We start from the raw sequence: 57,671 nt of genomic DNA on the forward strand, positions 1-57,671 counted from the left end.
GAACAGCTCAAGGTTTGGGCCGAGCGCGCCGGCGCCCATTTCGAAAGCCGCCGCGACGGCGCCGACGCCGCCGGCCTCGCCTTCGACGCCTACGCCAAGGCTAAGGACGAGGGCTTCGATGTCGTCCTGATCGACACCGCTGGGCGGCTCCAGAACAAGTCCGCCCTGATGGACGAACTGCTGAAGATCGTGCGGGTGCTGAAGAAGACCGATCCGGACGCCCCGCACGAGACGCTTCTGGTGCTGGACGCTACCGTGGGCCGCAACGCCCTGGCCCAGGAACAGATCTTCGGCCGCACCGCCTTCGTCTCCGGTCTGGTCATGACCAAGCTGGACGGCACGGCGCGCGGCGGGGTGCTGGTGCCTGTGGCCCAGGCGTCCGACGCCCCCATCAAGCTGATCGGCGTGGGCGAGGGGATCGAGGACCTGCAACCCTTCGACGCCCGCGCCTTCTCCCGCTCGCTCGTCGGCCTCGAGGACTAGATCATGACCGACGCCGCCCCCGAGACCGCCCACGCCAAGCCGCCGACCTGGATCCGTCAGGTCGTCGATTTCGGCGCCCTGGCCGCCTTCGCCGCCACCTTCATCTTCTTCCGGGTGCGCGGCCTGCCTGGCGACGAGGCCCTGGTTCACGCGACCTGGGGTCTGGTGGCCGGGTCGGTCGTGGCCGTGGCCGTCGGCCTGATGGTCGAAAAGCGTCTGGCCCTGATGCCCCTGCTTGTCGGTGGCTTCGCCCTCGTCTTCGGCGTCCTGACCATCGTCTTCAACGACGACCTGTTCGTGAAGCTGAAGGTGACGGTGCTGAACGCCTCGCTGGCGATCGCCCTGATCGGCGGATACCTGATGAAGAAACAGCCGCTGAAGGCTCTGCTCGGCACGGTCATCCCGGTCAACGACACCGCCTGGCGCACCCTGACCCTGCGCTATGGCCTCTATTTCGCGGCCGTCGCCGTCGTCAACGAACTGGTCCGGTCCGAGGCCCTCGTCGGCTGGGCGGCCGCCCGGATGGGCCAAGGCCACATCGACCCGGCGGACGTCTGGGTCAGCTTCCGCGGCGTCCTCTGGATCGCGTCTTCGGTCTTCGGCCTCTCGCAACTGCCGCTGATCATGAAGAACCTGATCTCCGAAGCGCCGGTCGATGCGTCCGCCCCGGCCCGCCCCGACACGGCGCCCTAAGCCCATCTCCGTGCGCCTTAGCCTTCGCTGGGGCGCACGGGTGGAAGGTAAAACGGCCGCGCTGTCGCACCACCGTCGTCAAACCGTAAAGCGCGGCTGATAACCCTCCGCATACGGCACAGGGGACAGTGGCATGGTCAAATCCGGCAAACAGGCGCGGCGCGCGGGCACGCTCGCGGAGTCGCCCAGCCATCTGATGCACCGCGCCCTGCAACTCGCCCTCGACATCTATGCCGAAGAGGCCGGCGAGAACGGCCCGACCCAGCGTCAGTTCGCCGTCATGGAGGCCGTCTCGGTCAAGGAAGGCCTGACCCAGACCGAACTGGTCCGCGCCACCGGCATCGACCGCTCGACCCTGGCCGACCTCGTCGCGCGGATGACGACCAAGGGCCTGCTGTCGCGCGAACGCTCGTCGCTGGACGCGCGCGCCAAGGCCGTGCGCCTGTCGCCCGAGGGTCAGGCCCTCCTCGACGCCGCCCGTCCGAAGGTTGAGGCCGCCGACAAACGGATCATGGGCCTATTGCCCAAGGCCAAGCGCGACGGCTTCCTCGACATGCTGGCCGAGATCGCCGCCGCCGCCGACGCCCAGCCCGATCTGGAAAAGGCCGAGGCCAAGGCCCTGAAGAGGGCCGCCAAGGAGGCCCGTAAGGCCGAGAAGGCGCTGGAGAAGGCCGCCGAAAAAGCCGCCAAGCCCAAGAAGGCGAAGCCGCCGAAGGTCAAGAAGTCCAAGGCCGCCGAACCTGTCGCCTGATCCCTAGCCTAAGCCCTAGGTCGCCGGATCGCCCGCCGCCCCGGCCGGGCTCAGCTTCCAGCGGATCTTGGTCTCGGCGTCCGTCCGGGCCGACCCCCGCACAACGACCTGCAGCGAGCGCCGCGTCAGGCCCTCGTCAACGTGTACGGACGGTTCGATCGCCACGTCCGGACCGTCGGTCCTGAACCACCATCCCCGCCCGGAATGGCCGCGCAGCAGGATCGAGCGACGGTCCCGCGCCAGTGACGCCTGCACCCCCGGTTCCAGGTGGAACCGCACGGCATAGGGCGCCGCGATGGCCCGCACCACGTCGCGCGGCCCAGCCGCGGGATGGAGCCGCTCCTCGGCCCGAAGTTCGTCCAGGCGCTGATCCAGATACAGGCGGCGCTGATGCATCAAACCGAACGGCTGGGCCCAGGCGTCGTGCTCGACCTCCAGCCAGACCGCCCCGTCGCCATCCCGACGCTCCGACGTCAGATGATAGGGCCGCCCGTACAGACGCGGCCCCAGAAGCTCCCCCTTCCACCCGCCCAGGGGCTCGGCGAACGACTGCTCGCCCAGGGTCAGGGTCGAGTGGCCGGGCGTGAGCCTCAGCCCCTGCCGGTCGGCGGCGCGCGGCGTCCAGCCGCAGCCGGTCACGATCCGGTCCTTGCCGCACACGACCTCCAGCGCCAGCGGCTGGGCGCAGGCCGCCTCGGACCAGGCGCCGCGTCCCGGGGAACCGGCATCGGTCATGATGGTCAGGAGCGGCGAGCGGATGCGAGACAGCCCGCCGACACTCCCGGCCACGTTGGCGGCCGCCTCGGCGTGTTCGTCATGGGCCCGCGCCGCTGCGACCCGCGCCACGCTCGACGGTCCCCCGCCCTGGAAGCCTGCCAGCCGCCCGTCGGGCAGGACCTGAAGCCTCAGCGCCGTGGTCAGGCGAATGATGGCCCCGCTCATGGCCTCGGGCGCGCCCTCCGACAGCTGCGACAGGGCGTCGTCCAGCGTCAGAAGGTCGAGCAGCAGCTCCATCCCGGCCTCGGGCGAGCGCGAAGCATGCCCCCCGTCGCCCGCCACCGTGACTCGCAACGCTCCCGGCAGCCGGCCCAGCGCCGCCTTCCTCAGACCCGAGCCAGAGGGTCCCGCTAGCACGCAGCCGGCCACCGCCGCCGCGACCAGCCGTTCGGCCTTCCCCGCCAGACCGCCCGGCGGCCGCAACAGCTGCCGCGCCTGACGCCCCAGCGTATCGGCCAGCCTCAACCGGTCGGGCTCGGACGCCACCGCGCCCATCTTCTTGGCCGCACAGGCCAGGTTGTAGACGCGGCGCGCCAGAATCTGCGGATCCCAGGCGAAGGGCGACCAGCGCGAAAAGGCGTCGGCCCAGGCCAGGGTCAGCCGCAGCGCCTCGCGTGCGCCCTTTTCGCTCTGCAGCATCAAGGCAGGCATCCAGGCGAAGGCGTGCAGATCGACGGCGAAGGCCTTGGACGGGCTCGGCCGGTTCCACGGATCGGCCGGCGCCTCGGCCTCCATGTTCGATCCGGCCAGCGGGAACCGCCCGCCGAGCACCGCCTTGCCGAGATTCACATCGGCCGGCCGGAAGTCGCGCGGCGTGGCGGCGAAGGCCGTCGCCTTCGGCAGCCCCAGGGTCATGCCGTAACCCGGCAGGCCATAGAGCTCGATCCACATCTGCCGGGTCAGGACGCGCCCGGCGATGGCGGGCCACAGCGTCGGTCCAGTGTTCACGCCGCTGGAGCGGACCGGCGTGCGCACCGGCGCGCCGCGCAGGCCGGGTATGGCGCCCTCGCCCACGTTCGGCGTAGGCGGATTGCGATCCGCGAAGGGCCCGAAGGAGTTCACCTTATGCGGCCTTGATGGCGGCGATATTGGCCGCATAGGCGTCCGGCCCGCCCTTGAACACGGCCGTGCCCGCCACCAGCGCATCGGCCCCGGCGGCGACGCAGGCCCCGGCGTTGGCCGCCGTCACCCCGCCGTCGACCTGGAGATGCGCCTTCGATCCGGCGGCATCCAGAATGGCCCGCGTCTTCTCGATCTTCTTCAGGGTCGAGGGAATGAAGGACTGTCCCCCGAAGCCCGGATTGACCGACATCAACAGGACCAGGTCCACCAGATCGACCACCTCCTCCAGCACCGACAGCGGCGTGCCGGGGTTCAGCACCACCCCCGCCTTGGCGCCCAGCTGCCGGATGCGATCGAGCGTCCGATGCAGATGCGGTCCGCTCTCGGGGTGGACGGTCAGGATGTCGGCGCCCGCCGCATGATAAGCCTCGATCCACGGATCGACCGGCGCAACCATCAGGTGGATGTCGAACGGCAACGACGTGTGCGGCCGCAGCGCCTTCACCACGTCCGGGCCGATGGTGATGTTCGGCACGAAATGGCCGTCCATGACGTCGACATGGATCCAGTCCGCCCCGGCCGTCTCCAGCGCCCTTATCTCCTCGCCGAGCTTGGCGAAGTCAGAGGCCAGGATGGACGGGCAGATCAGGGGCGTATTCGGCATGCTGCCGGGATACGGCGGGATGACGTCACGGGCAAGGCGCGGCGCCCAAAAGCGCCGGTCTCAGGATTCGGCGTGGCCGAAGTCCGAAGGTCGTCGTCCGGGACCGGTCCGCGCCCCGTTCCTCAAGGCGGCCTGCACCCGTTCGACGAGGTCGGCGGGCTTGTAGGGCTTGCCCAGCACGTCCATCGCCTCGGCCTGCGGACCTTCCAGCGCCATCTGGTCGTTGTATCCGGTGGTCATCAGGATCGGGGTCGTGGGACTCAGCCGACGGACCTCCTGGGCCAGGGCCACCCCGTTCATCTCGCCCGGCATGACGACGTCGGAGAAGACCAGATCAAACGGCCCGGTCTCGAGCGCGCCGGTGAAGATCTCCAGCGCCCGCTCGGCGTTGTGCGCCACCGTGACCCGGTAGCCGAGCTCGCCGAGCACGTCCGCCGACATGGCGGCGATCTGCTCCTCGTCCTCGACCAGCAGGATGCGCGGGGCGGCGGTCAGATTGACCGGGCGCGGCTGGAAGGCCGAGACTTCGGACTGGACGGCGGCGTTCGGATCGACGGCGGGCAGGAGGATGCGCACGGTCGCGCCCTGTCCCGCCTCGCTGTCGATCTCCAGAACCCCGCCGGACTGGGATGCGAAGCCGTGCGCCATCGCCAGCCCCAGCCCCGTCCCCTTGCCCGTCGGCTTGGTGGTGAAGAAGGGCTCGGTCGCCCGCGCCCGAACCTCGGGCGGCATGCCGGGGCCGTCGTCGATGACCTCGATGGAGACATAGTCGCCGGCGGCCAGACCGGCGCGCGTCCCATCCTCGACCCGCACCTTCTTGACCGCCACGGTGATCTCGCCTTCGCCGCCCATGGCGTCGCGCGCGTTGATCAGAAGGTTCAGCAGCGCCGTCTCCAGCACCACGGGATCCGCCTTCACAAGCGGCAGCCGGCGCTGAAGATTGAATTGCAGGGTGCAGCCGGGCCCGATCGTGCTGTCCAGAAGCTCGGCGAACCCGTTGACCAGGGCGCCGACCTCCACCGCCTTGGGCTCCAGCCGGCTGCGCCGTGCAAAGGCTAGAAGCTGGCGGGTCAGCGAGGCGCCCCGCTGGGCCGCCGTCCGCGCGGCGTTCAGGAACCGATCCAGCACCGCCGGCTGGTCGCGTCGGGAATCGATCCGCTCCAGGCTGCCGTCGATGATCTGCAGGATGTTGTTGAAGTCGTGGGCCAGCCCGGCCGTCAGCTGGCCGATGGCCTCCATCTTCTGCGACTGGGCCGTCTGCTGCTGCGCCTCGCGCCGCGCGGTCACGTCCAGCTGGCTCGCGAAAAAGTACAACAGCTCCTGATCAGGCCCATAGACCGGCCCGATGAAGACCGCGTTCCAGAAGGCCGAGCCGTCGCGGCGATAGTTCAGGATTTCCAGCGCGATCGCCTCGCGCGCCCCGATCGCCTCGCGCAGCTCGGTCACCTGCTCGGGATCCGTCTCCGCGCCCTGAAGGAAGCGGCAGTTACGCCCGATGATCTCGCCCAGCTCGTAGCCGGTCAGGTCGAGAAAGGCGTTGTTGGCGAAGACGATGGGATTGTCGGCCTGCCTCGGATCGGTCAGGATCATCGGCATCCGCGTCATTTCCAGCGCGGCGAAGAAGACGCCGCTCCGGTCGTCCAGCCCGTCGCGTCGAATGACGCTCTGCTTCCAGTGCCGCCGCCCCACCCGTCCCATCAAGGTCTCGTTCGGGGTCTCGAGCTGACCGTCCGCAGGCTGGCCTGTCGCCTCTTCATCCTGCATGGGGGGTCTCTACTTCACCGTCGGCGCTCGTCGCCTAACGCAAAGCACGACCGGCCGCCCACGTCCACCGGACTCTGATGTCCGGGCCGCCCGCCTCAGTCCCGGGTGGGGCTGACCGCGTTCGCATCGCCATAGGTCAGGGCCAGGAAGACGTCCTCCAGATCCGGGTCCTCGGTGGTGATGTCGGCGATCGTCACCCCCGCCGCCCGGACGGCCGCCAGCACGTGCTCGACCGACGACTGACCCTTCTTGTAACTGATGGCGAAGGCGCCGTTCGGCCGCGCGACCACGTCGAACCCGGCCACCGTCGGGAGGGCGTCAAGCTCGCCTTCCGGCGTCACCACGACGTTCCTCGTATCCAGACGGCGTAACAGCTGCGGCGTCGGCTCGCAGGCCACCACCTCGCCCCGGTTCATGATGGCGATGGTGTCGCAGAGTTCCTGCGCCTCCTCCAGATAATGGGTTGTCAGAAGGATGGTCACGCCCTCGGCGTTGATCCGCCGCACGTATTCCCACAGCTGGCGACGCAGCTCGACGTCCACCCCGGCCGTCGGCTCGTCCAGGATCAGGATCGGCGGATTGTGCACCAGGGCCTTGGCCACCATCAGCCGCCGCTTCATGCCGCCCGACAGAGCCCGCACATAGGCGTTGGCCTTGTCCGACAGACCCAGCGCCGCCAGCAGTTCGTCCGAGCGCCGTTCGTCCTTGGGCACCCCATAGAAGCCCGCCTGCACCTCCAGCGCCTCCCTCGGCGTGAAGAAGACATCGGCCACGATCTCCTGCGGCACCACGCCGAGCGCGGCTCGCGCATCCCGCGGCCGCTCGTCGATGTCGCGGCCCCAGATGGCGGCGGTCCCGCCCGTCTTGTTGACGATTCCCGCCAGGATGTTGATCAGCGTCGACTTGCCCGCCCCGTTCGGACCCAGGAGGCCGAACATCGATCCCCTCGGAATGACCAGATCGACTCCCCGCAGGGCGGTCTTCGGCGGCGATTTCTTGGACCCGGCGTAGGTCTTCTCCAGCCCGCGCACCTCGATGGCGTTGACGGGCAGGGCGTTCGTGTCGGTCATCGGATTCTTTCGGCGCGGGCTTGTCAGCGCGCTTGGGGGCTTTCGGCGCGAGAGCAGGCCGTCTAACTAGGCGTCGCACCTCTTCACGCCAAGACCTCGGACCCGTCCATGCCGCCGCGCCACCCCGATCAGCTGGTTCTTCCCCCGGAAGAGATCGTCGTCGCCACCAAGCGCGTGGCCTGCGACGGCGGCGGCGTGCTGGGCCATCCGCTGGTCTATCTCGACATGGGCGGCGACGACTTCGTCGAGTGCGGCTACTGCGACCGTCGCTTCGTCCTCTCTCACGACCATCACGCCGAGAGCGAATACCTCGACCCGGCCGCCCGCCCGCCCGAAGCGCACTGAGTTTGACGATGCGGCCCCTGGCGATCCTGGCCTCGATCGCCGTCCTCGGGCTGTCGGGCTGCGTCACGCCCCCTTCGGACGCCATGCACGCCATCTTCGCCGCCGCCGAGGCCGCGCCGGATGTCGTGCCGGGCGTCTATGTCATCCAGATCCAGGGCACGGGCCGCCGTGACGGCCGCCTCTATCTCAACTCCGAGGCCGACTACCGAGACCAGCGCAACCTCACCATCGCGATCAGCCCCTCGGCCTTCGCCGGTCTTGAGGCCCGCTTCGGCCCCGCGCCGGAGACCCGTCTGACCGGCCGGCGAATCGCCGTCACCGGCTCGGCCATGCGCGTCCGGATCGACTTCACCGGGAACGGCCAGCCGACCGGAAAATACTATTTCCAGACCCACGTCGTGGTGAACGACGCGGACCAGATCGCCCTACGCTAGCAGACCAGCCTAGTGCCAGAAGTGCAGGTCCGGGTTCGGCGAGTGCCCGGGCTGGCCCATGTCGTGAGCCCCGCGCAGGATGTCGTCGTCCAGCGGCGTGGCCCAGCGATGGCCCACCGTCACCGCCTCGGGCGCATCGGCGAACAGGATGTCGCCGAACTGGATGTCGGCCAGCGGCTGGTCGTCGTTGGACGGGATCACCACGAAGCCGTCGTCGATCAGCGGCAGGACCAGGGCGTCCCCGGCCTTGCCGGCGTCCACCAGATGATCGTCGAAGATCAGCGGCGAGACCGGCGCGTCCGTCGGCTTGCCGGCGTCCGCCACGTGATGGTCGGCGATCGTCGGCAGCACCAGCGCCCCGTCCCCCTTGCCGTCGTCCTCGGCCAGCGGCGACGCCGGAGCGCCGGCGAACCGGATCCCGCCCCACCACTGCGAAGCGGTCAGGTTGATGTGCTCGGCGCTCTCGGAGAAGGTCAGCAGCATCTGGGCGCGGCTGGTTCCCGAGTTCAGGGCCGCGGTCCAGGTGGCCAGGCCGCTCGGATCGGGCTCGCGGTTGAGACAGAACTGATACATCTGGCGGATGAACTGCTCGTTGCTCACCGTGCCGTAACGCTGCTGGAACTCCGCCGCCGAGGCGAAGGCCGCCGCGATGTCCAGAACCGACATCCCGCCCTTCAGATTGGCGGTCCAGGTCGCCAGTCCGCCGACGTCCGGCGCGCGGTCGAAGGTCGCGTCATACAGCCGCGCGATGGTCAGGGCGGCTTCGTCGGCGACCCACAGGCCCTGGTTCAGGGTGGGCTGCATCAGGTCGCGATGCTCCTGGCTCTCCGAGAAGATCATCAACATCTCGGCCCGCGTCGTCCCCGAGTTCAGGCGCGCGGTCCAGTCGGAAATCCCCTGGGGGTCGCCGTTGCGGTTCAGGCAGAAGCGGTACATCTGCTCGATAAAGGCCTGGTTGTTCAGCGCGCCGTAGCGGTCCTGGAACTCCTGGGAGCTCAGGAAGGCCTGCGACAGGGACAACAGGGTCTCGCCCCGCTCCAGCCGGTCCAGCAGCCCTTCCAGACCACCCGGATCGCCGCCCCGATCCAAGGCCGCATCGTACAGGCGCATCACCTGGGCCGCCTGGGAGTTGACGTCGAACGTCAGGGTGCCGTCGATGAAGGTGAGGTTCTCGACCGAGGTCAGGGTGTCCGTCCCCTCGCCATTGCCCGACACGGTCGTCGAATTGGCCGTGTACTGACGACGCGCGCCGCTGTAGGTCGCCGTGTCGATGCCCGTCCCGCCGTACAGGTAGTCGTTGCCCGCCCCGCCCGTCATCCGGTCGTTGCCGCCCGCGCCGTACATGTAGTCGACGCCTTCCCAGCCCTGCATGACGTCGTCGCCGGCGGTCCCGTTGACCTGGGCCAGGCCCGGGCCGCCGAGCAGCACCAGCCCTGAGGGCGTCAGGGCGATGCGCTGATACCCGAACTGAAGGAACTCGATGCCGGTCAGGGTGTCGGTTCCGGTCCCGCCCGCTGTGTCGGCGCGAACCGTGGTGACGCCGCCGACCGTCGTGACCACATAGCTGGAGAAGTGGCCGCCATAGACGACCGTATCGATGCCGGCGCCGCCGTCGATGATGTCGTCACTCTCGCCGCGATTAGCCGGGTCGTAGGAGGCGCTGGTCGTGGCCGACTGATAGAAGGTGTCGTCGCCGTCTTCACCCAGCATCGTACTGCCGGCCCGGGTAAAGCTGACGGGATGTCCCGGCACCGTCACATGCAGGGTGTAGGTCGATCCGACAGGCGGGGGCTGGGTCGTGAGGGCTGGGGTCGAGCTCGCCCATGCGGACACCTCGACATAGTAGAGTCCATTGGCCGGTGCGGTGAACGTGACGGCGGAATCCGTGTCGTAGCCGAGGTCGCCGCCCGTGCCGGACGATCCGTCATCGTTGGTCGCCAGCAGGTTGCCCGCGGAATCGTAGACCCGCACCACGCTGTCGAACGAGGCGAAATCCACATCGACCGCGACGACCGCGTTGGCCGTCGCGGTGAAGGCGTACCACTCCACGGTGCCGTTGCTGGTGGCCGTCACCGTGGCGTGCGGGTTGTTGGAGGCTCGATCGATATCCGGCCGGTCAGCCTGGTTGAAAGCGCCGTCCATGGACACGGCGGTCGTGCGGTCGCTGTTGACCACGGCCTGGGTCTTCACGATGTCGGTTCCGGCCCAGACGATGCTGGCGGCTCCGGAGAAGAAGCTGTCGTTGCCCCGTCCCCCGCGCATCAGATCCGCCCCGCCGTTTCCGTAAAGGGCGTTGTTGTTGTCGTCGCCGGTGAGGGCGTCGCTGTACCGGGATCCCCGAAGATTCTCGATGGACACGAGGATGTCCTGTTCGCCGCCGCCCGACGCCCGGCCGGTCGTCAGGTCCAGGGAGACGCCGCTTCGGCTGTTGGCATAGCTGGCCAGGTCCGATCCCGCGCCGCCGTCCAGCCGATCGTTCCCCGTCCCGCCCGTCAGGGTGTCATCGCCATCGCCGCCGGACAGACTGTCGTCGCCCGCCCCGCCGTCCATCACGTCGTTCCCGGCGAAGCCGTTGATGGTGTCGGTCCCGTCGCTGCCGGACAGCGTATCGGCGAAGCTCGAGCCGTTCATCAGATCGTTGGTCACGTCTCCGCTGAGCGTCCTCCCGCCGGTCGTGACGATGTCGCCGGTCGGACCGACGGACAGGGTCATGTCGGAGAACCTCAGGAACTCGACATTGGTGATCGTGTCCGTGCCCTCGGCGACGTGGCGGACCGTCACCGTCTGACCGTTCACCGTGATGGTGTACTCGGACCGGCGCGCGAGGAAGACGGCGGTGTCCATCCCCAGGCCGCCCTCGATGACATCGTCGCCGTAGTGGCCGGTCAGCAGATTGTCGGCGGAGTTGCCGGTCAGCCGGTCGGCGCCGAGGCCGCCCCGCACGTTCTCGATCACCGCACCCCTGGCGATGGCCACATTGCCGACAAGCCCCCCCACGTTGGAGAACGACCCCTGCCGCAGGTCGATGACCTGGTTCTGGGTGTAGAGACTGAAGTCCAGCGTATCGACGCCGCCGGCGTCCCAGACCGCGAAGACCAGCTGGGATCCGCCGTTGACGGCCGAGAACCAGGGTCGATCGGCGGTGGAGTTGAATCCATAGACCGTGTCGCCGGTGCGGGTCGTCATGTTCGCGCCATACAGGCGCTGCGCCGCCGCGATGTCGTCCAGCATGGGCGCGGCCGGGTAGAGGTTATTGAACCAGGCCTGGGTGTGGTTCTCGCCGAAGTAGCTCATCACCGTGAACTGACGGGAGTCTTCCCGATAGTCGGCGTTCGCGCTGTAGGACAGCGACGAGGTGCGAACGTCGTAGACGGAGGGGTGGCTCAGCCCGATCGCGTGGCCGATCTCGTGCACCAGGGTCAGCTGGCCGTAGTTGAAGGGCGAGGGCGAAATATTGGCCCCCTGGGTCGAGTTGACCCAGACATCGCCGGCCGTTGAACCGGAGGCCGTGGAGCCGGGCAGGTAGGCGAAGGCGGCCGCGCCCTCCACGCCCGTCTGGTAGTTGCCGAACAGCATCGTCGCGTCATTGCCGTAGCCGTTCGCGTCCGCCACCCGGGTGAACACGATGTTCGCGACATCCGACCAGGCCTGCAGCGCCAGCAGGGTCGCGGCGATCTGGGCCTGGGTGAAGGCCGTGAAGCCCCCGGCGCCGTCAGGCATCTGGGACGGCGCGGTCGAGCGAAAGGCGAAGGTCACCGTCGTGGCGGTTCCCAGGGCGGGCGCCCAGCTCAGTCCCGAGCGGGTCAGCTGGCGTGCGGCATCCTCAAGGGTCAGGGACGACCGGCCGGAAGGTCCGAAATCATAGCCGCGATCGTCCAGGCCGAGCGCCAGCGGACCCGTCCCTCCGTCCGGAGCGCCGAGCGGCCCCCGCCACGGATCGATCCCGAGGCGCTCATGAATGGCCGGCATGGCGAACTCCCTTGCAGTCTTCCGCTCATAGCCTCTCGCTGAGCGTGCTCAAAGCTTGGCCTTTAACCATGCGAGGTTGAACTCAGCAGGCCTGCCCCGCCGCCCAGCCCGAGCTCCACGCCCACTGGAAGTTGTAACCGCCGAGCCAGCCGGTGACGTCCACCACCTCGCCTATGAAATAGAGGCCGGGCACGGTCTTCGTCTCCATCGTCGTCTGGTCCAGCTGGTCGGTCGCCACACCGCCCAGGGTCACCTCGGCCGTGCGATAGCCCTCCGACCCCACAGGCTTGACGGTCCAGGCGTTCACGGCCTGATCGAGCCTGGCCAGCATCTTGTCCCCGACCTCGGCCAGCTTGCCGTTGGCGCCTTCCCGCGCCGTCAGCACCTCGGCCAGCCGGCGCGGCACGATGTGGCCGAGCGCCGTGTGCACCGCCTGTTTGCCGCCGTTCTCATTCTTCGCCGCCTTCAGGCGACCGAGCACGTCCACGCCCGGCGCCATCTTCACCGTGATCGCCTCTCCCTCGCGCCAGTATGAGCTGATCTGCAGGATGGCCGGGCCGCTCAAGCCCCGATGGGTGAACAGCATCGCCTCCTCGAACGTCGTCTTGCCCGCCGAGACCACAGCGTCCACCGCCAGCCCAGACAGCGGCGCCGTCTTCTCCAGCAGCCCCGGCTCGAACGTCAGGGGGACCAGCGCCGGCCGCGTCTCGGTCACCCGCAAGCCCCACTGGCGCGCGAGGTCATAGCCCCACCCCGTCGCCCCCATCTTGGGGATCGACTTGCCGCCGGTCGCCACGACCAGGGACGCACAGCGCACCACCGACCCGTCCGACAACGCCGCCTCGAACCCGTCACCCACACGCTCGACCCGATCCACCCCCACGCCCAGCGACAGGACCACGCCGGCCGCCCGCATGTCGTCGGTCAGCATGCGGATGATCTGCTTGGCCGAGTCGTCGCAGAACAGCTGGCCCAGGGTCTTCTCGTGCCAGGCGATGCCCGCCCGTTCGACCCGCTTGACGAAGTCGCCTTGCGTATACCGCCCCAGCGCAGACGCCGCGAACCGGGGGTTCTCCCCCAGGAAGTTCGCCACCGACGTTCCCGTGTTGGTGAAGTTGCACCGTCCCCCGCCCGAGATGCGGATCTTCTCGCCGGGCTTGGAGGCATGGTCCACGACCCGCACGGACCGCCCCCGCCGCCCGGCCTCGATGGCGCACATCATTCCGGCGGCGCCCGCGCCGACCACCAACACATCCAGGGTCTGGGTCTTCATCCCCGCCCCTTACAGCAATCGGGGGCCCTCAGGCGACGACGCGTCCGCCTCTTCCGGATAGGCCTTGGTCGCCGACAGCGACCCGGCCGGCAGGGGCCGCAACAGCTCCCCCTCGGCCCGAGTCAGGTCCAGCCACTCCAGCGCCTGACCGGGCGCCAGGACACAGACCTGCCGGTCGTGATAGGGCGCGATGTCCGCCCCCGGCTCGGTGGTCAGCATGGCGAAGGCGCCCTGTTTGACCACGCCCGCGATCCACATCCACGGCGCGTCTACCAGGTCGAACCGCCACTTGGTCTTCTTCTTGTGGCCCGGCTCGGCGTCCGTGAACTCGAAGAAGCCCGCCGCGGGGATCAGGCACCGCTCCGAATGGCCGAAGGTCCTTCCGTCGGAGCGAAAGTTGAACACCGGCTTCCCGCCCGGCCCCTTCCACGCCCAGGTCATGGGCGACAGGCTCAAGCCGTCTCCGGCGCGCAGCGCCACGGGCGGCATGTCGCCGATACCATACTCGGGCGGCAGGTTGGGCCGCCCGGCCGGAAACTCCAGCACGATCCCCAGCTGGCGGATCTCGTCCCCGATCGTGTCGAACGTCGGCGGCGGAACGAAGCGATTGCACATCAGGCGTCGGGCTCCGGGGTCATCCCGACAGAACCTGACACAGCCCGTTCGATCCGGGGAGAGGCGCCTACGGCCGCGCCGGCCTCCAGAGCGTCCTCGCCGAGATCGAGCGCCGCGCCCCCGGCGCACTCCTGCAACAGGCCGGCGAGGTCCAGCTCAGGCGGTTGGGGTGCGACCCTCGCCGACCACCGGGACGTGCCTCGGCTGATCCCAAGTTGATCGGCGCTAGCTTGGCGTCATGTAACGCGAAGGCTTCAGCACGAACCCTTCAGGCGTTGGTTTGTACCTATCATGGTGGCGAGGCCAACGCTGAGCGCGGCTCTGCTGCGCTCTAAGGTGGGATGGGTCGACGCGCACGACGACGAGATGATCGTTCTCGCCGCCACGAATACGACAGACGTCCCTTGCAAAACTCATTTTCGCCGGAGCTCTAACTCTGCTGTCACCGTAATGTCTATTATTAACAACGGCGATATAAGCATGAACATCTAAGCTGGCAGATTCTATGAGCGCTGAGAACGTGTCTAGATCCTTGTTCCACGATAGAATTGATACTAGATCAACATTTCCTTGGAACGATTTCCTATAGTTCATGTTCTGAAGTTCAGAACAAATAAGTACGCCGAAATGGCAGCCGTTATGGATATAGATCGGCTTGAGCGGATCCCCCCAATCGCGCCATGTTTTTCCGTGCATGACATGCAGGGCCTCCTCTTCGCCGGGTGCCGGTAGAATTTTCGGCTGTCGGACCTGCACGGCAGACGGATAGCCAAGTCGGCCATCTGTTAAAACCATGACAGCGGAGCTGCTCACGCGATTCATTGTGTAGTGATCGTAGTCCAAGCCGGCGATCAAGCTAATGCGCGCTTCGAGTAGTACGCCACTGAGGGTGCCCAACCATGCCTCAGGCAGGCTTACTTCCGGCAACAGAAGATGGGTTGGGCGAGGGTCAGCCTTGACGGCTAGGTTCACTATGGTCGCAAGTCGTCTGTATCGTTCGGGGGAAAGATCGACTGCGCCTGCCGCCCCTTTCGACCAAGCGGCATCGGTCGTCAGTAGGCTGGTAATTCCCAAGCGTAACTCGCCTTGAGTTTCTCCCAGGATTGCGACTCGCCCCCCGGGGGGCACCTCATCAATATCATCATAGGGCGCATAATCAGACGTGAGCTCCCCAGCTCTTCTCGACCACACCCCTCGAATTGCGCGTAGATACCCTGCCAGCGCTTGTGTGGTTTCCTCCACGGCACCGAATACGCACTCATCCGGAAGGTATAATGCGATCTCCTGCGCAGTGTATGGCCGGGTTGGAGCCAAGTAAGGCATCATAGACCCCTCGGTTCCCTCGGGCGTCTCGCAGCGAACATTGATTCTCCGCACGCCGGACCCGGGTTCTTCGCCGCGAGTTTTCTGTAAAAACTCCCGGAGTTCGCCAGAATTTCGGTAGGATTCTTCCAGCAAATCCTCTCCACTTTTGGGCGCGGGTTCGGCACTGGCATCGAGACGAAGGTGCTCTTTGAATGGTGTTTTTGCGAGGTCCGTTTCACGTGCCGCGAGAGCTAATTCATGGGCCGAAGATCGAGTGAGGCCTACCGAGGCGAGTACCGCGCCGCCTCGCCGCGTAACCCCCAATGGTTTGCCTGTTCGACGGTCCCAAGGGAAGGATCTGATAACCGCGTCCCGGCAAGAATGATTGATCCAGTTTTTTAAATCAGACCAAATATCGTCGCTGGTTTGATCTAGGCGAACGCCGTTTATCCTGCAGCTTCCTGAAGCAGTCAAGATTCTCAACTGGTCGAGTGCGCCGTGAGCAGCCCGCAGGAGCGCCGCCGCTTCTTCCCAGTCTGCGAGAGAGATGGCCAGTGACAGCAACCGCGGGAGATAGTCTATTTGCTCAAGGATCTTATCCGGGCGAAGAATGTGTGCGCGTGCGAACGCATAAAACCTCTCCCGAGCCGGCTTCCAGGTGTCGGCGGGCAGATCACGTCCGAGAATTTCTACCGACCTTAGCTGGAGCGCCCAGCCTAATCTGCGGATGGTAAGGCCATCTGCCCGTCGGAACGAATCGGCATCTTCGGCGGTGGTTTCGGATGCAGCTAGAACCCGAGCTGATGCTGCCGCCTCAAGTTCCTCCGGCAGCGGCATGAGCCGCCGTTCGCTGGACAAGCTTCTAATTTGATGGGCGATGCTGGCGAGCAAATCCAATCCAGACTGACCACTCAAGAAGAATATTTTCTGCTTCTGAGTCTGGAATGCGAGTCTCGTAGATCCTTGGTAGCCGCCGGGAAGCTCAATCGACACCTCACCAGTGATATGATCTGCTTTAAAAGCGTCCGCCCTGTCACTGATGAACTGCCAGAGCTGATCTGAGCTGTTTATGTTTCCCGGATCATTAAGCACCAAGAATATATCGTCAACATATCGTCCATAGAAAATCGGATTCAATTGATGTTTGATAATCTCGTCTAGCTCTATCAAAAGTACATTTGCGATAATTCTTACAGCAGATGAGCCGATAGGGAGGCCGCCTCGCTCGACAATTTGCAATGTACCAGAAGATAAGGTAGCCTGAGCAAGGTAACCCCATTCCATAAGGCTATAAACGAGGGTATTAGTAAACTCTATTTCCCAGCTATTAAGCCTTAGACCAATAGCGTCAAGAAAGCGAGGGTCTGTCATAAAAGTCGGATCGACGTTATGATAGTAAGAAGAAAAATCTAGAGTAAGCGCAATGACAGATTGACCCTCAGCAAGCGAATTCTTGATGGCTTGCATTCCTTGGTCGCGCCACGCCTTATAGGGTTTGAAATAAGGCTCGAATGAGCCGACGGATTCTTCATGATATCCATCAGTTGGTCGCCCAACCATATCGTGCCGCTCGCCATATCGGCGTAGACGTGAGCCATAGGCGTTGCTGCGTAGCTTGGCGTCATAGCGGCAACCAACGGTGTTTATCCATAAGGCGGACAGTATGTGGAAATCGACCGGAAATTCACCGACGAGCCGAAACTCTGGAACTAGATCGTAATCTTGACCAAGTCTGCCAAAGGCTCGGTTGGAGTCCGAGAAAAAGCTATGATCCGTTGGATTGTCGCCTCGACGATCTAATGAAAGCTTTTTCGCAAATACTCTCGGAGTACCAAGATTTTGGGAAAAAAGAGAAGAAACTTCTCCAGAGTGTAGTATAATCTGAAGTCGCGTAATGTTATTGGTAAGTTCTTTTTCGTATTCTATAAATGCTTCGGTTGCATATAGAGAGCGTTCATAAAAGCAGTCGGCCTTACATTTTCTGTAAGCCAAAAGCATATCTTCCAGAGAAACCTCGGCCCATTCATACTTTCGGTTCTCGGTCATTCAAACTCAAATCCTAATAGGCGGTGCCTGAAGGGATTCAAGCAAGGAGCCGATTTGGTCCGTCTCTGCCGGACCTCAGTCGGTGCTATTGCGCTGACCCCCATCAACGGATGCAGACGCTACCGCGCTCCACGCGACACCACAACCAGAGGGAGCTTGAGGAACAGCTAGGCCGCAGATTGCGATAGCCGATCGGCCTAGTTTTGGCCCGACCGCTAGTGCGCCTCGTCCCAGTTCTTGGCGGCCTTGGCCTCGACGACCAGAGGGACGGTGAGGGCCACGGCCGGCTCCGCCGCGCCTTCCATGACCCGGCGGATGACCGGGATGGCGGTTTCGGCCAGGGCGTCCGGGCATTCGAAGACCAGTTCGTCGTGGACCTGGAGCAGCATCTTGACCTCCGAAAGCCCGGCGGCCTCGAGGGCTGAGGGCATGCGGATCATGGCGCGGCGGATGATGTCGGCGGCGGCGCCCTGGATCGGGGCGTTGATGGCGGCGCGTTCGCCGAACTGGCGTTCGGCGCCCGACTTCGAATGGATGGCCGGGATGTGGATGCGGCGGCCGAAAACGGTGGAGACGAAGCCCGCCTGGCGGACCTCGGCGCGGGTCTTGTCCATATAGTCGCGGATGCCGGGGAAGCGTTCGAAATAGGTCTTGATGTAGGCCCCGGCCTCGGACTGGTCGATGCCCAGCTGGTTCGACAGGCCGAAGGCGGAGATGCCGTAGACGATGCCGAAATTGATGGCCTTGGCGCGTCGGCGGGTCTCGGGGTCCATCTCGGCGACCGGGACGCCGAACATCTCCGACGCGGTGGCCGTGTGGATGTCGATGCCGGCCTTGAAGGCGCGTTTCAGCTCGGGGATGTCGCCGATGTGGGCCAGAAGCCGCAGCTCGATCTGGGAGTAGTCGGCCGAGATCAGGACGCAGCCGTCGCGCGCGATGAAGGCCTGGCGGATCTGGCGGCCGGTCTCGGTGCGGATGGGGATGTTCTGGAGGTTCGGGTCCGAGGAGGCGAGGCGGCCGGTGGTGGCGGCGGCCAGCTGATAGCTGGTGTGAACCCGGTCGGTCTTCTCGTCCATCGCCGCGACCAGGGCGTCGGTATAGGTGCCCTTCAGCTTGGACAGCTGGCGCCAATCCAGGATGGCGCGCGGCAGGGGGTGGGTCTCAGCCAGGGCCTCCAGCGTGGCGGCGCCGGTCTCCCACTGGCCCGAGGCGGTCTTCTTGCCGCCGGTCAGGTTGAGCTCGCCGAACAGAAGCTCGCCGATCTGTTTGGGACTGCCGATCGAGAAGGGGCGGCCGGCCAGTTCGTGCGCCTGTTGCTCCAGCTCGGCCATGCGCAGGCCGAACTCCGACGACAGGCGGCGCAGGCGGGCGGGATCGACGCGGATCCCCTCCAGCTCCATGTCGGACAGGACGGCGGGGAGGGGCCGTTCCAGGGTCTCGTACACCGTCGCCAGTCCCTCCGCCGCCAGCCGGGGCTTGAGGATGCGCCATAGACGGAGCGTCACGTCCGCGTCCTCGGCGGCGTAGCAGGTCGCCGGTTTCAGCTCGACGTGCTTGAACGACTTCTGCTGACGGCCGACGCCGGCGACGTGCTTGAAGGGGATGGGGTCGTGGCCGAGATGCAGACGGCTGAGCTCGTCCATCCCGTGCCCATGCAGGCCCCCCTCCAGCACATAGGAGATCAGCATGGTGTCGTCGGTCGGCGCGACCCGAATGCCTCGCCGCGCCATGACGGTCAGATCGTATTTGCCGTTCTGCACGACCTTCAGCACGGCGGGGTCCTCCAGCAGGGTCTTGAGCCGCGCCAGGACGGTGGGCTTGTCGAGCTGCTCCAGCGGCGTGCGCGTATCGCCCTCGCCACCGAAATCCAGCCCGCCCGATCCCGCCATCGGCTCGTGCTCGTGGGTCAGGGGGATGTAGCAGGCGTCGTTCGGCCCGATGGCCAGGCTGACTCCGCACAGCCCCGCATGCGTCGCCGACAGGGCGTCCGTCTCGGTGTCGAAGCCGACGATCCCCGCCTCCGTCGCCCGCGCCAGGAAGGCGTCCAGCTCCTCTAGCGTCTGGATGCAGCGGTACGAGTCGTGATCCACCGCCTGTTTCTCGACGCCCTCCGGAACAGCCTGGGGCGCATAGCGAGGCGAGATGACCGGAGCGGTCAGGGGGGCGGGCCGGGCGGGGGCGAAGGCCGAGCCGTCGTGCCCCGCCAGCTTGCCGTCGCCGACGCGGCGCTGAAGGCTGCGGAACTCCATCGCCTCCAGGAAGGCGGACAGCACGGCCGGATCGGGATCGCGCATCTTGAAATCGTCGATGGCCTCGGGCGCCGGGGCGTCGCAGGTCAGTTTCACCAGCTCGCGGCTGAGCAGGATCTGATCCCGGAAATTGATCAGAGTCTCGCGCCGCTTGGGCTGTTTGATCTCCCCGGCCCGCTCCAGAAGCGTGTCGAGATCGCCGTATTCGTCCAGCAGCTGTGCGGCCGTCTTGGGACCGATGCCGGGGGCGCCAGGGACGTTGTCGACGCTGTCGCCGATCAGGGCCTGGAGGTCGATCATCTTGTCCGGGGTCACGCCGAACTTCTCCATCACCGCCTCTTCGGCCAGGCGGCGGTCCTTCATCGGGTCCCACATCACGACCGAGGGGCCGATCAGCTGCATGAGGTCCTTGTCGGACGAGACGATCACGCACTCCCCGCCCATGTCCCGGACCTTGCAGGCATAGGTCGCGATCAGATCGTCGGCCTCGTAGCCGGGCAGTTCCACGCAGTGAACGCCGAAGGCCGCCGTCGCCTCACGCACCAGCGGAAACTGCGGCACCAGATCCTCGGGCGGGGCCGAGCGGTTGGCCTTGTAGAGGTCGTAGAGGTCATTCCGGAACGTCTTCTCAGAATGGTCGAAGATGGCGGCCAGGTGGGTCGGACCGTCGGCGCCCTTCATGTCCTTCAGCAGCTTCCACAGCATGTTGCAGTAGCCCTGCACCGCACCGACCGGCAGGCCGTCGGACTTTCGCGTCAGGGGCGGCAACGCATGGTAGGCGCGGAAGATGTAGGCCGAGGCGTCGATCAGCCACAGCCGCACGGCGGGCCCGTCCTGAGTGAGAGGGCGATCTTCGGAAAGGGCTTGGGGCGCGGCGGTGTCGGACATGGGGCGAACATAGGCGGGCGCCGGGTCTGCGTCACCGGGCCGGGCGTCGAAACCCGGCTTGGCCATTTGGAACAACGTCTTGGGCGCAGGGTTCAGTCGGGCTCAGTCAGCCGGAGTCTCCCCATGATCACGTCCGTCGCCTATGGCGCAAAGTCCGCCGCCGCCAAGCTGGAGCGGATGGAGATCGAGCGCGAGGAGCCCAAGGACGACGAAATCCAGATCGAGGTGATGTTCACCGGCGTCTGCCACTCCGACATTCACCAGGTAAAGAACGAGTGGAAGAATACGGTCTATCCCTGCATCCCCGGTCACGAGGTGGTCGGGCGGGTGAAAAAGGCCGGCGCCCGGGCGACCCGCTTCAAGGAAGGCGACATCGTCGGCGTCGGCTGCATGATCGACAGCTGTCGTCAGTGCGAGGCTTGCACCCATGGCGACCAGAACTATTGCGAGGGGCCGAACGGCTGGCTGGCCACCTACAATGGACCGATGACCCCGGCGACGGAGACCGAGGACGGCTCCAACATGTACGGCCGAGACAACACGTTCGGAGGCTATTCCGATATGGTGGTGGTCAAGGAGGACTTCGCCCTGACGATCCCCGAGGGCCTCGATCCGGCCGCCGCCGCGCCGATCCTCTGTGCCGGGGTTACGACCTGGTCGCCGCTGAAACACTGGGGGATAGAGGCGGGCGACCATGTGGCGATTCTGGGCTTCGGCGGTCTCGGTCACATGGCGGCGAAGCTGGCCAAGGGGTTGGGTTGCCATGTGACGGTCCTGACCTCGACGCCCGAAAAGATCGCCGATGCAAAAGCCCAGGGCGCCGACGCCGCCTACGTCGAGACCGACAAGACCGCCCTGACGCCGCTGGCCGGAACCTTCGACTTCATCCTGTCGACCGTGCCGGAAAAGCACGAGATCGGCGCCCTGCTGGACCTTCTGAAGCGCGACGCCCAGTTCGTCGTCGTCGGCAATCTCGACGTCGTGGACGGGGTCGATAACTCCAAGCTTGCATTCCGTCGCCAGTCCGTCGCCGGGTCCTTGATCGGCAATCTGCAGGAAACCCAGGACGTGCTCGACTTTTGCGCCGCCAACGGCATCGCGCCAGAGATCGAGGTCATCGACATCAAGGACATCAACGAGGTCTACGCCCGCGTCGAGAACGGAGAGGTCCGCTACCGCGCGGTTATCGACATGGCGACCCTGAGCTAGTCGTCAGAACTCTCGCCAGCTGTCGCCGGGGTCGCGCTCGCCGGGGCGGGCTGACTGTTGGCCCCAGCTGACGACCATCAGGAGCTTGTGGCTGCGGATGCGGTACTCGCCGATCATCGGCGACACGGCGCCCAGGGGCGCGCCCGTCCGCGCGTCGTAAACGAAGCCGGAGAACTCCGCGACGCCGACCCGGTCGCGGCGGCTGTAGAGGCTGAGCTCCGGCAAGGAGACGACGTTGAAATTCTCGTTGATCGGTACGGCCAGCGGCGGCATGCCGACCACCCGGCGCATCTGCTCCAGCGACAGGGCGCCGGCGCGCAGCTCGAACACGGCGTCGGCCTGACCCTTGTCGTCGGCGAGAGCGAAACCGGCCTCCGATAGGGCGTTCCGCACCGCCGAGATCGCATAGGACGATCCCTCACCCTGGAAGTACCGGTTGTCGACGAAGACCCGCGATCCCGGCGGGATGGGCAGACGCAGGCCGTCGACGGCCTGGTCGGCCGCGCGCGCCATCAACAGCTGCTCGGTCGCGGTGCGGCCGAGATTGGTCTCCGACGTCGAGGCGCAGCCAGCCACGAGGGCGACCGCGCCGATCAGCGCCAGACGCACTACCAGGTCCCGGTGTTGGGCATCGACAGCCACGGCTCGGCCGGTTCCTTGGGCGCGCCCTCCTGGAGCAGTTCGATGGAGATGCCGTCCGGCGACTTCACGAAGGCCATGTTGCCGTCGCGCGGCGGCCGATTGATCACCACGCCCATGTCCATCAGCCGCTGACAGGTCGCGTAGATGTCGTCGACCTTGTAGGCGAGGTGGCCGAAGTTGCGCCCGCCCGCATAGACCTCGGGATCCCAGTTGTAGGTCAGCTCGACCTCGGGGGCGCGCTCGGCGGCCGAGCGATCCTTGTCCTTCGGCGCGGCCAGGAAGATCAGGGTGAACCGGCCCTTCTCGTTTTCCATGCGGCGCACCTCCTCGAGGCCCAGCTGGGTCGTCCAGAAATGCAGGGAGGCGTCCAGGTCGGCGACACGGACCATGGTGTGCAGATAGCGCATGAGAAAACCTCAGGCTGGCGTAGGGGGGAGGCCGACCTTCTAGTCTGAAATCGTCAGCTTCCAAAGGCCCGAAAACCGCATTAAGCGTGGCCGGAACGCCGTTCACGCGCATTTTGTCGCAGGCATCGGAAGCGTCGATCAGGGGGATCGGCGAGGATCAGGGACACCGACCGTTTCATGGGATCGCTCACTCGCGCCAATGCCGCGCGCAACGCCGCCAAGGGCGCCGCCAAGGCCAACACCACCAAGGGTCAGCAACTGGGCGAGGTCTCGCTGGGCGAACGACTGAAGTACGGCTTCGACAAGTCGATGTCGGGTGGAGCGATGGCCCTGGTCGGCTGGCTGGGTCTGGTCACCTTGATCACCATCCTGTTCGCTGCGACCATCCTGACCCTGACTCGCTGGGGTCCCGACGGCGGCTGGAGCTTCATCGAAGCCCTCTGGCAGTCGCTGATGCGCACCACGGACGCCGGCACGGTGGCCGGCGACGCCGGCTGGGCCTTCCGCGGCCTGAACCTGTTCGTGACCGCCATGGGCATCCTGGTCTTCTCGGCCCTGATCTCGGTCATCTCGGCCGGTCTGGACGCCAAGATCGAGGAGGCGCGCAAGGGCCGCTCGCGCGTGCTGGAGAGCGACCACACCATCATTCTCAACTGGTCGGCCTCGATCTTCGACATCATCTCCGAACTGGTCATCGCCAACGAGAGCCGGAAGAACCCGCGCATCGTCATCATGGCCAACAAGGACAAGATCGAGATGGAGGACGAGATCGCCGACAAGGTTGAGGATCTCAAGAACACCCAGATCATCTGCCGTTCGGGCGACCCGACCGACCTGTTCGACCTGTCGATCGTCAACCCTCAGGCCTGCCGCTCGATCATTGTGGTCTCGCCCGAAGGCGTGGACGATCCGGACAGCCAGGTCATCAAGACCGTTCTGGCGCTGACCAACGATCCCAAGCGCCGCGAGGAGCGCTATCTGATCGCGGCCGAGCTGCGGGACTCCAAGAACGCCGAGGTCGCCCGCATCGTCGGCGGCGACGAGGTCCAGCTGGTCCTCGCCGACGACCTGATATCGCGCATCGTGGTCCAGTCCTCGCGTCAGGCGGGCCTATCGGCCGTCTATTCCGAACTGCTCGATTTCGACGGCTGCGAAATCTACACGACCGAACTGGAGGAACTGGTCGGCGTCACCTTCGGTGACGCCGTCATGGGTTATGAGGATTCGGCCCTGATCGGCCTGCGCTATGCCGACGGTCGGGTGAAGATGAACCCGCCGATGGACGAGGTGATCACCTCGGGGTCGAGGGCGATCATCATCGCGGAGGACGACGACTCCATCAAACTGACCCCCCTGCCCGAGGACCTGATCGACGCCTCGGCCCTGCGCAAGCCCAAGGCCGTGCGCCGCAAGGCCGAACGCACCCTGATCATCGGCTGGAACCGACGTGGCCCCATGATCGCCTACGAGCTGTCGAAATACGTCCGCCCCGGCTCGACCCTGACCGTGGCCGGCGACACGCCCGGCTTCGCCGAGGAGATCGCCTCGATGCCGCTCGGCTCGACCAATATGAAGATCGAATCCAGGACCATCGACACCAGCCATTCGGCCTCGATCGAGGCGCTCGACCCGGTGAGCTACGACTCCATCATGGTGCTGGGCTATTCCGACACCATGGAGGCCCAGTCGGCGGATACCCGCACCCTGATCACCCTGCTTCACCTCAGGAAGCTGTCGGAGCGTCTGGGCACCCATATCTCGGTGGTGTCGGAGATGATCGACATCCGCAACCGGGAGCTGGCTGAGGTCACCCGCGCCGACGACTTCGTGGTGTCCAACAAGCTCGTCAGCCTGATGCTGGCCCAAGCGTCGGAGAACGAATACCTGTCGTCGATCTTCGACGACCTGCTCGATGAGGACGGCTCCGAAATCTACATGCGCCCGGTCGGCGACTATGTGGACCTGTCGGGCCCGGTGACTTTCTACACCATCGCCGAAGCCGCCCGTCAGCGCGGCGAGACGGCCATCGGCTACCGCCGCAAGCGTGCGTCCGAGGACGACGACGGCCGCAACATGGGTGGGGTCGTGGTCAACCCGTCCAAGTCCGAGGCGCTCGAGTACCTGCCGGAGGACCGCGTCATTGTCCTGGCCGAGGACTGAACACGGTGGACGGGGCGCGGGCTGCGACACCCCGCCCCGCTTGGCGTCGCGTTGGGGCGGCGCCACCTCTAGGTCAAACCGAGGAGACCGCCTTGCCCCTTCTGATGTGCCCCAACGACAACGCCCAGATGACGACCCTGGACCGCAACGGCGTCCAGTTCGACATGTGCCCGACCTGCCGGGGCGTCTGGCTGGATCGCGGCGAGCTCGAAAAGCTGATGGAGGGCGCGGCCGCCAACGCCGCTCCGGCCCAGCAGGCCTATGCCGCGCCGCCCCAACAGAGCCAGCCCTGGGGTCACGCGCCGCAGCAGCCCCAATACCGAGATCCGCATCGCGAACAGCCGCGCTACCGCGACGACGACTACCGCTACAAAAAGAAGAAGCGCGACAGCATCTTCGACATCTTCGACTGAAACGTAAGTCTCCTTCCCGTCCGCAGGATGGGGAGGTTGGCAGCGAGCCCGTCGCGAGGTGACGGAGGGGGCGACCAGGTCTCGACGATCGAGCACCACGAGCCCCATCTACACGTCGTCTCGCCCCCTCCGCCGGACACGGGCGAAATAGTCCCTTTGCTGCGCAGCCTTCGTCGGACAACGCAAGCCATTCTGGACCCAACGATCCTTGGCGGCTTCGAACTGCTCGTATCGCCCGTCGTCAGGCATGATCGGGTCAGCGGGGCGCTGATCCGTACGGTTCCAGATCGCGCCTTGCATGGGTGGAAGAGCTTCTGGTTCAGCTTTCGGAACCTGGGTTCACACCCGACGACGGCTCCGCGCTGGGTCGCTGCGCGCCACCTTCGGTCGGACCTGAGCCGCTGTCCGCCGAAGAGATCGTCGCCAGGGTCAGCGGCTGATAGAGCCCAGGACTTCGTCCGTATCCGCCCCCAGTCGCGGCGGGGCGCTATCGTAACGGACCGGGGTCTTCGACAGGCGGATGGGGGAGGCGACGGTCTTGGTGGGCGTGGAGAGGTCGTCGCGTGGGAGGTCGATCTCAAGGCCGCGGTGCTTCGCCTGGGGTTCTTCGAAGACCTGGTCGATGGTGTTGACCGGGCCGCAGGGGACGCCCGCCGCCTCCAGCCGGTCGAACAGCTCGGCCATGGTCAGGTCGCGCGTCAGGGCTGAGATCGCTGCGACCAGTTCGGTGCGGTGCTCGATCCGTCCCGCATTGCCGGCGTAGCGGGGGTCGGAGGCCAGATCGTCGGCTCCGAGGGCGCCGCATAAGGCGCGGTACTGGGAGTCATTGCCCACGGCGACGACGACCATGCCGTCCGAGGTCAGGAAGGGCTGGTAGGGGACGAGGTTGGGGTGGGCGTTGCCCATCCGGGTCGGGGCCTTGCCGGAAACGAAATAGTTGGTCGCCTGATTGGCCAGCATGGCGGCCTGGACGTCGAACAGGGCGATGTCGACGTGCTGACCGTGACCCGATACGCGCGCATGCAGGAGGGCGGCGAGGATGGCGTTAGAGGCGTAGAGGCCGGTGGCCAGGTCGACGACCGCGACGCCGACCTTCATCGGCTCGGCGCCTGGCGCGCCGTCGGGCTGGCCGGTAACGCTCATCAGCCCGCCCATGGCCTGGATCATGTAGTCGTAGCCCGCCTGACCGGCGCGCGGGCCCGATTGGCCGAAACCTGTGATCGAGCAGTAGACGAGACGCGGATTGATCGCCGCAAGGCTGGCGTAGTCCAGGCCGTACTTCTTCAGCCCTCCGACCTTGAAGTTCTCGACGAGGACGTCGGAGGTCTCGGCCAGTTTGCGGATGGTCGCGGCGCCCTCGGGCGAGGCGATGTCGAGTTCGACCGACTTCTTGCCCCGGTTGGCGCAGAGGAAATAGGCGCTGTCGCCTCGCAAGCCATCGGTTTTCGTCGTGAAGGGCGGGCCCCAGGCGCGGGTGTCGTCGCCGACACCGGGGCGTTCGATCTTGATCACCTCGGCGCCGAGATCGGCCAGGGTCTGGGTCGCCCAGGGACCGGCGAGGACGCGGGAGAGGTCGAGGATGCGGACGCCGGCGAGGGCTTGGGCGGTCATGCCTTAAAGACCGGGATCGAAGGCGCCGGCGTCCTTCATCCGGCTTTCGCGGGCCACCTCGGCGCGATAGCCCATGTCGTCGGCCATCCGCTTGATCGCGGTGGAGACGGTCGTCTTGTGCGCGCCCGGCATGACGGCGTGGATGAAGGCGCAGCCCGACAGCTTCGCCAGCCGCCAGCCCATCCGAGTGGCGACGCCGGCGTGCTCCAGATAGGTTTCGCCCACCTCTTTGGGGTGATCGACGAACAGGGTCTTCAAGGCGCGGATCATCCGGTCAGCCTAGCGTGACGCGGGCGCTCGCTCTACCCGCCGGCAGCATTCTGTCCTAAACCGTCGCTCGAAACAGGGCCTGCGCGTCACGCTCGCGTGAGAAGCCCGCGACATAAGAGGACCGACCCCATGGCCGACGGCGCCGCATCCGTGACCCAGACCTTCAAATGGGACGACCCGTTCGACATGGAGAGCCGGCTGACCGAGGACGAGCGCGCCATCCGTGACGCGGCCCGGTCCTATGCCCGCGAGAAGCTTCTGCCGCGCGTCGTCGCCGCCTTCCGCGATGAAGAGTTCGACCGCACCATCATGACCGAGATGGGCGAGATGGGCTTCCTCGGCGCCATGCTGCCGGAACAGTACGGCGGATCGGGCGTCAGCCACGTCGCCTATGGGCTGATCGCGCGCGAGATCGAGGCGGTCGACAGCGGCTATCGCTCGGCCATGTCGGTGCAGTCGTCGCTGGCCATGTATCCGATCTACGCCTTCGGGTCCGAGGAGCAGAAAATGCGCTTCCTGCCACGGATGGCGGCAGGCGAACTGGTCGGCTGTTTCGGCCTGACGGAGGCGGACGGCGGGTCGGACCCGGCGTCGATGAAGACCAATGCTGTGGCGGTCGATGGCGGCTACAGGCTGAATGGCGGCAAATACTGGATCACCAACTCGCCGATCGCGGACCTGGCCGTGGTCTGGGCCAAGCTGGACGGGGTCATCCGGGGCTTCATCGTCGAGCGCGGGTTCGAGGGCTTCACCACCGGCAAGATCGGCGACAAGCTGTCGCTGCGGGCTTCGGTCACCGGCGACATCGGGCTGAACGACGTCTTCGTGCCCGAGGCCAATCTCCTGCCCGGCGTGAAGGGGCTGCGCGGGCCGTTCTCCTGCCTGAACAAGGCGCGCTACGGCATCAGCTGGGGCGCGATGGGCGCCGCCGAGTTCTGCCTGCATGCGACGCGGGACTATGTCGGCGAGCGGATGCTGTTCGGCCGGCCGCTGTCGTCGCGCCAGCTGGTGCAGAAGAAGCTGGCCGACATGCAGACCGAGATCTTCCTCGGGCTTGAGGGCGCCTATGCCCTGGGCCGCCTGCTGGACACCGGCGCCTGGGTGCCGGAGGCGATCTCGCTGATGAAGCGCAACAACTGCGGCAAGGCCCTGGCCATCGCCCGCGAGGCCCGCGACATGCACGGCGGAGCGGGAATCACCGGCGAGCTGCACGTGATGCGCCACGCGATGAACCTGGAGACCGTGAACACCTACGAGGGGGCGCATGACGTACACGCCCTGATCCTGGGACGGGCGATCACGGGCGAGAGCGCGTTCTAGGCGACGAAGGTCCACGCGATACTGAGGACCGCAGAGGCAATCAAAATCGCTGGCCAAGCGGTCCGAAGATCCCATCCCGCGAAATAGCCTATGGCGAACAGGCCGGCGACGAAGATTAGCCCGCGGACCAGAAGCGGCTTCCAATGGCTTTGAAGATACTTCATCTCGAACCCTCGCACCTCGTCGTGCGCTGGCTCCAGGTGATGCCGGCGATGGTCCAGGCGCCGTCCCTCCTCACCATGTCGAAATGGTTGGCGCCGCAGTGGACGATGGCGCCGTCGACCTTGAACACGTAACGGCCGAAGACCGAAGCGACGTCGCCGTCGATGACGATGACCGGGTCGGGCATAACCTCCTGGTAGGTCTCGGGGCCGGGCCGCAGGCCGCCGGCGAACTCGGCGCCTGTCAGGCGGCGGACGGCGCGGGTTCCGTCGGGGCGCTCGAGGGCGACGAGCATGCGCGCCTCGGGATCGAAATGCGGGGCCAGAAGGGCGCCGTCGCGGGCGGCCAGGGCGGCGAAGGTTGCGTTGACCGGGGCCTTGACAGCGACGGCCTCGGCCGAGGCGGGGTCGGCGGCCGTGGTCGTCTGGAGCGCGAGGGCGGTGAGGATCGCGAGCGTGGACATGGCGTCTTCTCCCTTGAAATCGACTGACGCTATCACGGCGCGACCCGGCGACAACCGCCCACCGTCAGGAAGGATCAGCGGCGCGCGGCGGGCCAGCCTCTAGGATGGGACGGCCGGGCGCATTGTCTTGGCGCCGGCGGGGTCTATACCTGCGGGTCACACGGTCGGGGTCGAGTGATGAGCAGCATGGAAATCGAGCAGGCGGCGGACAACGATCCCTTCGCCGCACTGGCCGAGGTGTTCGCCGGCCGGCGCGCTCTGGTGCTGGAGGACGATCCGGCCCTGGCCGAGCATGTCTCGGACCGTCTGCTACGCGCCGGGTTCGAGGCGGTGGACTGCGTCGATGCGGGCGAACAGGCCCTGACGTCTGCGGCGACCCATGCCTATGACGTCTTGATCCTGGATCGCCTGACCAAGGGGCTGGACGGGCTGGAGACGCTGAAGCGGTTGCGGGTCTCGGCGGGACCGTCGTCGGACGCCCCGGCCTTGATGCTGACCGCGCTGATTGGCGAGCGCCAGCGGGTCGAGGGCCTGCTGGGCGGGGCCGACGACTATCTGTCCAAGCCCGTCGGCGACGAGGAGCTGCTGGCCCGGATCGCGGCCCAGCTTCGTCGCGTGGCCCGTCGCGCCAAGCCCGCCAACGCCGACCTGATCAATGGACCGTTCCGCCTCTCGCCGGGCGCCCGGACCCTGAAGCTGATGATCGAGGGCGGGGAGCGGTTGATCGACCTGTCGCCTCTGGAGTTCGCCATCGTCTCGGAACTGATGACCGCGCGCGGCCAGCCGGTGACCAAGACCATGCTGTGGGACCGCTGCTGGGTCGAATGGACCTTCCTGCCGGATAATTTCGTTAACATCATCGACGCCCGCATCTCGGCCTTGCGTCGCCGGCTGAAGGAACAGGCGCCGGAACTGGGCGAGGACCTGCACCCGCTGATCGTCTCGGCCCGCAGCCAGAGCCTGATCTTCCGCGACCTGGACGCGGCGTAGGCGTTTGAGCTTCGGGGGGATCTGGCGGAGGGTTCGCCCCGAGGGCCTGTCGGCCTGGATGGCGCGGCGGACTCTGACCCAGCTCGCGGCGGGTCTGGCCATTCTGGCGGCCGTCGCCCTGACCGGATCCCTGATGGTCACGGGGCAGGCGGCGCGGCTGGACCAGCGTCAGCAGGCCGCGCTTCTGGCCCTGGCCGACTATGGCGCGATGGCCTCCAAGCTTCCGGCCGATTCCATGATGGAGGCGGGGGCTATGACCGAGGCCGACGCCGCCTATATGTCCGCCTTCCTCAGCGCCTTCCAGGACGGGCCGACACGCAACGCTACGACCCTGGAGCAGACCTGCCGCACGGGTCAGGGGGGCGCGGGGGTCCGCTTCATCCGCGCGCCGGTCGGCAAGCCCGCAGGCCTCATGGCGCTGGAGACGGCGCGGGCCGAGCGGCTGACGCGGCTGGGCGAGGGGGTCTTCCTGATCCGGCTGGACCCCGGCCAGCTGTGCCCGACGCGGGGGGTGGAGGTGATCGTGGTCAAGCGGCCGATCGGGTCGCTGTCGATCATCGTCGGGCGGGTCGTGGATCCCTCCGGCGTGGCCTGGCGCTGGGCCGTGCTGGCCGTCGCCCTGACCGGGGCCCTGATCCTGGTCTCCGGCCTGACCGCCGCCATGTTCGCGCGCCAGCGCCTGACCAGCGCCATGGCCGAGGTCAGTTCGGTGCTGGACCGCGCCGCGCTGGGCGATTTCTCGCGACGGGCGCCCGACGTGGCGGTGGCGCCCGAGCTGACCCAGCTGTCGACCCAGGTGAACCGGACGCTGGACCGGCTGGAGGAGCTTCTGAGCTGGCTGCGGGATTCCGCGGACCAGCTGGCCCACGATTTCCGCACGCCCCTGGCCCGCGCCTCGGCCCGTCTCGACAAGCTGATGGAGACCGAGGACCCGGTCGAGCGGATGCGGCTGGGCGAGGCGGCGGGGCGGGATCTGGCCGACATCACCCGCGCCATGAACGAGGCCATGGCGTTGCGCGACGGCGAGGCCTGGCTGTTCGAGAGCGTGCGGCTGGACGTCCTGGCCGAGGCGGCGGTCGAGCTCTACCAACCCATCGCCGACGTCCGCGACATCCGCATCGTCGCCGAGGGGGTGCCGGTCTCTGTGCTGGGGGTGCGATCCCTGTTGCAGCGGGCGGTAGCCAATCTGGTGGACAATGCGGTGAAGTTCTCGCCCGACGGCGGGATCGTGACCCTGCGCGCCTGGGACGCGGAGGAAGGCCCCGCCCTGTCGGTCGCCGATCAGGGGCCGGGCATGGTCGCCGGCCAGCCTGCGGCGCCGCGCAGCCCGGACAGCCACGGCATGGGTCTGACCTTCGTGCGCGCCATCCTGCGGCGTCACGGGGGGCGGATGACGATTGATGACGCGAAGCCGGGAGCCATCGTCACGGCAAGGTTCTCACGCTAGGCTGACCGCCTAGACTCAGGGATACACCATGACGCGCCTTCGCCTCCTGACCGGTTCCGCCCTCGCCCTGACGCTGCTGGGGTCCGTCGCCGGGGTCGCCCAGGCGCAGACGGCTCAGAACTTCCCCCTGCCCTACGACGCGCGGCGAGGCGTTTTCAGCTTCGCCACCGGGCTGGAGCGGACGCTGCCGGCGGTGGTCCAGGTCACCACACTGGGCATGTCGGCCGGGCCGACCACCGGCCAGACGGAGCCCACGCCGGTGTCCAGCGGCTCGGGCGTGATCATCGACGCGGCCAACGGCATCATCGTCACCAACCACCACGTCATCGAGGATGGCCAGAAATTCCGCGTCGACATGACCGACGGACGCTTGGTCGACGCCACCCTGATCGGCTCGGACAAGGCGACCGACATCGCCGTCCTGCAGATCCACGCCTCGGGCCTGTCGCAGGTGGAGACGGTGGATTCCGATACGCTGCGCACCGGCGACCTGGCGTTCGCGGTCGGCTATCCGCTGGGTCTGGACCAGACCCTGACCATGGGCGTCATCTCCGGTCTGGGTCGGTCGGGCATGGGCGACGCGGTCGAGGACTATATCCAGACCGACGCGGCCGTGAACTCGGGCAACTCGGGCGGGCCGCTGCTGGATAGCCGGGGGCGTCTGATCGGCATCAACACATCGATCCTGTCGGGCGGGATCGACGGCGGCAACGACGGCATCGCCTTCGCCGTCCCGACCCGCATACTGCTGTTCGTGGTCGAGCAGCTGCGCGCCCACGGCGAGGTCACGCGCGGCCGGATTGGGGCGACCCTGGGGTCGCTAAACGCCGAGCGGGCGGTCGAGGCCGGGCTGGGCTTCGTTCGCGGCGCCATCGTCGAGGACGTCATGCCGGGCTCACCGGCCGAGCGCGCCGGCCTGCAGCGCGGCGACATCATCACCCGCATCCAGAACCGCCCGGTGGCCAACGCCGGCTCGGTCCAGGCCACGGTCGGCATCGCCGCGCCGGGAACGCCGATCACCCTCGTCTATTTGCGCAACGGTCACGAGGCGACGACACGGCTGAGCACGGAGGTCCCGTCGACCGACGTGGTTCAGGTGGGCGCGGCGGCGGTTCAGGCCTACGGCGCCAACTTCCGTGACCTGAGGCCGTCGGACGGCATCAGCGCCTCGGGCGTCCTGGTCGTGGCAGTCGAGGGCGGCTCTCCGGCGGCTCAGCAGGATCTGCGCGCGGGCGATCTGGTGACGGCCGCGAACGGCCAATCGGTGTCGAGCTTCGCCGAACTCGGCCGCGCGCTCGGCTCCGGGACCGGCGCCACCTTGACGGTCCAGCGCGGCGACGAGAGCGTCGAAATCGTCATTCCCGGCGCGGACTGATCCACACGCCCTTTTGAGGATAGGCGCCCTCGCTCTAACCATCAGGAACGTTTGCACATCTGACGACTGGACTGTGTGTAACCGCGCTCAAGCAGCGAAACGCCGCGCGTCGAGGGGTAACGCTCTAACCAGAGCTCTCAAGCACCGAGCCACCGCGTCGCGAGCGGTAGCGCCCCAACAAAGCTGTGGAGTCATGCTCACACAGCAAAACCCCCGCCGTGCCGGAGGGGAGGGGGAGGCAGGGCGGGGGTCTCGCTTTGGAGGAAGCGTCGGCCTGGCGGAGCCTGGTACGGCAACATCCAGGGGGGCTGGGGGGGCTGTTCAGGATCCGGGACGCTTCCGAACTCCGTCAGGCCGACGCTCACTGTTTCGCCGTCCAACCGGGCCGACGAAGGACCGAAACGGGGCCATTTCGTGTCGTGGCTATTTTGTTCGTCACGCGGGGCGGGCGCCCCGCTGGCGTTTGTCGGAGGCGCACCTAAGTTGACCTGAATGACCTGCGATTCCGGCGCCAACGACAGCGGCTCTCAGCCCGCTTCCGTCTTCTTTGAGCGGCGCGAGCTGGACCTGATCTTGAGGGTCTACGGTCGGATGGTGGCTCAGGCCGAATGGCGCGACTACGCCATGGTCGGCGGCAAGGAGGCGGCCGAGTTCGCCGTCTTCCGCCGGTCGGGCGACGCCCCGGCCTATCGCATCGAGAAGCGCCCGGCTCTGCAGACCCGTCAGGGCCAATGGTCCGTAATCGGCGAGGGCGGGGTGGTGCTGAAGCGCGGTCGGGAACTGGCGCAGGTGCTGCGGGTCTTCGACAGCCGGAAGTTCCAGGTGGTGGAATAGAGAAAGGGCCCCGGGATCGCTCCCGGGGCCCTCGATCGTTCAGCCTGTAAAAGCCTAGTTCCGGTTGCCGCCCATGAAGGCCAGCAGGAATTGGAACAGGTTCACGAAGTTGATGAACAGGCTCAGCGCGCCGAAGCCGGTCGCCACGCCCATCGCCTGCTGGTCGCCACCCAGCTGGTAATAAGTCATCTTCAGACGCTGGGTGTCGTAGGCGATCAGGCCCGCGAAGATCAGCACGCCCAGACCCGAGATGATCAGATAGAGCGTCCCCGACTGCATGAACATGTTCACGATCGAGGCGATGATCAGGCCGATCACGCCCATGATCAGGAAAGATCCCATGCCCGTCAGGTCCTTCCTGGTCGTATAGCCGATCAGGCTCAGCGCGCCGAACGAGGCGGCCGTGACGAAGAAGGTCGAGGCGAGGGAGCCGCCGGTGTAGCGCAGGAACAGCACACCCAAACCCGCGCCGATCGAGGCGACGACGGCCCAGTAGAGCATGTTCACGCCGCGCGCGGTCGGGTTCTTCATGAAGAACATCGAGCCGAACAGCAGGACCAGGGGCAGGAACTGGACGATCATGCCCAGGACGGTCATGCCGACGCGGCCGTCCGGTCCGATCGCGAAAAGCAGCTGTTGTACGGCCGGAACATTGCCGGTGGCGTAGGCCAGGGCGCCCGCGACCACGAGGCCGAGGGCAAGCTTGTTGTAGACGCCCAGCATGAAGCTGCGCAGGCCCGCGTCCACGGCCATGTCGGCCTGGGCCGGAGCCGGCGTCGAGTAGCCGTTTCTGAAGTCGCTCATCGCGAGTGTCTTCTCCAAATGAGGCGGCAGGACAAACCCTGCGCCGAAGGGTGAAATATCGGGGTCGGGGACCACCCGTGCAAGGGATGGATCGCCGCAGGGGTTCCCGCCCTCCCCCGCCGGCGCTACGAACGGTCGCATGCTGCGCCTGTTCACCGCCGTTCCCATTCCCTTCGACGTGGCTGAGGCCCTGGCGCGCCGCCAGACCGGCCTGCCCGGGGCCCGATGGCGGGGAGCCGAGCATCTGCATGTGACCCTGGCCTTCTACGGCGAGGTGGACGAGCGGCGCGCCGACGATCTGGCCGCCGAACTGGCGCGGATTCCCGGCGGCGTCTTCGATATCGAGCTGAAGGGCGTGGGTGCGTTCGGCGACGCGCATCGCAGCCATACGCTATGGGCCGGGCTCGAGCCGAACGAGCGGCTGAACGTCCTGGCCGGACGCTGCAAGGCGGCGGCCGAGCGGGCCGGCATCCCGATGGAGCCGCGCCTGTACCGGCCGCATCTGACCCTGGCCTATCTGAAGATCCAGACCAATGCGGACCGGATCGGGGCCTGGATCGCCAACCACAATCTACTGCATTCGCCGCCGATCCGCGTCGATCGCTTCAGCCTCTATTCGAGCACCCTGACCGAGAACGGCAGTTTCTACGAACTGGAACGGGAGTATCCGCTGTGAGCCACGCCTCGCCCCTCGGCCCCACGCTGGAGACCGAACGTTTGATCCTGCGCCCCACGGCGATGGAGGATTTCGACCGCTGGTGCGACTTTCAGGGTGACGCCGAGACGACGAAATTCATCGGCGGGGCGCGGAGCCCGGCCGAGGTCTGGCGGGTGATGATGTCGGTGGCGGGCGCCTGGGCCCTAAGCGGCGAGGGCTTCTTTTCGGTGATCGAGAAACTCACCGGCCAGTGGATTGGCCGGATCGGTCCGTGGAACCCGCACGGCTGGCCGGGGCCGGAGGTGGGCTGGAGCCTGCACCGTGACGCCATGGGCAAGGGCTATGCGCTGGAGGCGGCGGTCGCGACGATGGACTATGCGTTCGATGTGCTGGGCTGGCAGGACGTGATCCACTCCATCGCGCCGGCGAATGTCGCCTCGCAGCAGCTGGCCGCGCGGCTGGGTTCGACCAATCGCGGGCCCGGAAAACTGCCGCCGCCATTCGAAGGTTCAACGGTCGACTTGTGGGGCCAGACGAAGGCGGAGTGGGCCCTGAACCGGGCCCGCTTCGCCGGCTGAGGCAACCGAACGGCGTCCGACGTCGTATCTCCCGGTCCAACGGAGATCGCAGACCCATGATCCGGCACAGCCTCACCGCCGTCGCTTCGCTGGCCGTTCTGGCCTCGGCGGCGCCGGCCTTAGCCCAGTCGACCGATGTGGATCTGGGCCAGTTCGACGGCCGCTGGTTCGAGATCGCGCGCAATCCGAACAACATGCAGCGCGACTGCAGCCGGGCGCAGATCGACTTCAACCCGGCCGCCAACGGCCGCTACTCCATCCTCGTCACATGCACGCGCAGACCGAGCGGCAATGTCGAGACCCTGCGGGCCAACGCCACAGTCACGGACACCACGACCAACGCCAAATTCCGCTTCAGCCTCGCCGGCCTCCTCAGCTTCGGCGGGCTCGCGTCCCAGCAGTATTGGGTCTGGGACCATGCGCCCGACTACAGCTGGGCCATCATGGGCCTGCCCAACAAGTCGAACTGGTGGATCTGGCATCGCAGCCAGAGCCCCTCGGCGGCGGTGCGGGCCTCGACACTGGCGCGGGCCAGGGCGCTGGGATTCAATATTGCAAACCCGGTGCAGACGGGACTTTGATCTTGGCGGCTATCGCTGGCGACGCGATCGCTCACGACTTGAGCCGCCTGGGTTGAAACGAGAACGCAACCGGAACATAACTCGGGAATGCCCGCCGCCGCCGCCGTTCATCTCGAACTCGTTTTCAGCCGTCCGGAGACGACGCTCGGCGTCACGCGCGGAGCGGCGCGGCTGCTGGCCGACATGGGCTATGCGCCGCTCTTGGAGGTCTGTCTGCCCAACGGACGGCGGGCCGACGTCATGGCCTTGGGGCGCAAGGGCGACATCATTATCGTCGAGGTGAAGTCGGGCATCGAGGACTATCGCGTCGATCGGAAGTGGCCGGAGTACGCGCCCTTCTGCGACGCCTTCTTCTTCGCAGTGGCGCCGGAGTTCCCCGAAGGCGTGCTGCCGGACGAGCCAGGGTTGATCGTCGCCGATCCGTTCGGCGGGGCGGTGGTCCGGGACGCGCCGGTCGCGACGCTGGCCCCTGCAAGGCGCAAGGCCCTGACGATCGCCTTCGGACGGCTCGCGGCGATGCGGACCCTGCGGGACTAGCGACCCACCGCGTGCAGCATGGCGCCGTGGTCGCGCAGCCAGGCGCGCAAGGGGCGATGGTCGCCGACCAGCCGTTTCACCACGGACCAGTAAGCCGGGCTGTGGTCGGCATGGACCAGATGGGCGACCTCGTGAGCGGCGAGGTAGTCGAGCACCTCAGGCGGGGCCATGATCACTCGCCAGGAGTAGCGGATCGACCGCTTATGCGGGCTGCACGAACCCCAGCGCGACCCGGCGTCGTTGATGCTGAGCGTGACAGGCCGCTGACCGAGGGCGCGAAGATGGACGTCCGTGCGGGCCGCAAGCGCCTCGCGCGCCACCCGCTTCAGAAGGTTGATCACGCGCCGGGCGAAGGCCTCGCCCTCGCCGCCCGAGACAATGCGCAGACCGTCCTCATCCTCGACCAGACGGGCCGCTCCGGCGCCGCCGGTGGCTTCAAGCCGGATGGTCCCGCCGCAGAAAGGGATGACCGCGCCGGGCTCGAGCGCCGTGCCTTCGGTGCGGGCGGCCAGTCGCTCGGCGATCCAGTCCGACCTCGACCGCGCGAAGGCGACCGCATCAGCCAGACGTTTCTCCGACGGAGCGATGGCGACGGCCTCGCCCTTCCGGGTGTCGATCCGGATCGAGACGCGACGGGCGCGCGGATTGACGCTGAGACGGAGCGCGTGGCCGCCCTCAAGCGGCAGCCGCTGACCCGTCTGATACTGCGCAGAGCTTTTCATTCGCCGCGATGAAGTCCCGGGTGCGGGGGTAGATGTCCTCGCGGAACCGCCGCCCATTGAAGACGCCGTAGTGGCCGACGTCCGGCTGGACGTAAAGCACCCGTCGGTCGTCCGGGATGTTGGTGCAGATCGTATGCGCCGCCTGGGTCTGGCCGACGCCCGAGATGTCGTCCTTCTCGCCCTCGACGGTCATCAGGCCGATGTCGGTGATCTTGGTCAGATCGACCCGCTCGCCGTGGTGCTCCAGAAGGCCGCGCGGCAGGAGATGAGACTGGAAGACGATGTCGATGGTCTGGAGATAGAACTCTTCGGTCAGGTCCAGCACCGACAGATATTCGTCGTAGAATTCCTCGTGCTTCTCCACCCCGTCTCCGTCGCCCGCGACCAGGTCGCGGAAATATTCCCAGTGGGCGTCGGTGTGGCGCTGCTCGTTCATCGACATGAAGCTGTAGAGCTGCACGAAGCCCGGATAGACGTTCCGACCAAAGCCCGGATAGGGCCAGGGCACGGTGTGGATCATGTTCGACTTGAACCAGGTGAAGGGTTTCTCCTCCGCCAGCTGGTTGGTCACCGTGGGCGACAGGCGCGCGTCGATGGGCGAGCCCATGAAAGTCATGGAGGCCGGGCGGTTCGGATCGTTCTCGGCCGCCATCACGGCGGCGGCGGCCAGGACCGGCGGGCCGGGCTGACAGACGCCGACGACGTGGGCGCGCGGGCCGATCTGGGCCAGCATGGTGCGGACGTGGTCGATGTAGTCGTGGAAATCGAACCGACCTTCCAGCATCGGCACCTGACGGGCGTTGACCCAGTCGGTGACATAGACGTCGTGGTCCTGAAGGAAGGTCTCGACCGTGCCGCGCAGCAGGGTGGCGTAGTGGCCGCTGAGCGGCGCGACGATGAGGACGCTGGGCGCCGCGACGGGCTTCTTGGCGCGCTTGAGGTCGCCGACGTTGCGGGCGAACCGCACCATCTTCACCCATGGGCTTTCCCAGACGACCTGTTCGATCGTGCGCACCGGCTGGCCGTTGATGGTGATCGTCTCGAGCCCCCAGGCCGGCTTGCCGTAGCGACGCGTGACGCTCTCGAACAGCTCGGCGGAGGCATAGGCCGTGCGTCCGATCGCCGTTTCCGACGCCGGGTTGAGCGGAGAGGTCCAGAATCTGCGGGCGAACTGCGCCCCGATCCGGAAAGGCTGCGCCGACTGGTAGGCGAGCTCGTGAAGTGCGTAGAGCATGGAATCCTGTGATCGGCCCCACCGAGAAGCCAGGAGGGGGCCATAGAACGCCGCAGAAGGCAAAACGATTATCGGTGATAACTGAAAACGGTTACCGACCCGTGCCCGTTCAGCCGCGCGCCATCACCCGCTTGATCAGCTGAGCCGAGCGTTCCGGCCCCAGATCGTGGCCCAATGCCGAGCGGAACCGGCCGTCCGGCCCCATCAGATAGACGGTCAGGGAGTGGTTCATCGTGTAGTCTTCACCGTCGCCGACCTTCTGGAAATAGGCGCGGTAGACCTTGGCGGCGTCGGCGACCTGTTGCGGCGTGCCGGTCAGTCCGATGACGCCCGGCGGGAAGCCTTCCGACGACAGATAGTCCTTCAGCGCCTGCGGCGTGTCGCGCTCGGGGTCGATGGAGACGAAGAGGATCTGGAGATTGTCGGCGTCGGGTCCCAGCAGGCGGCGCGTCGCTTCCAGAGAGGTCAGGGTCGTCGGGCAATAGTCGGGGCAGTAGGTGAAGCCGAAGAAGACCAGGCTCCATTTGCCGTCGAGGATTGTCTGGTCGACCGGCCGCCCGTCCTGATCGACCAGCTGGAACGGCCCGCCGACAGCCGGCTGATCGGTCAGGGTTCCTTCGGCGACCGCGTCGGCCCGCTCCCGTCCCTTGACCACCACGACCGTCACCGTGGCCAGGGCTGCGGCGATGGCGATGCAGGCGCCGGCGAACAGGAGGATGGAACGGCGTGGCATGGTGTCTCTCCGGGCCGACAGCGGCGCCGGAGCTTGATCTCCGATCAAGCTCCGTTCTTTGCTTGGAAAGCCTGATCGAAGATCAGGCTCGGGCGGTCTATAGACAAGCCGTGAGCCAGAGCGAAGTCCTACACCGCCCGTCCGACGCCGTGTCGCAGTTCCCGCCCCCGGCGCCGAGCTGGTCCAACCTGCCGCGCCGCAGCCGGGGCCTGTCGCTGCGCACCCTGATCATCATCCGCTGGCTGGCCATCGTAGGTCAGACGGGGACGCTGATCCTGCTGGACACCCTGTTCCACTTCCCCCTTCCGCGCTGGCAATGCCTGCTGGTCATCCTGGCCAGCGTCATCGTCAACCTGTTGGCCATGGGGCGGCTGCAGCGCGTCGACAGCAGGCTGCCGGACGGACGACAGACGGGCATTCATCTGGGCTTCGACATCCTGCAGCTGTCGGCTCTCCTGGCCTTCACCGGCGGGCTGGAGAACCCGTTCTGCCTTCTGCTCGTCGCGCCGGTGACGGTAGCGGCTGCGTCCCTGCCGGGGCGTCAGGCCTTGGTGCTGGGGCTGATGGTGCTGGCCTCGACGACGGCGCTTTTTTACTGGTCCATGCCCCTGCCGTGGCAGCACGGAGCCGATATCGACCTGCCCGTGCTCTACAAGTTCGGCGTCGGCCTGGCGCTGATCACGGGGGTGATCTTCACCGCCGCCTACACGTGGCGGGTGGCGGCGGACGCCGAGAAGCTGGAACTGGCGCTTGCCACGACCCAGGACGTGCTTCAGCGCGAGCAGAGACTGGCGGCCTTGGGCGGTCTGGCGGCGGCGGCGGCGCACGAGTTGGGCACGCCGCTCGCGACCATTCAGGTGGTGGCCAAGGAACTGCTGCGCGCCTCGCCCGCAGACGGGCCGATCGCCGAAGATGCGCGGCTGGTCCTGCAACAGGCCGAGCGGTGCCGCGAAATCCTCAAACGCCTGTCTCAGCGGCCCGAGGACGGCGACGAACTCTACACGGCCGTGGGTCTGAAGGCCCTGTTGAACGAGGTGGTCGATCCGCATCTCGGCTTCGATCTCGACATCGAGGTGTCGGTGAACACGCCGCAGGGCATGGCCGAGCCGCGCGTCAAACGGCTGGCGGAGGTCGTTCACGGACTTTCGGCCCTGGTCGAGAACGCGGCCGATTTCGCCGCGGCCTCGGTGCGGGTGCGGGCGACGGCCGACGCCGACTGGATCACGGTCGACGTGCTGGACGACGGGCCGGGCTTCGCCCCCGAGATCCTCCCGCGTCTGGGCGAGCCCTATGTCACCTCCCGCCCGCTCGGAAAGTCGCGTCAGGCCCTCTCGACCCAGATCGCCGCCGCGGCCGCCGCCGCCGCTCCGGGCCGGCGCGTCAAGGGGACCCCCGACCCGGAGCCCGAGATTCCCAGCCAGGGCGGCATGGGGCTGGGCTTCTTCATCGCTCGAACGCTGCTGGAGCGGACCGGCGGCAAGGTGATCGTCGGGCACGGCGAGGGCGGTCCGGGCGCGAACCGGGGCGCGCGCGTCACGGTCCGCTGGGCGCGTCAGGCGCTGGAGATGGCGAACTGACGGGACGAGTGGAGCCTGCGCCCCATCGCCGCACCGCTTGACCCGCACGCGCCACGAGCCGACTTGGAGGACAGGAGACCCTCGCCATGACGACCGCCGCCGCTCCCGCCAACCTGGAAGATCGTATCGCCGCGCTTCCGGACCGCTCCCTGTTCCTGCTCGACGACGACCAGGCGCTGAGGACCCGGATGGGTCGAGCGCTGGAGGCGCGCGGATTTCAGGTGACCACGGCCGGATCGGTCGGAGAGGCGACCGAGCTTCTGCGCACCCATCAGCCGGCCTTCGCTGTCCTGGACATGCGTCTGGAGGACGGCAACGGCCTTAAGGTGGTCGAGGCCATCCGCGAACGCCGCGACGACGCGCGGATCGTCATGCTGACCGGCTATGGCGCCATCGCCACGGCCGTCGCGGCGGTCAAGGCCGGGGCCGTCGACTATCTGTCCAAGCCCGCCGACGCCGACGATGTGGTCAAGGCCTTGCTGGCGACCGGCGATGCGCCGGAGCCGCCCGAGAATCCGATGAGCGCCGACCGGGTTCGCTGGGAGCATATCCAGCGCGTCTACGAGCTTTGCGACCACAATGTCTCGGAGACCGCGCGTCGTCTGGGCATGCACCGGCGCACTCTGCAGCGCATCCTGGCGAAACGCGCGCCGCGCTGATCATCCTCCTCCCGCAAGGGGAGAAGTTGTCAAAAGAACAGCGGGTTGCCTTCCTTTTCCGGAGGCGCGGTCGGCTCAGGGCGCTGATCCGGCGGATCGTCGCGACGCGGTCGCTCGGTCGGAATAGCGTCACGGCGCGGCTGATCGGCAGGCGCGTTCGGCTGGTAGGGTTCGCCCTGGTCCGGATCCACGCCGTCCGGCAGGACGGTGGAATCGCCGTAGGGGTCCTCGACGACGCCGATCAGGTCGCCGATCGGGTCGGGCGCGATCCAGCCGTCGGGCATCGGCGGGCCGTTGGGGATCGGCTGGACGTTCAAACGCGGCAGGGCCGCCTCCATGAAGCCCTTCCAGATGGCGGCCGGAGCCGCGCCGCCGGTGACGCCGCGCATGGCGGTGTTGTCGTCCTTGCCGACCCAGACGGCGGTGACGAAGCCGCCGGTGTAGCCGACGAACCAGGCGTCCTTGTAGTCCGAGGTCGTCCCCGTCTTGCCGGCGATGTCGCGGCCCGGGATGGCGGCGGCGCGCGCCGTGCCCGAGGTCACCACGCCGCGCAGCATCTGGTTCATGTAGTAGAGCGACGGGTTGTTGATCGCCTGCCCTGAGGCGACGTCGCGGGCGCCGCGCTGATAGATGACGCGCCCCTGGGGCGTGCGGATGCGGCTGATTCCATAGGCCTCGACCCGGCGACCGCCGTTGGCGAAGGCGTCGTAGGCTGTGGCCATGTCGATGGGTGAGACCTCGACGGCGCCGAGCGCCATGGCGGGCTCCAGACCGATGCGCGACGAGATGCCGAGGCGGCGGGCGGCGCGGGCCACACTGTCGCGACCGACCTGATCGGCGACATAGGCGGCGACCGTATTGGTCGACTGCGCGACGGCCTGGGCCAGGGTCATGTTGCCGGAGAAGGTCCCGGAGTAATTGCGCGGGCTCCAGTTGCCGATACGGACCGGCTCGTCGACGACCGGGGTCTCGGGCGTGTAGCCGGCCTCCATGGCGGCCAGATAGACGAAGGGCTTGAAGGCCGACCCGGCCTGACGGCGAGCGTCAACGGCGCGGTTGAACTGGCTGTCGGCATAGGAGGCGCCGCCGATCATGGCGCGCACCCGGCCGTCGCCGTCGAGAGCCACCAGTGCGGCCTGTTCGACCCCGCGACCGGCGTCGCGGTCCAGGATGCGGCGGACGTTGCGTTCGGCTGCGGTCTGCAGGGTGAGGTCGAGGGTGGTCTCGACGATCATGTCCTCGGTCGGCTCGCCGACGAGGCCGCGGATCTCCTTGTCGAGCCAGTCGATGAAATACTGGGCGTGCTGGGTGGCCAGGGTGCGCGACACGCGGACCGGCTCCAGCACGGCGGCGGCCCGCTGCTCCGGGGTGATGACGCCAGACTGCTCCATCTCGTTCAGGACGACGGTGGCGCGAACGCCGGCGCGCTTGCTTTCCGACACCGGCGAATAGCGCGACGGAGCCTTCAGCAGGCCGGCCAGAAGCGCGGCCTCGCCGACCGTCAGGTCCTTGGCGGACTTGTCGAAATAGCGCTGCGAAGCCGCCTCGATGCCATAGGCGCCGGCGCCGAAATAGACCCGGTTCAGATAGAGGGCGAGGATTTCCTTCTTGGAGAACTTCATCTCCAGCCAGACTGCAAGCATCAGCTCCTGCACCTTGCGGCGCATGTTCTGGTCGGGCGTCAGGAACAGGTTCTTGGCCAGCTGCTGGGTCAGGGTCGATCCGCCCTGGACGATCCGTCCGGCCCGCATGTTCGAGACCATGGCCCGGGTCATGCCGATCGGATCGAAGCCCGGGTGCCAGTAGAAGCGCTGGTCCTCGATCGCGATGAAGGCGGCGGGGACGTAGTCCGGCAAGGCTTCCAGGTCGGCGGGCGGGGCCTGCTGCGCGCCGCGCGTGGCGATCAGAACGCCGTTGCGGTCCAGATAGGTGATCGAAGGCTGGCGATTGACGTCATAGAGGGCCGAGGTGTCCGGCAGGCCGCGCGCGAACACGGCGAAGAAGACCACGAGGAAGATCAGGCCCCAGACGGCCAGGACAGACCCCCAGTAGAGGACCTGCTGCAGACGCGTGCGCGGCGCCCTGGCCGCGCCATCGCCACTTCTGTTTCCGAAACCCGGACCGGCCATCGACATCCTCAAGAGCCCCGGCCGTGATAGCCGTTCCCCGCTGCTACCTAAAACGCCGTTGTAGTGAACGGCGGATGAAGAGTTCACGTCAGCGTGATGGGCCTTTCAGCCGAAACGATGGCGCTGGCGTTAATGCTAGTCCATGCGATGGGCGAGCCAGACCGAGCCATTGTCGGCCCAGAGACCGGTTTCAGCGGCAAACCCGCGAGAGGTGAGCAGGGTCTGGTAATCCTCGGGACCGAGACTGCCGTGATAGAGCGGGTCGCCGCGCCAGGATCCGACCACGAACTCCTCACGGGGACCGGACGAGAACATGACCGAGGCGCGGGGCGCGGCATGGGCCAGAAGGCGCGGCAGGGCGAGACGCTGATCGGCCGGGCTGAGATGGAACAGGCTGTGCCAGGCGAGGACGCCGGCGAAGGTCTGGCCCAGGTCCAGGGTGCGCATGTCGGCCTGGACGAAGCGGCCCTCGGGCAGATCGGCGGCGGCGTGGGCGATCAGATTGGCCGAGGAATCGACACCGGTGACGCGGAAGCCTCGCTCGATCAGAGCCGCCGCCATGGGGCGCCCCGAGCCGCAGCCGACATCGAGCACAGCGTCGCCGGGTTGCAGACCGGCGGTAAGCCGGTCGAGCCACCTCCGGTCCGCCTCGGTCAGGTCCCGGCCGCGATCGGCGACCCAGTCCGCCGCCCGCCGGTCGTAGAGATCGACGATGTCGGCGGCGGCTTTGGAGTCTTCCGGGCTTTCCGGTCGGCTCATTCGGCCAGGAGGGCGTCGAGGTCGGCGTAGAACTCGGCCGGCTGGTCCAGCATGATGAAGTGGGCGCTGTCGTCGATCCGCTTCAACTCCACGCCCGGCAGATTGGCGTAGGAGGCGCGATAGATGCCGTCGGTCATCTGCGGCGTCATGCCGGGAAACTCGAACGCGACGTAGACGACCTCGGTCGGGACTGAAATGCGGCCCAGTTCGGGACGAAGGTCCGTGAGAAGCAGTTCCTCATACGCGTTCTGGGACACGGTGCGGTCGCTGGTCGCGGTTTCCTGCAACGGCCCGACGCGTTCGGCTTCCGTCTTGATCATGCTGGAGACGGTCGCGGCGGCGCGGGCGCGATAGTCGGCATCGCTGGCCGCACGGGATTGGGTCATCAGGCCCTGCACCATCGGGCGTACGCTCTCGACCGTCGGGTTCACGCCGGGCTGGGCGAACATGGATCCCATGAACGGGATCATGTCCACGACCATCAGTTTGCCGACGGCGTCGGGGTGGCGGGCCGCCAGCATCATGCCGATCGTGCCGCCCATCGAGTGCCCGACCACGACGGGCTTATCGAGGTTGTTCTCGGCGATGTAGCGGGCGATCTCCTCGGCGACCGGGGCGGCGACGGGGCCTTCCGCATTGCCCTCGACCGGCGCGCCGGCGAAGCCCTGGATGTGGATGCGATGGACGCGCCAGCCGGCGCCCAGATGGTCGACCGTGCCCTGCCAGACCTCCGGCGAGGACGAGAGGCCGGGGATCAGAATGATGTCGCGCACGCCCGGCCCGGCCTCGCCGTCCACGCGGACGTGCATGCGGGTCGAGGCGAAATCGGCGTGGTGGTGGCCGTGGTCGGCGTGCTGGGCATGGCCGTCCTGACGCATGGGGTCCGCCGCGGCTGCGTCGCCGACGCCGGCGAAATTGGCCAGAAGGCCGAGGGCGGCGACAAGGCCGGTGAGAATCTGGCTGTCCATGCTGCGTTGTCCTGACTGCGGTCGAACGATGCGCCGACCTCTCTGTCCCTAGTCGTCACAGCTTGGGTGATCGGATGCAGGACGCAAGCGTGTCGATGCGAATTTCATCGAACCATGACGAATGGAGCGACAGCCTCTATCATCGGCCCATGAGCCCAGCCGACAGCCCAGCCCCAATTCTCGACACCAAGGCTCCGGAAGCGAAAGCCCCGCCCGCCGCCTTCGGCAAGGGGTTCGTGCTGGACACCTGGTATTTCGCCGCCCTGTCGCGCGACGTCGCGGAGGCCTCGCTGAAGCGCTACGAACTGCTGGGCGAGCCGGTCCTGATCGGTCGGCGGCGCGACGGTCAGGCCTATGCGATGCGCGACATCTGTCCCCACCGGGCCGCGCCGCTGTCGGCCGGACGTCTGGTGCAGAAGCCGGGCGAGCCCGAAACGGTCGAATGCCCCTATCACGGCTGGCGCTTCCGCACCGACGGGGCTTGCGCCGCCATTCCCTCGCTGGTCGACGATCAGGCCTTCGAGCCCGAGCGGATCCGCGTGCGTTCCTATCCGGTGGTCGAGAGCCAGGGGATGGTCTTCGTCTTCGTCCGCTCAGACCCGCGCTCGGACGTCGAGCCCGACCATCCGCCCCCAACCTTCCCCGGCGTGGTCGGCGGGGACGCGAAACTGGTCGAGTGGATGGATTTCGACAGCCATATCGACCACGCGGTGGTCGGGCTCATGGATCCGGCCCACGGCCCCTATGTCCACCAGCAATGGTGGTGGCGCTCCGAACATTCGATGCACGAGAAGTCCAAGGCCTTCGAGCCGCGAGAGCTGGGCTTCGCCATGGTGCGGCATGCGCCCTCATCGAACTCGCGCGCCTACAAGATCCTGGGCGGCGCCCCCGCGACGGAGATCACCTTCCGCCTGCCTGGCTATCGCTGGGAGCATATCCAGGTGGGGGATAAACAGGTTCTGGCCCTGACCTGCCTGACGCCGATCACCGAGACGAAAACGCGGATCACCCAGATCTTCTGGTCCGACCACTGGGTGTTCGGGATCGCCAAACCCTTCCTGCAGATGGGGGTGGTCGCCTTCCTGAAGCAGGACGGCGGGATGGTGAACCTGCAGAACGAAGGCCTGCGCTACGATCCGGCCCTGATCTGGATCGATGACGCCGACAAGCAGGCGAAATGGTACCAGCAGCTGAAGCGCGAATGGCAGAAAAGCCGCGCTGAGGGGCGCGGCTTCTCCAATCCGGTCAGGCCGGCGGTCCTGAAGTGGAAGAGCTAGCGCTCCTCCGCTGAACTCATTGGGTGCTGACGCCGGCCAGCAGGGCATCGACCTGGCGGCCGATGTGGTCGGCCAGCTGGTCCACGGTCCAGCCGTCGTAGGCGGCGCGGCGGTAGTTCGACAGGTAGGCGTCCCATGTCAGCTCGGTCAGCAGGGCCACATCGGCGTCCTGCTTGATCTCACCAGCGCCGATGCCGGCGCGCAGGATGTCGGAGATGACGTCGGTCAGGCCTTGGGTGGCGGCGCGCTGGCGCGTCTCGGCGGCGACGGGCTGGAACCACGAGCGGGCGACGATGGCCTGGAACAGCGGCAGCTGGTCGATCGAGCCATGGTAGCCGGCGGTCAGGGCGTTGACGAGGCGGTCACGCGTCGAACCGTCGCCGGCGCCGTTCAGCATGACCTCGGCCAGACCGGCCATGTCCTCGGTCAGGACGGCTTCGAACAGCTCGGCCTTGTCCTGGAAGTTGGCGAAGACGGCGCCGGTGGACATGCCCGCGCTCTTGGCGATGTCGCGGATGGTGGCGGGCTCGTAGCCGCGCTCGGCGAAGAGGCTGCGAGCGGCGTCCAGAACCTTCTGGCGCGTGCGGACCTTGGCGGCCTGACGGCGGTTCAGGCGGGGTTGCGTATCGGTGGAGGGGGTGGCGGTCGACGCGGACTCACGCATGAACACGAATACTCTGTAGCTGACGCTTCGCGGCGGGGGGGGGCCGCGAAACAGATGGACAGAAGGGGCTTCAGGTTGGGTCGACCGCGCCGAAATCGGACGCGAACGAGCGACCCGTGGAACGCCGGGCCCCGGGGGAGGCGCGCTTTCATCACGGAACGATGACCAAATTGGGTCCCGGTTCTGGTTAAGGTTTCAGGCTGGCCCTGAGGGCGCGGGTCTTGCGATTTCGCCGGTCTTCCGGGATCGCCGCCTGGAAGACCGCCCGGAACTGATCGCGCCGCTCGTGGATCGAGGCCAGGACCAGACCCATGGGCACGCCCAGATCGACCAGGGTGTTCTCAGCCAGCTGCAGGCTGGCCTCGGTCGTCTCGGGCACGGCGTCGGTGACGCCCAGACCATAGAGACGGGCCGCATGGCGGTCGTCGCGCGCTCGAGCGATGACGATCAGGTCGTCGCGCAGCCCCCGGGCGGCGATGACGACATCGTCGACCTTGCCCGGCGCGTCCATGGTGACGACCAGGGCCCGGATGGTTCCGACGCCGCACAGGGCCAGCATCTCGGGCCGGGCGGCGTCGCCGTAGGAGACGTCGTAGCCGTCGCGACGACCGGCGGCGACGGTGGCGGGGTCGGCGTCCACGGCGAGGAAGGTCTGGCCGTGTTCCTTCAGCATCTCGGCGACCAGACGACCGACGCGGCCGAAGCCCACGATCAGGACGGCGGCGTCCTTCGCGTCCGGCCCGGCCCCCGGGACGAGGGTGGAGACGGGCGCGGCGGCGGAGGTGCTGGCCAGTCGCTGGCCCAGCATGGCGACGAGCGGGACGGCGAACATCGAGATCGTAGCGGCGACCAGCACCGCCTGGGTGAAGGCCGGGGTCGCGGCGCCCGAGACCAGGCTGGTGTTGACGATGACGAAGGCGAACTCGCCGGCCGGGCCGAGCACCAGGGCGGTCTCGATGGCGGCGCGGGCCGAGAGCCCCCAGGCCTTGGCCAGACCGAAGATCAGGACCGCCTTGATGGCGATGACGCCGAGCGCCAGGCCGAAGACCAGCACGGGCTCGGCCGCGACCACGTCGAGGTCCAGACCGATGCCGACGCCGACGAAGAAGACGCCCAGCAACAGGCCCTTGAAGGGTTCGATGTTGATCTCGATCTCGCGGCGGTACTCGGTCTCGGCCAGCAGGACGCCGGCGATCAGGGCGCCGAGGCTCATGGACAGGCCGGCGGCCTGGGCCGCCACGCCGGCGCCGACGACGATGAGCAGGCACAGGGCCACGAACAGCTCCTGACTGCCGCCATGGGACTTGGTCCGGGTCTTGGCGACCGAGCGGAACAGGGGCCGCAAACCCAGGCGGCCGACCAGCACGATCAGGGCGATGCCTACGGCGGCGGGCACGAGCGTCAAAAGCGCCGGCCCCAGAACCGAGGGCGACAGGTCGCCGCCGCCCGCCGTCAGGGTCGTCAGGACGGTGACGGTGATCAGGATCGGCGCAACGGCCAGATCCTGCGCCAGAAGGGCGCCGAAGGTGGCGCGGCCGACATTGCCCCGCATCCGGCCGCGCTCGGCCATGACGGGCAGGACGACCGCCGTGGACGACAGGGCCAGGCCCATGCCGAGGACGGCGGCGCCGGCGAAAGGCTGGCCCAGCAGGAGGAAGGCGCCGGCAAGCACGGCGGAACAGACGACGACCTGCATCATGCCGAAGCCGAAGACGAGGCGTCGCATGGCCTTCAGCCGTTCCCAGGACAGCTCCAGCCCGATCATGAAGAGGAGGAAGGCGACGCCGAGCTCCGACAACTGGGCCAACTGGGCCGCGTCGTCGATGGTCAGCCAGGACAGCCAGGGGATGACATCGGCGAACCGGCCGAGACCATCGGGCCCGAGCAGCACCCCGGCCGCGAGAAAGCCCAGCACGGGGCTGATCTTCCAGCGATTGAACAGGGGCACGACCACCCCCGCCGCCGCCAGGAAGACGACCAGATCCTTGTAGTCGCCGCCCCCGTGTCCGCCCGCCATTCGCTCTCCTTGCCGATTGATCGTCACCTTAACCACGCCGCTTGGCGAACGCCGACCTCGTTTCATGAACTTTTTTTAAGGCGACACCCGGCGGGTCGAGCGTAGGGTCCGGGCCGAACCCGCGACCATGCGCGGCGACGTCCGAATTTCAGGAAATCTCCCATGAAGTCTTTGCTTATCGGTGCGGCGCTCGGCGCCCTCCTGCTGCCTGCCGCCGCCTCTGCTCAGGACCATGACCACGGCTGCATCGACGAGGCCTGCACGATCCAGTCCATCTTCCAGGACGGCGACGCGCCCTTTACCGGCTATCGGGGTGTCGAGACGCCCCACTACGGAACCTGGGGCTTCGACGTTTCGGGCATGGACCGGTCGGTCCTGCCGGGCGACAATTTCAACCGCTTCGCCAACGGCGCGGCGCTGGATCGCACGGTGATCCCGGCGGATCGCTCCAGCTACGGCATTTCCTTCGGCCTGCTGCGCGAGTTGTCTGACAATCGGGTCAAGGCGATGATCGACGCCCTGGTGGCCCGCACCGACCTGCAGGCCGGCACCGACGAGCAGAAGATCGCCGACGCCTACCGCTCCTACATGGACGTCGCCCGGATCGAGGCGCTCGACGCCCAGCCGCTGCAACCCTACCTCACCGCCATCCGCGCCGCCGACAGCCATGAGGCCATGGCCGCCTATATGGGCCAGACCATCGGCGGTCTGGGCGGCTCCTTCTTCGGCACCGGGATCACGACCGACCAGAAGGACCCGAACCGCTACGTCGTCTCGACCAGCCAGTCGGGCCTGGGCCTGCCCAACCGCGACTACTATCTGTCGCCGCTCTTCGCCGAGAAGAAGGTCAAGTATCAGGCCTATGTCGCCCGGATGCTGGAGATGATCGGCTGGGACAATCCCGCGGCCGCGGCCGCCGCCATCGTCGAGATGGAGACCAAGATCGCCGAGGCCCACTGGACCCCGGCCGAGAGCCGCGACCGCGATCGGACCTACAATGAGTACACGATCCAGCGCCTGGTCGCCGACGCGCCCGGCTTCGACTGGGCCGGCTATTTCGGCGCCGCGCGTCTGGGCGACATCCCCCGCCTGATCGTGCGCCAGAACACCGCCCTGCCGAAGATCGCGGCCATCTACGCCGAGACCCCGGTCTCGACCCTGCAGGCCTGGCAGGCGTTCCAGACCGTGGACCGCGCCGCGCCGCGCCTGTCGCAGCGGTTCTCGGACGCCCAGTGGGAGTTCCGCTCCAAGGAGCTCTCGGGCGCCCTGGAACAGCGCAGCCGCGACAAGCGGGGCATCAGCTTCGCCGATGGGGCGCTGGGCGAGGCCGTCGGCCGCCAGTATGTCGCCGAATACTTCCCGGCCGAATCGAAGGCCAAGATGGAAGAGCTGGTCGCCAACCTGCGTGTGGCGCTCAGCCACCGGATCGACAACCTCAGCTGGATGAGCGCCGAGACCAAGGCCGCGGCCCACGCCAAGCTGGACAAGTTCACCGTCAAGATCGCCTACCCCGACCGCTGGCGCGACTATTCGGACCTGGATATCCGCGCCGACGACCTGTTCGGCAACGGCGAACGGGCGTCGAAATTCCGCTGGGAATACGACCTGGCCCGCCTGAACGAGCCAGTCGACAAGACCGAGTGGGGCATGACGCCCCAGACGGTGAACGCCTATTACAACTCGACCAACAACGAGATCGTCTTCCCGGCCGCGATCCTGCAGCCGCCCTTCTTCGATCCGGACGCGGACCCGGCCGTCAACTACGGCGGCATCGGCGGCGTCATCGGCCACGAGATCGGCCACGGCTTCGACGATCAGGGCAGGAAGTCGGACGGCGACGGCGTGCTGCGCGACTGGTGGACCCCGGCAGATGCGACCGCCTTCAACGCCCTGACCACCCGCCTGGGCGCCCAGTACAGCGCCTATGAGCCGATCGAGGGCCACTTCGTGAACGGCGGCCTGACCATGGGCGAGAACATCGGCGACGCGTCCGGCGTGGCCGTGGGTCTGGAGGCCTATCATCTGTCGCTGAACGGCGCCGAGGCCCCGGTCATCGACGGCTTCACCGGGGACCAGCGCTTCTTCCTCGGCTGGGCCCAGGTCTGGCAGGCGAAGTACCGCGACGACGCCCTGAAGAACCAGATCGCGACCGACCCGCACTCACCGTCCGAGTTCCGCGTCATCGGCCCGCTGCGCAACGTCGACGCCTGGTACGCGGCCTTCGATGTCCAGCCGGGCACGCGGTACTACCTGACGCCGGAAGAGCGGGTCCGCATCTGGTAGGCCTTCAGTGATCTCCCTCCCCCTCGGGGGAGGGGGGTCGCGCAGCGACCGGGTGGGGACGGCCGGGCGACGTGGCGACGAGCTGTGGGGATTGGGGTCTGTGGGGCCTTGCCTTGCCGCCCCCACCCGACCTCGCCTTCGGCTTGGCCACCCTCCCCCAAGTGGGAGGGAGAAGATTAGACACGCCTCATCGCTCCTCCGCTGCGAACGGGTTGGGGAAGTCGACGGAGCCTGGGCGGTCGCCCGGAACCGAGGTGGCCCCCTGCTTTCGCGTTACGGGGACCGATGAAATGTTTTCGGCTCGCGCCGAGGCTCCGTCCCCGACCGGGTCCGCGAGCGTCGCCCAGCGGGTGTACGGACACCCCGGGAGGGGTCTGCATCATCGTCGCAACGATGATTGACCACAGGTCCCGGGTCCTTTGGACCCTCAGGCGATAGGCCCGCGACGGGCGGCGGGCTCAGGCCCGCCGGGCTCCGAGGTTTCACGCCCCTCGAACATTCGCTTCGGGAGCCAAATCGTTGGCTCCCTCCACGACTACCCGCTACGATCGGCCCCGCCGCACGTCCGGGTCCTGGGCCCAGGACGCCTTCCCCAACGACGGGATGCGAGCAGTGTAACGGAGGAATCCGCGGCGCCTGCGATAAAGACCTTAATCAGAGCCGGGCGTTGAATTCTTTGGGCGAATTCGGGTGTCCGTTGATGGGTGTCACGGTCTGATCCCTCCTGGACAGAGGGTGACGTGTCTGCGTTGGGGTCCAGACGCGAAAAAGCCCGCTGCGGGGGATACATCGCAGCGGGCTTTCACGCTCTCTAAGGAGCGGACGTTTCCTCCCCGAAACGCCTCCGACCAGCGGCTGCGCCTTGTCAGCGCCGCGCCGTTCGAGTGAGGACAAATGACGCTCCCGCCCCGTTCAAGTCAATCAAACCTCAAGCGAAAATGGCCGGTTTCATGACTGAACATCGATAACTCATCCGTGAGCATTCGACATTATCGACGAAGCTTCGATAATGCTGCGAATGGTTTGCACCATGGCTGGGCGGGCCACTGTCTGCTGTCCCGGTCGGGCGGCCTTCCAGGCTTCGTTGTCCGCGACACCGGCGGCGGCGGCGCGCCCGGCGTCCAGATCCTTGACGGTGACCTGACCGGCGGCGATCTCCTCCCCGCCCAGCATGACGACGGCGGGCGCGTTGCGCCGGTCGGCGTATTTCATCTGGGCCTTCATCCCCGCGCGGCCGAGGTAGAGCTCGGCGGCGACGCCGGCGGCGCGCAGTTCCGACACGGCGTCGAGATAATGCTGCATGTCGTCCTGGGAGAAGACGATGACGACCACGGGGCCGCGCGCGACCTCTCCGGCGCGACCGGCGGCGCGCAGGGCCGAGGCCAGACGCGAGACGCCGAAGGAGAAGCCGGTCGCCGGGGTCGGCTGGCCGGTGAATCGGGCGACCAGATCGTCGTAGCGGCCGCCGCCGCCGATGGAACCGAAGCGGACCGGGCGGCCCTTGTCGTCGGTGGTGTCGAGCAGCAGTTCGGCCTCGAACACCGCGCCGGTGTAGTATTCCAGCCCGCGCACGATGGTCGGGTCGAAGCGGACCGTCGTCTGATCGACGCGCATGGCGTTGAGCGCGCTGTCGATGCCGGCCAGTTCCTCCAGCGCGGCTTCACCGGCGGCGCCGAGACCGCCCGAGCGGGCGATGGCGTCGAGGGTGTCGGCGCGCGTGCCCTCCGAGGCCGAACCGAGGAAGGCCTCGATGGTGGCGGCGACGCCGAGCGGCAAGTCGGCGCCCTTGGTGTAGTCGCCGCTGTCGTCGAGACGGCCCGCGCCGAGGAGCTGGGCGACACCCTCCCAGCCGAGGCGGTCGAACTTGTCGATGGCGCGAAGGGCGGTCAGGCGCTGGGTCGGGTCGGTGATGCCGCCCGCCTCGAACAGGCCGTCGAAGAGCTTACGGTTGGAGACGCGGACCACGGCCTGGCCCTCGGCCAGACCGGCGGCCTGAAGGCCCTCGCAGGCCATGGCGATGATCTCGGCGTCGGCCTCGGGGCGGTCGGAGCCGACCGTGTCGGCGTCGCACTGGACGAACTCGCGGAAGCGGCCCGGGCCGGGCTTCTCGTTGCGCCAGACGGGTCCGAAGGCGTAGCGACGATAGGGTTTGGGCAGGGTCTCCCACGACTGGGCCGCGAACCGGGCGAGCGGGGCGGTGTGGTCGTAGCGCAGGGCCATCCACTGGTCGTCATCGTCCTGGAGCGCGAAGACGCCCTCGTTCGGACGATCGGCGTCGGGCAGGAATTTGCCCAGGGCGTCGGCGTATTCGAAGGCGCCGGTCTCCAGGGCCTCGAAGCCCCAGCGTTCGTAGACCTCCGACACGCGGGCGACGATGCGGCGCTCCTGGGCCACCTCGGGTCCGCGTCGGTCGGCGAATCCCCGGGGCGCGCGAGCTTCGGGGCGGACGGGTTCGGGGGAGGCGTCGTCGGTCATGGCGGGCGTCTTAGAGGGCTTAGGGCTTAGGGCATAGGGCTTAGAGCTTAGAGGAAGCCTGCGCGCGCCGCGGCTAAACCCTAAGCCCTGCTCACCAAGCCCTACTTCCTCAGCGGCACCATCCGGCCGAAGGTCAGGCAACGCCAGACCCACTCGAGCGGGCCCATGGAGAAGACGGACAGCCACAGAGGAGACCAGATCAGCTGCGCGACCCAGATGGCGCCGACGAAGAGCCACAGGCCCGCTTGATCCACCGACCCGAACAGGCGTGGGCCCCAAGGCATGTAGAATATCGACGTCATGATCAGGGTCTGGGTCAGATAGTTGGTGAAGGCCATCCGGCCCACGGGCGCCAGAACCCCTGTGATCGCCCGCAGCCCAAACCGGGTCATCAGGATCAGCATCGCGGCATAGCCGAGCGTGATCAGGATGGCGAAGGAGGCGGCGACACCGGCAAGCCCCCGGGTCGGATCCGCGCCCGGACCGGCCTGGATGTCGCGCCACTCGAGCCAGCCCAGAGCGGCCAGGTTCGCCGCGCCGATCGCCAGGGTCAGCAGATAGACCCAGGTCGGCGAGCGGCCGGTCAGGAACCCGGTCTTGTAGAGGCCCAGACCGACCATCATCAGTCCCACGGTGCCCCAGACCAGAAGGAGGAGACTGGCGCCCTGCAGGACCAGCCAGTTCATCGCATTGGCGGCCAGGGCGCCGGGCAGGCCGGACCGGTAGGCGTCGATAGCCTTCTGGATGTCCGCGGCCGTGACCTGGGGCTGCCCGGCCTGCATCTGCGCTGCGGCCTCGGGGGGCAGGTTGGCCATCACGAGACCGAAGGCGGCTTGAGCCAGGCAAAACAGGCCTACGATCAGACCGCCGACCAGAAACAGTCGCCCCGGCCTCCAGGACCGGCACAGCATCATGAAGACGCCGCTCCAGGCGTAGAGCAGAAGAATATCCCCGAACCAGAAGGCAAGGCCGTGGATGAGGCCGAACACCGCCAACCAGAACAGACGGCTGCGCAACAGCCTGCCGCGCGCCAGGTCGCTTCGCTCTCCCCCGACGAGGAAGACCGACACGCCGAACAGCATGGAAAAGAGGGTGCGGAACTTGTCCTGGAAGAAGACCTGAACGACCCAGTGCGCCAGTCTGTTGGCGGGTTCCGCCATCCACGGAAGCTCGAATCCCGCCGACATCTCGAGCTGGATCGGCCAGGCGAAGGCCATGGCGTTCACCGCGAGGATCCCGAGGATCGCCCAGCCCCGCAGCATGTCGAGCTGGAAAATCCGGTCCCTGGGCGCGGTCGGCGCGAGCCTCTCGCCGCTGGACGCCGTCTGGGCGTCGATTGAAGGCATGGCCATGGCGCGTCTCCCCCGAGCAGCGATGCGAGGGACGAAGCTTAGCCGAAAGACGGCCGGGGTAAACCGTTTGAAGGCCGCAGACGCCTAGCGGTTGAGCATGCCCAGCCGGTCCTTCACCTTCTCGGGCGCAGGGATGAAGGCGATGAAGGCGGCGCAGAGCCCGGCCCACAGGGCGTAGGAGACGCCCACCAGAATGGCGACGGGCAGGCCGGCCACGCCATAGATCAGGAGGGTGGTTTCGGTGGCGCCCACGCCCTGGCCGAGATCGCCCGACTGGATCCAGCCCCAGACCATCATGACCAGGGCGAGAACGGTCTGGGCCGCCGCGGCCAGGAGGCCTCCATACAGCATGAAGCGCCAGACGACGCCGAGGCGAGAGGCCGGACGGCCGCGACGGTCCCGCTCGCGCCGGATGGACCACAAGCCGGCGGGCACGGCGATCAGGCCGATGAAGAGGACGGTCAGCCGCCAGTCGAGCTCGCGACCCGGCAGCCAGTTCTGGGGCGGCCAGACCAGCAGCGTCAGGATCAGGGGCGGCCACAGGATGCCGGCGATCGCCGCCACCGGGATCGCCGCGCGGGTGCGACGCCAGATGACCGGCTCCTGGCCCGGAAGATCGGCGGGGGTGTCGAAACGGGCCATCAGCGCGTCGGGACCGGAACGTCGCCGGAATAGTCGTAGAAGCCCCGGCCGGACTTGCGCCCCAGCCAGCCCGCCTCGACGTACTTCACCAGCAGGGGACAGGGGCGGTATTTCGAGTCCGCGAGCCCGTCGTAGAGCACGTTCATGATGGCCAGGACGACGTCCAGACCCATGAAGTCCGCCAGTTCGAGCGGACCCATCGGGTGGTTGGCGCCCAGCTTCAGCGCCTTGTCGATCGAGGCGACGTTCCCGACGCCCTCGTACAGGGTGTAGATCGCCTCGTTGATCATCGGCACCAGGATGCGGTTGACGATGAAGGCGGGGAAGTCCTCGGCGTTGGTCGTGGTCTTGCCCAGGCTCTCGGCGAAGGCGACGGCGGTCTCATAGGTCGAGGCCGAGGTGGCGATGCCGCGGATGATCTCCACCAGTTTCATCACCGGAGCCGGCTTCATGAAGTGAAGGCCGATGAACCGGTCCGGCCGGTCGGTCGACGAGGCCAGGCGGGTGATCGAGATCGAGGAGGTGTTGGACGCCAGAAGGGTGTTCGCGCCCAGATGCGGGACCAGTTCGGCGAAGACGGCCTTTTTGGTGGCTTCGTCCTCGACGGCGGCCTCGATGACCAGATCGGCCTTGGCCGCTTCGGCCAGGGTCTCCACGCCGGAGATTTGCGCCATCGCCGCGTCGGCCTGGGCCTGGGTGACGGCGCCGCGCTCGACCTGACGGGCCATGGAGGCGGCGATGACGCCCAGCGCGATCGGCAGGCGCTCGGAAGCCAGATCGTAGAGCCGCACCGAATAGCCGCCCAGGGCCACGGCGTGGGCGATGCCGACGCCCATCTGGCCGGCGCCGATGATGGCCACTGATTTGATCGTGGAGGTCATGAAGTCGTGGTCGGCAGCGGCGTCTCGCCTGGGCCCGGGCACCTTAAGAGCGTCTGTTCACGGCGCAAGGCTGGAATGTCGCAGTGCGGCGCCCGGGGCACGCTCGGAGCCTTTAGCCGAGCAGGGCGATCAGCGGCCCGGCGGCGGAGTTGTTGAACAGGATTCGTGCGAAATTCAGCAGCAGTAGGACCACGATCGGCGACACGTCGATGCCGCCCAGCGGGGGAATGATGCGGCGGAACGGCTCCAGCAGCGGCCGGGTGACGGCGTCGAGGAAGCCGGCCAGCTGGTTCACGAACCGGTTGCGGTGATTGATGACGTCAAAGGCGAACAGCCAGCTGAGGATGGCGGAGCCGATGATGAACCAGGTCATCAGGCTGATGATGGCATTAACGAGCCAGACGATCGCCACGCCCATGCGTGAACTCCTTCGCGAAATGAATGCCGCTT

Annotated in this window: 49 protein-coding genes (1 of these 49 cut by a window edge); 21 read left to right on the forward strand and 28 right to left on the reverse strand. The window is 67.2% G+C overall.

Going from position 1 to position 57,671, the window contains the following annotated elements; genetic code table 11:
• The 3 genes from ftsY to O5O43_RS13670 all read left to right on the forward strand — a co-directional run.
• Positions 1-483: the 3' portion of a signal recognition particle-docking protein FtsY gene (ftsY, locus tag O5O43_RS13660; protein WP_271084445.1), read on the forward strand. Its footprint begins 471 nt before the window's first position; only the last 483 of its 954 coding nucleotides appear in the window; its start codon lies off the left edge, out of view; its stop codon occupies positions 481-483.
• A 3-nt stretch (positions 484-486) separates the two neighbouring features.
• On the forward strand, positions 487-1,176 hold the full coding sequence (locus O5O43_RS13665) for a septation protein IspZ (RefSeq protein ID WP_271084446.1): 690 nt from the start codon (positions 487-489) through the stop codon (positions 1,174-1,176).
• A gap of 133 nt (positions 1,177-1,309) precedes the next feature.
• Complete coding sequence (locus O5O43_RS13670; RefSeq protein WP_271084447.1) at positions 1,310-1,927, forward strand: MarR family transcriptional regulator; 618 nt, start codon at positions 1,310-1,312, stop codon at positions 1,925-1,927.
• A gap of 15 nt (positions 1,928-1,942) precedes the next feature.
• Here the strand turns inward: O5O43_RS13670 and O5O43_RS13675 are convergent, their stop codons facing one another.
• The 4 genes from O5O43_RS13675 to O5O43_RS13690 form a co-directional block, all read right to left on the reverse strand.
• Complete coding sequence (locus O5O43_RS13675) at positions 1,943-3,766, reverse strand: heparinase II/III family protein (protein WP_271084448.1); 1,824 nt, start codon at positions 3,764-3,766, stop codon at positions 1,943-1,945.
• Between the two features lies 1 nt (position 3,767).
• Entirely contained in the window at positions 3,768-4,430 is a 663-nt protein-coding gene (gene rpe / locus O5O43_RS13680; RefSeq protein ID WP_271084449.1) for a ribulose-phosphate 3-epimerase, read from the reverse strand.
• 60 nt (positions 4,431-4,490) lie between these two features.
• On the reverse strand, positions 4,491-6,194 hold the full coding sequence (locus O5O43_RS13685) for an ATP-binding protein (RefSeq protein WP_271084450.1): 1,704 nt from the start codon (positions 6,192-6,194) through the stop codon (positions 4,491-4,493).
• A gap of 95 nt (positions 6,195-6,289) precedes the next feature.
• Positions 6,290-7,264: an ABC transporter ATP-binding protein gene (locus O5O43_RS13690; protein WP_271084451.1), complete on the reverse strand. Its 975-nt coding sequence runs from the start codon at positions 7,262-7,264 to the stop codon at positions 6,290-6,292.
• 108 nt (positions 7,265-7,372) lie between these two features.
• On the opposite strand from O5O43_RS13690, the gene O5O43_RS13695 reads away from it, so the two are divergent.
• Positions 7,373-7,609 (forward strand): zinc-finger domain-containing protein, encoded by a 237-nt coding sequence (locus tag O5O43_RS13695; protein ID WP_271084452.1) that lies wholly within the window; start codon positions 7,373-7,375, stop codon positions 7,607-7,609.
• Between the two features lie 8 nt (positions 7,610-7,617).
• A complete protein-coding gene (locus tag O5O43_RS13700; RefSeq protein ID WP_271084453.1) occupies positions 7,618-8,043 on the forward strand; it encodes a hypothetical protein in 426 nt (141 codons plus the stop codon).
• Positions 8,044-8,052: 9 nt separating this feature from the next.
• On the opposite strand, the gene O5O43_RS13705 is transcribed toward O5O43_RS13700, so the two are convergent.
• From O5O43_RS13705 to polA, 5 genes are all read right to left on the reverse strand, one after another.
• Complete coding sequence (locus tag O5O43_RS13705; RefSeq protein ID WP_271084454.1) at positions 8,053-12,012, reverse strand: DUF4214 domain-containing protein; 3,960 nt, start codon at positions 12,010-12,012, stop codon at positions 8,053-8,055.
• Positions 12,013-12,094: 82 nt separating this feature from the next.
• Complete coding sequence (locus O5O43_RS13710; RefSeq protein ID WP_271084455.1) at positions 12,095-13,285, reverse strand: NAD(P)/FAD-dependent oxidoreductase; 1,191 nt, start codon at positions 13,283-13,285, stop codon at positions 12,095-12,097.
• 9 nt (positions 13,286-13,294) lie between these two features.
• Complete coding sequence (locus tag O5O43_RS13715; protein ID WP_271084456.1) at positions 13,295-13,900, reverse strand: SOS response-associated peptidase family protein; 606 nt, start codon at positions 13,898-13,900, stop codon at positions 13,295-13,297.
• 225 nt (positions 13,901-14,125) lie between these two features.
• Positions 14,126-17,251 (reverse strand): RNA-directed DNA polymerase, encoded by a 3,126-nt coding sequence (locus O5O43_RS13720; protein WP_271084457.1) that lies wholly within the window; start codon positions 17,249-17,251, stop codon positions 14,126-14,128.
• 215 nt (positions 17,252-17,466) lie between these two features.
• Positions 17,467-20,388, reverse strand: coding sequence for a DNA polymerase I (polA, locus tag O5O43_RS13725; RefSeq protein ID WP_271086440.1), 2,922 nt, complete (start codon positions 20,386-20,388; stop codon positions 17,467-17,469).
• Between the two features lie 123 nt (positions 20,389-20,511).
• Here polA and O5O43_RS13730 point away from each other — a divergent pair, with 123 nt between their 5' ends.
• Complete coding sequence (locus O5O43_RS13730) at positions 20,512-21,597, forward strand: NAD(P)-dependent alcohol dehydrogenase (protein WP_271084458.1); 1,086 nt, start codon at positions 20,512-20,514, stop codon at positions 21,595-21,597.
• A 3-nt stretch (positions 21,598-21,600) separates the two neighbouring features.
• On the opposite strand, the gene O5O43_RS13735 is transcribed toward O5O43_RS13730, so the two are convergent.
• Together O5O43_RS13735 and O5O43_RS13740 are read right to left on the reverse strand one after the other, a co-directional pair.
• A complete protein-coding gene (locus O5O43_RS13735) occupies positions 21,601-22,206 on the reverse strand; it encodes a DUF6655 family protein (protein WP_271084459.1) in 606 nt (201 codons plus the stop codon).
• On the reverse strand, positions 22,206-22,646 hold the full coding sequence (locus O5O43_RS13740; protein WP_271084460.1) for a VOC family protein: 441 nt from the start codon (positions 22,644-22,646) through the stop codon (positions 22,206-22,208). Before O5O43_RS13740 ends, O5O43_RS13735 begins: the two co-directional genes overlap by 1 nt.
• A gap of 177 nt (positions 22,647-22,823) precedes the next feature.
• Between O5O43_RS13740 and O5O43_RS13745 the strand changes: the two genes are divergently transcribed.
• A complete protein-coding gene (locus tag O5O43_RS13745) occupies positions 22,824-24,806 on the forward strand; it encodes a hypothetical protein (RefSeq protein WP_271084461.1) in 1,983 nt (660 codons plus the stop codon).
• A 92-nt stretch (positions 24,807-24,898) separates the two neighbouring features.
• Positions 24,899-25,219 (forward strand): zf-TFIIB domain-containing protein, encoded by a 321-nt coding sequence (locus O5O43_RS13750; protein WP_271084462.1) that lies wholly within the window; start codon positions 24,899-24,901, stop codon positions 25,217-25,219.
• Positions 25,220-25,648: 429 nt separating this feature from the next.
• Here the strand turns inward: O5O43_RS13750 and O5O43_RS13755 are convergent, their stop codons facing one another.
• Entirely contained in the window at positions 25,649-26,830 is a 1,182-nt protein-coding gene (locus O5O43_RS13755) for a CoA transferase (protein ID WP_271084463.1), read from the reverse strand.
• 3 nt (positions 26,831-26,833) lie between these two features.
• Entirely contained in the window at positions 26,834-27,100 is a 267-nt protein-coding gene (locus O5O43_RS13760) for a DUF6356 family protein (protein WP_271084464.1), read from the reverse strand.
• 129 nt (positions 27,101-27,229) lie between these two features.
• Between O5O43_RS13760 and O5O43_RS13765 the strand changes: the two genes are divergently transcribed.
• Entirely contained in the window at positions 27,230-28,420 is a 1,191-nt protein-coding gene (locus O5O43_RS13765; RefSeq protein ID WP_271084465.1) for an acyl-CoA dehydrogenase, read from the forward strand.
• A gap of 160 nt (positions 28,421-28,580) precedes the next feature.
• On the opposite strand, the gene O5O43_RS13770 is transcribed toward O5O43_RS13765, so the two are convergent.
• Positions 28,581-29,045: a nuclear transport factor 2 family protein gene (locus O5O43_RS13770; RefSeq protein WP_271084466.1), complete on the reverse strand. Its 465-nt coding sequence runs from the start codon at positions 29,043-29,045 to the stop codon at positions 28,581-28,583.
• Between the two features lie 177 nt (positions 29,046-29,222).
• Here O5O43_RS13770 and O5O43_RS13775 point away from each other — a divergent pair, with 177 nt between their 5' ends.
• The 4 genes from O5O43_RS13775 (at position 29,223) to O5O43_RS13790 (ending at position 33,691) form a co-directional block, all read left to right on the forward strand.
• Positions 29,223-30,035, forward strand: a complete 813-nt coding sequence (locus tag O5O43_RS13775; RefSeq protein ID WP_271084467.1) for a response regulator transcription factor — start codon at positions 29,223-29,225, stop codon at positions 30,033-30,035.
• A 4-nt stretch (positions 30,036-30,039) separates the two neighbouring features.
• Positions 30,040-31,482, forward strand: coding sequence for a HAMP domain-containing sensor histidine kinase (locus O5O43_RS13780; protein ID WP_271084468.1), 1,443 nt, complete (start codon positions 30,040-30,042; stop codon positions 31,480-31,482).
• Positions 31,483-31,510: 28 nt separating this feature from the next.
• Positions 31,511-32,857: a trypsin-like peptidase domain-containing protein gene (locus tag O5O43_RS13785; protein ID WP_271084469.1), complete on the forward strand. Its 1,347-nt coding sequence runs from the start codon at positions 31,511-31,513 to the stop codon at positions 32,855-32,857.
• Between the two features lie 492 nt (positions 32,858-33,349).
• Positions 33,350-33,691: a DUF2794 domain-containing protein gene (locus O5O43_RS13790; protein WP_271084470.1), complete on the forward strand. Its 342-nt coding sequence runs from the start codon at positions 33,350-33,352 to the stop codon at positions 33,689-33,691.
• 54 nt (positions 33,692-33,745) lie between these two features.
• Here the strand turns inward: O5O43_RS13790 and O5O43_RS13795 are convergent, their stop codons facing one another.
• Complete coding sequence (locus O5O43_RS13795) at positions 33,746-34,495, reverse strand: Bax inhibitor-1/YccA family protein (RefSeq protein WP_271084471.1); 750 nt, start codon at positions 34,493-34,495, stop codon at positions 33,746-33,748.
• Positions 34,496-34,634: 139 nt separating this feature from the next.
• Here O5O43_RS13795 and thpR point away from each other — a divergent pair, with 139 nt between their 5' ends.
• The 4 genes from thpR (at position 34,635) to mmcB (ending at position 36,849) form a co-directional block, all read left to right on the forward strand.
• Positions 34,635-35,171, forward strand: coding sequence for an RNA 2',3'-cyclic phosphodiesterase (gene thpR, locus O5O43_RS13800; protein ID WP_271084472.1), 537 nt, complete (start codon positions 34,635-34,637; stop codon positions 35,169-35,171).
• Complete coding sequence (locus O5O43_RS13805; protein WP_271084473.1) at positions 35,168-35,731, forward strand: GNAT family N-acetyltransferase; 564 nt, start codon at positions 35,168-35,170, stop codon at positions 35,729-35,731. Before thpR ends, O5O43_RS13805 begins: the two co-directional genes overlap by 4 nt.
• 56 nt (positions 35,732-35,787) lie before the next feature.
• Positions 35,788-36,312 (forward strand): lipocalin family protein, encoded by a 525-nt coding sequence (locus O5O43_RS13810; RefSeq protein ID WP_271084474.1) that lies wholly within the window; start codon positions 35,788-35,790, stop codon positions 36,310-36,312.
• 87 nt (positions 36,313-36,399) lie between these two features.
• The gene (gene mmcB, locus O5O43_RS13815) at positions 36,400-36,849 is read left to right on the forward strand and encodes a DNA repair putative endonuclease MmcB (RefSeq protein WP_271084475.1); all 450 of its coding nucleotides are present in this window, start codon (positions 36,400-36,402) and stop codon (positions 36,847-36,849) included.
• Here the strand turns inward: mmcB and O5O43_RS13820 are convergent.
• From O5O43_RS13820 to O5O43_RS13830, 3 genes are all read right to left on the reverse strand, one after another.
• A complete protein-coding gene (locus O5O43_RS13820; RefSeq protein ID WP_271084476.1) occupies positions 36,846-37,571 on the reverse strand; it encodes a SprT family zinc-dependent metalloprotease in 726 nt (241 codons plus the stop codon). The genes mmcB and O5O43_RS13820 overlap by 4 nt on opposite strands.
• Positions 37,525-38,805 carry a polyhydroxyalkanoate depolymerase gene (gene phaZ, locus O5O43_RS13825; RefSeq protein ID WP_271084477.1) on the reverse strand — a complete coding sequence of 427 codons (1,281 nt, stop codon included), beginning with the start codon at positions 38,803-38,805 and terminating at the stop codon, positions 37,525-37,527. The genes O5O43_RS13820 and phaZ overlap by 47 nt, the downstream gene beginning before the upstream one ends.
• Before the next feature lie 109 nt (positions 38,806-38,914).
• On the reverse strand, positions 38,915-39,538 hold the full coding sequence (locus O5O43_RS13830; RefSeq protein WP_271084478.1) for an SCO family protein: 624 nt from the start codon (positions 39,536-39,538) through the stop codon (positions 38,915-38,917).
• Positions 39,539-39,648: 110 nt separating this feature from the next.
• Between O5O43_RS13830 and O5O43_RS13835 the strand changes: the two genes are divergently transcribed.
• Both O5O43_RS13835 and O5O43_RS13840 read left to right on the forward strand, forming a co-directional pair.
• A complete protein-coding gene (locus O5O43_RS13835; RefSeq protein WP_271084479.1) occupies positions 39,649-41,115 on the forward strand; it encodes an ActS/PrrB/RegB family redox-sensitive histidine kinase in 1,467 nt (488 codons plus the stop codon).
• Positions 41,116-41,201: 86 nt separating this feature from the next.
• A complete protein-coding gene (locus O5O43_RS13840) occupies positions 41,202-41,774 on the forward strand; it encodes an ActR/PrrA/RegA family redox response regulator transcription factor (protein WP_271084480.1) in 573 nt (190 codons plus the stop codon).
• A 29-nt stretch (positions 41,775-41,803) separates the two neighbouring features.
• Here the strand turns inward: O5O43_RS13840 and O5O43_RS13845 are convergent, their stop codons facing one another.
• From O5O43_RS13845 to O5O43_RS13855, 3 genes are all read right to left on the reverse strand, one after another.
• The gene (locus O5O43_RS13845; RefSeq protein ID WP_271084481.1) at positions 41,804-43,903 is read right to left on the reverse strand and encodes a PBP1A family penicillin-binding protein; all 2,100 of its coding nucleotides are present in this window, start codon (positions 43,901-43,903) and stop codon (positions 41,804-41,806) included.
• A gap of 135 nt (positions 43,904-44,038) precedes the next feature.
• The gene (locus O5O43_RS13850; protein ID WP_271084482.1) at positions 44,039-44,662 is read right to left on the reverse strand and encodes a class I SAM-dependent methyltransferase; all 624 of its coding nucleotides are present in this window, start codon (positions 44,660-44,662) and stop codon (positions 44,039-44,041) included.
• Entirely contained in the window at positions 44,659-45,630 is a 972-nt protein-coding gene (locus O5O43_RS13855; RefSeq protein ID WP_271084483.1) for an alpha/beta hydrolase, read from the reverse strand. Before O5O43_RS13855 ends, O5O43_RS13850 begins: the two co-directional genes overlap by 4 nt.
• Before the next feature lie 149 nt (positions 45,631-45,779).
• Here O5O43_RS13855 and O5O43_RS13860 point away from each other — a divergent pair, with 149 nt between their 5' ends.
• Positions 45,780-46,907 carry an aromatic ring-hydroxylating dioxygenase subunit alpha gene (locus O5O43_RS13860; RefSeq protein WP_271086441.1) on the forward strand — a complete coding sequence of 376 codons (1,128 nt, stop codon included), beginning with the start codon at positions 45,780-45,782 and terminating at the stop codon, positions 46,905-46,907.
• A 16-nt stretch (positions 46,908-46,923) separates the two neighbouring features.
• Here O5O43_RS13860 and O5O43_RS13865 read toward each other — a convergent pair whose 3' ends face one another.
• The gene (locus O5O43_RS13865) at positions 46,924-47,571 is read right to left on the reverse strand and encodes a TetR/AcrR family transcriptional regulator (RefSeq protein ID WP_271084484.1); all 648 of its coding nucleotides are present in this window, start codon (positions 47,569-47,571) and stop codon (positions 46,924-46,926) included.
• A gap of 187 nt (positions 47,572-47,758) precedes the next feature.
• Positions 47,759-49,588, reverse strand: coding sequence for a cation:proton antiporter (locus tag O5O43_RS13870; RefSeq protein ID WP_271084485.1), 1,830 nt, complete (start codon positions 49,586-49,588; stop codon positions 47,759-47,761).
• 162 nt (positions 49,589-49,750) lie between these two features.
• Between O5O43_RS13870 and O5O43_RS13875 the strand changes: the two genes are divergently transcribed.
• Positions 49,751-51,871 (forward strand): M13-type metalloendopeptidase, encoded by a 2,121-nt coding sequence (locus O5O43_RS13875; protein WP_271084486.1) that lies wholly within the window; start codon positions 49,751-49,753, stop codon positions 51,869-51,871.
• A gap of 969 nt (positions 51,872-52,840) precedes the next feature.
• On the opposite strand, the gene hisS is transcribed toward O5O43_RS13875, so the two are convergent.
• The 5 genes from hisS to O5O43_RS13900 form a co-directional block, all read right to left on the reverse strand.
• Entirely contained in the window at positions 52,841-54,346 is a 1,506-nt protein-coding gene (hisS, locus tag O5O43_RS13880; protein WP_271084487.1) for a histidine--tRNA ligase, read from the reverse strand.
• Between the two features lie 101 nt (positions 54,347-54,447).
• Positions 54,448-55,698, reverse strand: a complete 1,251-nt coding sequence (locus O5O43_RS13885) for a DUF418 domain-containing protein (protein WP_271084488.1) — start codon at positions 55,696-55,698, stop codon at positions 54,448-54,450.
• Positions 55,699-55,782: 84 nt separating this feature from the next.
• Entirely contained in the window at positions 55,783-56,340 is a 558-nt protein-coding gene (locus O5O43_RS13890) for a phthalate transporter (RefSeq protein WP_271084489.1), read from the reverse strand.
• Positions 56,340-57,221 (reverse strand): 3-hydroxybutyryl-CoA dehydrogenase, encoded by an 882-nt coding sequence (locus tag O5O43_RS13895; RefSeq protein WP_271084490.1) that lies wholly within the window; start codon positions 57,219-57,221, stop codon positions 56,340-56,342. Before O5O43_RS13895 ends, O5O43_RS13890 begins: the two co-directional genes overlap by 1 nt.
• A gap of 112 nt (positions 57,222-57,333) precedes the next feature.
• Positions 57,334-57,639 (reverse strand): YggT family protein, encoded by a 306-nt coding sequence (locus tag O5O43_RS13900; protein WP_271084491.1) that lies wholly within the window; start codon positions 57,637-57,639, stop codon positions 57,334-57,336.
• Between the last annotated feature and the right edge of the window lie 32 nt (positions 57,640-57,671).

It is taken from the genome of Brevundimonas sp. NIBR11 (assembly GCF_027912535.1).
In the GTDB taxonomy this organism is placed as follows: domain Bacteria; phylum Pseudomonadota; class Alphaproteobacteria; order Caulobacterales; family Caulobacteraceae; genus Brevundimonas.

Coding starts and splice junctions, on each gene's coding strand:
- O5O43_RS13850 (WP_271084482.1), bottom strand. CDS start 44,662: ATGAGCCGACCGGAAAGCCCGGAAGACTCCAAAGCCGCCGCCGACATC.
- O5O43_RS13685 (WP_271084450.1), bottom strand. CDS start 6,194: ATGCAGGATGAAGAGGCGACAGGCCAGCCTGCGGACGGTCAGCTCGAG.
- O5O43_RS13755 (WP_271084463.1), bottom strand. CDS start 26,830: ATGACCGCCCAAGCCCTCGCCGGCGTCCGCATCCTCGACCTCTCCCGC.
- O5O43_RS13810 (WP_271084474.1), top strand. CDS start 35,788: ATGATCCGGCACAGCCTCACCGCCGTCGCTTCGCTGGCCGTTCTGGCC.
- O5O43_RS13690 (WP_271084451.1), bottom strand. CDS start 7,264: ATGACCGACACGAACGCCCTGCCCGTCAACGCCATCGAGGTGCGCGGG.
- O5O43_RS13790 (WP_271084470.1), top strand. CDS start 33,350: ATGACCTGCGATTCCGGCGCCAACGACAGCGGCTCTCAGCCCGCTTCC.
- O5O43_RS13845 (WP_271084481.1), bottom strand. CDS start 43,903: ATGGCCGGTCCGGGTTTCGGAAACAGAAGTGGCGATGGCGCGGCCAGG.
- O5O43_RS13730 (WP_271084458.1), top strand. CDS start 20,512: ATGATCACGTCCGTCGCCTATGGCGCAAAGTCCGCCGCCGCCAAGCTG.
- O5O43_RS13865 (WP_271084484.1), bottom strand. CDS start 47,571: ATGCGTGAGTCCGCGTCGACCGCCACCCCCTCCACCGATACGCAACCC.
- phaZ (WP_271084477.1), bottom strand. CDS start 38,805: ATGCTCTACGCACTTCACGAGCTCGCCTACCAGTCGGCGCAGCCTTTC.
- O5O43_RS13860 (WP_271086441.1), top strand. CDS start 45,780: ATGAGCCCAGCCGACAGCCCAGCCCCAATTCTCGACACCAAGGCTCCG.
- O5O43_RS13895 (WP_271084490.1), bottom strand. CDS start 57,221: ATGACCTCCACGATCAAATCAGTGGCCATCATCGGCGCCGGCCAGATG.
- O5O43_RS13870 (WP_271084485.1), bottom strand. CDS start 49,588: ATGGCGGGCGGACACGGGGGCGGCGACTACAAGGATCTGGTCGTCTTC.
- hisS (WP_271084487.1), bottom strand. CDS start 54,346: ATGACCGACGACGCCTCCCCCGAACCCGTCCGCCCCGAAGCTCGCGCG.
- O5O43_RS13765 (WP_271084465.1), top strand. CDS start 27,230: ATGGCCGACGGCGCCGCATCCGTGACCCAGACCTTCAAATGGGACGAC.
- O5O43_RS13745 (WP_271084461.1), top strand. CDS start 22,824: ATGGGATCGCTCACTCGCGCCAATGCCGCGCGCAACGCCGCCAAGGGC.
- O5O43_RS13695 (WP_271084452.1), top strand. CDS start 7,373: ATGCCGCCGCGCCACCCCGATCAGCTGGTTCTTCCCCCGGAAGAGATC.
- O5O43_RS13900 (WP_271084491.1), bottom strand. CDS start 57,639: ATGGGCGTGGCGATCGTCTGGCTCGTTAATGCCATCATCAGCCTGATG.
- polA (WP_271086440.1), bottom strand. CDS start 20,388: ATGTCCGACACCGCCGCGCCCCAAGCCCTTTCCGAAGATCGCCCTCTC.
- O5O43_RS13830 (WP_271084478.1), bottom strand. CDS start 39,538: ATGCCACGCCGTTCCATCCTCCTGTTCGCCGGCGCCTGCATCGCCATC.
- O5O43_RS13855 (WP_271084483.1), bottom strand. CDS start 45,630: ATGGACAGCCAGATTCTCACCGGCCTTGTCGCCGCCCTCGGCCTTCTG.
- O5O43_RS13715 (WP_271084456.1), bottom strand. CDS start 13,900: ATGTGCAATCGCTTCGTTCCGCCGCCGACGTTCGACACGATCGGGGAC.
- O5O43_RS13820 (WP_271084476.1), bottom strand. CDS start 37,571: ATGAAAAGCTCTGCGCAGTATCAGACGGGTCAGCGGCTGCCGCTTGAG.
- thpR (WP_271084472.1), top strand. CDS start 34,635: ATGCTGCGCCTGTTCACCGCCGTTCCCATTCCCTTCGACGTGGCTGAG.
- O5O43_RS13760 (WP_271084464.1), bottom strand. CDS start 27,100: ATGATCCGCGCCTTGAAGACCCTGTTCGTCGATCACCCCAAAGAGGTG.
- O5O43_RS13775 (WP_271084467.1), top strand. CDS start 29,223: ATGAGCAGCATGGAAATCGAGCAGGCGGCGGACAACGATCCCTTCGCC.
- rpe (WP_271084449.1), bottom strand. CDS start 4,430: ATGCCGAATACGCCCCTGATCTGCCCGTCCATCCTGGCCTCTGACTTC.
- O5O43_RS13700 (WP_271084453.1), top strand. CDS start 7,618: ATGCGGCCCCTGGCGATCCTGGCCTCGATCGCCGTCCTCGGGCTGTCG.
- O5O43_RS13740 (WP_271084460.1), bottom strand. CDS start 22,646: ATGCGCTATCTGCACACCATGGTCCGTGTCGCCGACCTGGACGCCTCC.
- O5O43_RS13885 (WP_271084488.1), bottom strand. CDS start 55,698: ATGGCCATGCCTTCAATCGACGCCCAGACGGCGTCCAGCGGCGAGAGG.
- O5O43_RS13705 (WP_271084454.1), bottom strand. CDS start 12,012: ATGCCGGCCATTCATGAGCGCCTCGGGATCGATCCGTGGCGGGGGCCG.
- O5O43_RS13770 (WP_271084466.1), bottom strand. CDS start 29,045: ATGTCCACGCTCGCGATCCTCACCGCCCTCGCGCTCCAGACGACCACG.
- O5O43_RS13840 (WP_271084480.1), top strand. CDS start 41,202: ATGACGACCGCCGCCGCTCCCGCCAACCTGGAAGATCGTATCGCCGCG.
- O5O43_RS13665 (WP_271084446.1), top strand. CDS start 487: ATGACCGACGCCGCCCCCGAGACCGCCCACGCCAAGCCGCCGACCTGG.
- mmcB (WP_271084475.1), top strand. CDS start 36,400: ATGCCCGCCGCCGCCGCCGTTCATCTCGAACTCGTTTTCAGCCGTCCG.
- O5O43_RS13890 (WP_271084489.1), bottom strand. CDS start 56,340: ATGGCCCGTTTCGACACCCCCGCCGATCTTCCGGGCCAGGAGCCGGTC.
- O5O43_RS13720 (WP_271084457.1), bottom strand. CDS start 17,251: ATGACCGAGAACCGAAAGTATGAATGGGCCGAGGTTTCTCTGGAAGAT.
- O5O43_RS13795 (WP_271084471.1), bottom strand. CDS start 34,495: ATGAGCGACTTCAGAAACGGCTACTCGACGCCGGCTCCGGCCCAGGCC.
- O5O43_RS13875 (WP_271084486.1), top strand. CDS start 49,751: ATGAAGTCTTTGCTTATCGGTGCGGCGCTCGGCGCCCTCCTGCTGCCT.
- O5O43_RS13670 (WP_271084447.1), top strand. CDS start 1,310: ATGGTCAAATCCGGCAAACAGGCGCGGCGCGCGGGCACGCTCGCGGAG.
- O5O43_RS13710 (WP_271084455.1), bottom strand. CDS start 13,285: ATGAAGACCCAGACCCTGGATGTGTTGGTGGTCGGCGCGGGCGCCGCC.
- O5O43_RS13785 (WP_271084469.1), top strand. CDS start 31,511: ATGACGCGCCTTCGCCTCCTGACCGGTTCCGCCCTCGCCCTGACGCTG.